The organism is Tepidibacillus infernus, from assembly GCF_048898065.1.
Lineage (GTDB): Bacteria > Bacillota > Bacilli > Tepidibacillales > Tepidibacillaceae > Tepidibacillus_B > Tepidibacillus_B infernus.
On the sequence record NZ_JBLWFI010000001.1, the window covers coordinates 1,347,319 to 1,394,769 of the forward strand.

The following is a 47,451-nucleotide window of genomic DNA, read 5'->3' on the forward strand; positions in this document are numbered from 1 at the left end:
CTGTTTGTGCCAACGATTAGAGCCTTTCTTTCTGCGTGATAGAATACGCTGTTCCTTCGCTAATTTTCCCAAGGCTTGGCGATAGAAACGAGGGTAATTGGCTGTCTTACCTTCTTCGCTATCGACGAAAAGGGGTGAAAAAAGGATGGCTCCCACAAGCTCAAAGTAGAGGCACATCCTTCCGGGAAGGGTAAATCTGCCTTGTCCTTTCCCCATTCTATTCCTCTTCCTCATCATCGGCCTCGACGTAAGTGATTTTTACGCCTAGGCTTTTTAAAAGGTTTAGAACCTCTTCATTTAGTTTTGGGTCATACATTAAGCCAATTTGTTCAACTAGCTCCAATTCCTCTAGGTATCCATTTTCGGCATCCTCAATCAATTCAATGATATCGTCTAACTCTTTTTCCTGTAATTCCTTTAGGATTTCTTCCTTTGTCATTTGCTTTTTCACTCCTATTTCTCTATCTTGATTTTCTTGTAACCTTTTTCCATTTTTATTATATCCATTTTGGGGCAGGATTTCATCAGGCTGATCATTTTTTCTGGTCATCCCCTTGCGATACATAGGATTTAAACAATTGTTCACTTTCAGCCTGTAGCATGTAATTTAAGAATCGGTGTGTATAGATAAAACCGCGAAATTTTGCTTTTACAATGCGAACCGTCCGTTGTTGTTCTTCTTCAATTACCATCCCTCCTAACTCTTTCATTTGTCTCTTAATCGATCGTAAATCTTTTTCGATTTTCTTTTGCACCTCAAATAATGTATCTTGATAAACCCTTGTTAATTTACAAGCCGATTGTTGAATCATTTTACGGTCGAATTCCAGTACTTTAAGCATAATATGTAGAATCACATACTGCTTCACCAAATGGGAAAAATCTAGATATTCCTTTGGATACATTAACATGCTCATTCCCCCATGAAAATAACTTAATTGGTGTTTATAATTCTATTATATGCGAATAAACGTTCGATTAGAAGAGGGAAAATGAGGGAGTGATTAACGAGATTCACTCCCTTGTGACTTTAGGTTTTCACTTATTCCTTAATTAAAGGGTTCCATGTGTACCAGGCTGTGCCGGTTCGGAAATCTTACTTAATGCTTGTCCTGCTTCATCAATATGAATATTTCTTACTGCTAAATCACCAAGGGAAACGATTCCTACAAGGTTACCATTTTCCACTACAGGTAAGCGACGAATTTGCTTTTCTGCCATTAGGCGAGCAGCTTCATGAACATCCATGTCTGGTGTCCCAACGACTACATCCTTTGACATTAACCCATCAATTGCAAAAGAGCCTGAGCGTTTTTCGGCATATCCACGCAATACAAGGTCACGATCTGTAATCATACCAATTACATTTTGACCATCTACTACTGGAATAGCGCCCACATTTAACTGCGACATTTTTTGTGCTACCTCATAAGCATTATCTTGAAGTGAAACTGTAGCTACATTCGTGGTCATAATATCACGTAATGTCGTCATCTAATTTCCTCCTTTCTAATCTCTCCTTAGCATAACCCAGAGACCTAAAGAGTATTCTATACATTTTATCATCAGTTCGAGAGTGACCGTTCAGTTTACGGCCTAATAAACATTTGGGTCCAATAATATTTGCCAGTCCCACCTTCAGCATAACCTACCCCTATTTCTGTAAAATTTGGATTTAAAATATTTTGCCGATGTCCTGAACTTCCCATCCAACCCTTCATCACCTGCCATGCCGTGGTTTGCCCCATCGCAATATTTTCACCAGCATAGGAGAAGGAAATTCGATACGCTCTCATCATATCAAAAGGGCTACCATAGGTAGGAGAAATGTGAGAGAAATAATGTTGATCCCTCATATCTTGAGATTTGTGACGAGCTACCCTGGATAACTGCCAGTTCGCACGTAAAGGTTTTAATCCTGCTTTTTGTCTTTCTTGGTTTACGAGTTGAATAACCTGGTGTTCGATGCTCTTAATTCGATCAATAACTGGAATGATCACCTTTTGCTTTGGATAGATAAGATTGGGATTTTTAATTTGTGGATTGGCCTCAATGATTTCCGATAGCCCTATTTGGTATTTAACAGCGATTTTCCAAAGGCTATCACCAGGTTGAACTGTATAGGTGTTCGTCCCTTGAGCTGTAGCTTGAAAACTCCAACCTATTGTTAAAAAGGAAAGTAAAAGTGTTAATACAAACGAACGAAAAATAAAGCAACGAAAACTATATTTTTGCATATTCATCATTTCCTCTCATTTCATCTCATTAGATTTTTTCCATCGAGATTATGTTGTGTTTTCTTTTCTTTTTTCATTCTTAAACCTAAAGGGGCAATCGCTTGTCACCGATGGGACGAAAAAAATCATATTAATATATAGAGTTACAGAAGGAGGTGATTGAATTGGTAAACAGATATTTTAAAGCCTATACGCTTGATGAATTTGATCGTTTCATTCGTAACTTCAACTTCACACGCCCTATCAATCATATTCAGATTCACCATACTTGGAAACCGAGAAAAACTGATTATCAAGGAGAAAAAACAATTGAAGCCATTTGGAGGTACCATACTGAAACAAGAGGTTGGAGTGACATTGGTGAACATTTTACCATTTCTCCTGATGGTTTAATTTGGGATGGAAGGGATCTAAATGTCATTCCTGCAGGAATCAGTGGTCATAATATAGGTGGAATGATGTTTGAAATGATTGGTAATTTTGATAAGGGTCAAGAGGTATTAGAAGGAAAGCAATTGGACAGTATTTTGGGAGCAGTAAATATCATGCTTGATCATTTAAATCTAACTACAGTTGATATTGTCTTTCACCGAGAATATGCCAACAAAACCTGCCCAGGATCAGGAATAACCAAAGATTGGTTTATTGCACAGATAAACAAATGGAAGGAGGAGCATTGGCAAGTGAAAGGAGAAACCCCATTACCATTTAAAGATCTCACACCCAAGCATTGGGCCTACCCCTCAATTAAACGGTTATATGATATAGGAATCATTACAGGAACAAGCCAAGACCAATTTGGTACAGGGCAACCGTTAAAACGTGAAGATGCCGCGGTCTTACTTGATCGTTTACTACAATATTTAGAAAAACAAAAAGACTAGCAGGAAAAAAAGAAGGCTTTATGGAATAACATAAATGCCTTCTTTTTTTGTAGGTAAAGAAAGATAGAGCCCCGCAAAAGTAATCGGAAGATACTTCAAGGAAGTCGTCACTTTTGTGGGTATTATAGCGATTGAAAGGAGTAATACATAAATGAAGCCCAGTCGAGGAACACCAGACTTTCTCTTGCTATTCATGACTCTTGTTTTGGTTGGGTTCGGTATCGTGATGATTTTTAGTGCAAGTTATACGATTTCTTATTGGGAAATGGGAAACCGTTGGTTTTTTACCCAAAGACAAATGATTTGGGGGGCGATTGGCCTTTTTGGTATGTTGGTAACCATGAATATCCCATTTGTGTTTTATAAAAATAAATTTTTTCTCATCTTAATGGCTTCGTTTTTTCTCCTATTACTTGTTTTTGTTCCGGGTCTAGGACAAGAACGAAATGGTGCAAGAAGTTGGATTGGGATTGGTTCTTTCACCATACAGCCAGCAGAATTTGCTAAACTGGGGTTAATTATCTACTTAGCAGGGCTGATTTCTAAAAAAGGGGAGAAAATGAGTAGCTTTAAACAAGGGTTGCTTCCTGCTTTATTGATTACCGGATTGTTTTTTATTTTAATTGCTGTACAACCGGATTATGGAACAGCGATGATTTTATTAGCAACAGCTGGGATTGTGATGATTGTTGGAGGAGCAAGTCTTAAGCAGATACTCTATTTATCTGTACCCGCGATTGCTATTCTGACCATTTTTATTTTATCAGCTAGTTATCGTTTTGCTCGATTTACAGCTTTTCTGGATCCATGGAGTGATCCTTGGGATACAAGTTATCAACTGATTCAATCTTTATTGGCTCTTGGCAATGGTGGAATTGTCGGTACTGGTTTTGGAAAAGGGATTCAAAAATATTTCTATTTACCTTACCCCCAGTCTGATTTTATTTTTTCCGTTATGGGTGAAGAACTTGGGTTTATTGGTGTCACCATTTTTATCTTGGCTTTTTTATTATTGTTATGGCGCATCCTCATTATCTCTTTAAGGTCAAAGGACGCTTTTGGTACCTTACTAGGTGTAGGTGTAGTAAGCTTATTGGCGATTCAAGCTTTTATCAATATTGGTGGGGTCACTGGTACGATTCCAATCACAGGAGTCCCTCTTCCTTTTATTAGTGCAGGAGGCTCATCCTTGATCATGGTTATGACGGCAATAGGTGTTGTATTAAGTCTTTCTAGAGAAAACAACAAAAGCAGCTAAAGAATATGATTCCTTTAGCTGCTTTTGTCATTTCATTTCGTTTAAAACGTTTACAAACGCTAGATTACTTTAGACGAAGAGTAGTTTCTTCTGTCTTTTCTTCTTCTTCTGGCTTTTGAATCTCTACTCCTTCTACATGCACATTCACTTCGACGACATTTAATCCTGTCATGGATTCAACTGCCTCTTTCACATTGAATTGTAAATTTCTTGCTACTTCATGAATTTTGTAGCCATATTTCACAATCACTCTTAAATCAATGGCAGTTTCAGTTTCTCCTACCTCAACTTTCACCCCTTTTGCTACATTTTTACCACTTACTCTTTTTGCAAGCCCTTCAGTAATTCCTCCCGACATGCTAGCAACTCCATCTGTATCCACTGCAGCCAAGCCAGCAATCATACCTACAACGTCACTCTCAATTTTTATTTTTCCGTTTTCTCTTTCTTCAGTCATCATCTCGATCATCTCCTATTTTTTTAATGATAAGATAGTATTCTACAGGGATGGAACCATTCCTCCATCGATCATAATTGTAGAACCTGTAATATATGAATTTGCATCAGATACTAAGAATACAACTGCCTTGGCGAATTCCTGGGGTCCGCCATATCGACCTAGTGGTATCGTTTGTTCCATTTTTTTGGTAACCTCTTCAACAGGAATTCCTAACTTTTCTGCATTTGCTGCATCTAGCTCTTTCAAACGATCAGTTGCAATACGTCCTGGAGCAACCACATTGACCAAAATCTGATCCTTTGCTAGCTCCATTGATAAAGTTTTCATCAATCCAGCAACACCAGCTCTAAATGTATTTGATAAAACAAGCCCCGGAATCGGAACTTTTACGGATGAAGAAGCAATGGTAAGAATTTTTCCTCCACCGTTTTTGCGCATATGTGGAACTACCTCTCTAACCATACGGACGATGCTCATTAGGTTAGTTTGGAAAGCTCTTTCCCATGTTTCATCATCAAACTGCATAAATTCACCACTTGGTGGGCCACCTGCATTGACTAGTAAGATATCTACTTTTCCAAACTTTTGAATCATTGTCTCAACAAATTGTTTTACATCGTTAGGGTTGCTCACATCTGCAACAAATGCCTCTACCCTTGTCCCTGTTTCTTTGCGAATCAATTCAGCGGTTTCTTCAATTTGTTCCTTATTTCTACTAGAAATCGCCAATTGGACTCCTTCACGAGCTAATTCAAGTGCAACCGCTTTACCTAAACCTTTACTAGCAGCTGTAATAAAGGCAACTTTACCTTTTAACCCTAATTCCATGAACCAAGCCCTCCTATGTATAATCTATTACTATCTTTCTTATTTTATCACATTCATCTACCTATTTTACAAAAAACAAGTCCAAATCAAGCAAAAAAGATGTGACACGAATATCTACATACCATGTCACACCTTAATCTTTATCGTATTCACTTTCAGTTAAGCTATTCTTGCTTTTGAAATTTGTTGATGCTATTTGTAAGCTCGGTAATTGAATGAGATAAGACATCGATTTTTCCTTCAATTCGGGTCAATAGATACAAGGTAACAATAATGGGGAAGCCTACTTCTCCAATCATTGGAATCCACTGTTCCATTGTTCTTCTCTCCTTTCTAGCAAAAATCATGATCATGATATCCATGTCATTCACATTCATTCATAAAAGTAAAGAATGGGGAGTCTCCTCCCCATTTTTGTTATGCTAAAGCAATATCTGTGACTGTTCTTTCAATCGTTCTTGCACTTACAGCTGCAACAATTTCTCCACTGGTGAATTGAAAGATATTCTTAGTCACGATTTGTGCCATCACTTGATTAACGATTGCTGGGTCAAGTGGTTCAACTGGATCCGGAATGGAGATGGTTGCGTTCTTTCCTTCTGCAGTTTGGAAAATAAGTTCTAAGGTTTTGACAGTCATGATTCATTCCTCCTCTTTTTTTTAGACTTGCGTGTGCTACACTTACAATAGAAAACTTAATTTACTCATTATGCTTGAGTTAATTCTTCACGATCGATACGTTCAACACGGTAAACCGGATTGGCCTGAAGTGATGCTATGGCTTGAGCAACATCGAACACGTCTTGATCGAGTGCAGTTGGTTTTACCCCATTATAGGTTTTGGCTTTTAACACAGGTTCATTGTTTGCATCCAATCCCACCTGAGAAGTAATCACCATCTTAGATAAATCTGCTAAACTATTAACTGCCATTTGTATCATCCTCCTTTTTTGTTGTTCACCGGCCGGTTACATCTTATATAGTGCCTGTAGGAGGATGATTGGGTGACAAGTATCTCATTCTTTTTTTTGAGGAGGTTTAAAATCTTGAAAAAGACCGTTCTTTTTCTGCTCATTTCTATATTTTTCTTTGTAGGTACTTTAGGCTGTTCCCCGAAAAGTGATGTTTCCTATGAAATCTTATTTAATGGATTTGTTACAAGTAAACCCACTATTGAGGATATCTTACCATATGAAACGATCATTTTCGAAAATGAGGCTGACTGGAATGCCTTTTCAAACAAATATCTTCCAGTAACTCGATCGGTTGCAACGATGTTAAAATCCATTGATTTTGCAAAAAACGATCTTATCTATACGGGGAGCATTTCAGCAAAGGCGGATTTGTATAGTGTGTCTAGTCGTATTCTAGGATACAAAATTGAAAATAATCTTTTAGAACCAATTTGGGATACGAATTTTAAAGATAGAATTTATGCCGTGAATGATATAAGTGAATACCAATTCATTCAACCTTTTGTCATTTTAAGCCTTGTTAAGAAGAGTGAGATACCCAATAAATTGCAGAATTTTTATCGGCCTAAGTAGGTTTCATTCATATTGATTAAAACTAAAAATAGACGCAGGATAAATTTCCTGCGTCAGAAAATAATTTTTATTTTTAAAGTTTAAATCCTCCATGACTTCCATCGGAAGCATTATAATCAACATTTACATTACAAGAACTTACATTATGTTGATATTGATAGATATTACGGTACACATAATCTTTTCCATCACTCCACGAAGATGTTTGCCACGTTTTTGAAATTCCAGCGTATCCATCTAACTCTTTTACAACATAATACCCACCGTAAACTCCAATTATCCATCTTTGACCGTTCATTTGATAGTATTTCATTCATAGCATCTTGAACACCTAGAAAATAATTCTTAATTGCAGTTCGACCGTTTGACAATCTAGTCGTGTTACTCGTATAATAACGGCAAACAAAACTAATTCCGTTATTTTTAAAACATTGCAACTGTGTATCTGTGGCAGCACTGTAATAGTCAAGCCCTTTTAAAGTTTCATTAGATTGAATAGCCATACTTTATTTCCTCCTTTTTTGTTGTTCACCGGCCGGTTACATCTTATATAGTGCCTGTAGGAGGATGATTGGGTGACAGCAAATCCTCTCTTAATTTTTTGATTGCCCGTTTCTTCCATGTTTTAACTGTATTAGTCGAAACGTTCATTTGTTCAGCGATTTCTGCTACAGTGAAACCTTTTATCCAGAAAAGATCAAAGAATTGCTTCTCTTTTTCAGATAGGATGGACTCAGCTTGTTCCTTCCAGATTCGAAAATCTAAATCTTCTGTTGTTGATAGAATCGCATTATAATCCTCTTTCCATCCATCCACTAAGATCGTTTCCTGCCATTTCTTTTCCTTCCTCAATAAAGAGGTTAAGTGTCTCCAAATTCTTTGTTTGGCGAAACTCCCAAAAAAGATCCCATAGGTTGGATCGAAATGTTGTACTGCTATAATAAAAGCTAATTGTCCTTCTTGTAGCGTCTCTTCAAAACTATGGTTGACATACTTCCTTTTTGCAAAGGATATCAGTAGTGGTTGGTATTGTTGAATTAACTCTTCCATTGCTTGTTGGTTTCCTTGCTGTGCTTGCTCGATTTTTTTATTCAAGTAATCCACCTTCACTAAATGAAGGCCGGCCTTCTTCAATTTGTGCACAGCTTTACATTATCTGAATCTATTCTATTCGTCATATCGCCTATTAAGTTGATAGAAATATATGTTCGCATTTTTTTCACAAATTAATTGAAGATGAACTTTTCTTTATTCTCGTTAGTCTTTATGTGTAAAAGAGATTAAAAAGCAAAAACCAAGGTAAAGCAAAAGGAGGATCGATTTGGTACAGCATGTAGTAATACCGTTTATTTCACACTATGGTTACTTTGGCTTGTTTAGTTTACTAGTTTTAGGCATTGTTGGGCTGCCTATTCCTGATGAAATCTTAATGATCTTTACCGGATATCTTGTCTCCCTTGGAAAACTTAATTATCTATTGACTGTCTTCATAGCTCTATTAGGAAGTATGACTGGCATGTCGATCAGCTTCGCCATCGGTTATTCCTTTGGACATCCCTTTTTTGAAAAATATGGGAGGTACATTCATGTAACCCCTGAAAAATTAGATAAGGTGGGACAATGGTTCGAGCAAAAAGGTAAGCTTGCTGTTAGTATTGGTTATTTCATCCCCGGAGTTCGTTATTTAACTGCCTATTTAGCAGGAATTAGTCAATGGGAATATAAAATGTTTATTCTCTTTGCCCTTTTAGGTGGGTTATTTTGGGTGTTTGGATTTATCACACTTGGAATTGTATTAAAAGAGCATTGGTACGTTTTTTCCATCATCTTGCATAAATATTTACAAATTACCATCATTTTAACTATATTGCTCACAATTATATTCTTTTTTTATCACTGGAATAGACAAAAAAGAGTAAGTGAAGACTAGAACCAGGAAAATTTTTGTATACATTGGAGGATCTAATGTGTTTGAGTGGATTAAAACTTTATTTGAACAATATAGTTATCTCGTCTTATTCATTTCCTTGCTACTTGAATTAATTGCCCTTCCCCTTCCCGGAGAGGCTTTAATGGGCTATGCTGGATTTCTCGTGTATCAAGGACAATTACATTGGAGCTTTAGTATTTTTATGGCTGCAATGGGTGCAATTACTGGAATGACCATTTCCTATTGGATTGGAAGACGCTTAGGAACTCCTTTTTTTAGAAAGTACGGACATTATATTCATCTAGGTCCAGAAAGACTAGAAAAAGTATCTCTTTGGTTTGACCGATACGGAAATAAATTGCTAGTCATCGCTTACTTCATCCCTGGTGTTCGGCATATTACTGGATATTTTTCAGGTACTGCAAGGATTTCTTATCGTGTCTATATGGTTTATGCTTATCTTGGTGCATTTATTTGGGTTAGTACGTTTATTTCTTTAGGAAAAATATTAGGGCCACAATGGGAACAATTCCACACTTCGATTAAGAAATATCTCATTATTGCTGGAATCATTGCTATTATTTTATTGGCGATTTTTTATCTATATCGAACTTATCGAAGTTGGCTGAAAGAAAGATTAGAAATCAATTTTAAAAAAGCTTTAGATACGTTTCCAACCCTTGGACGTATAAAAATACTTATTGCTAGTGCAGGTATTGTTTTTATTGGCTTTTTTGCGCTTATGCTCGGTATGATTCAGGATTTTTTAGCACAGGAATTTAATCAGTTTGATAACATAACCACCTTAGTGGTCAAACTTCTCTTTGACCAGTCTTGGCAACCTTGGATGCAAATTTTTCAACACCTTTCCACTATCTTTATATTACTTCCTTTGATATTATTTACGTGGTTATGGATTATGTTAAGAAGCCCTGATCGAAAATTGGAAAGCATTTTTCTCTTTCTTGTAGTGGTTGGTGGGGAAATCTTAGATGAAGGGTTACGATTTTTGTTTCATCATACATTCCCTAGTGAACAATCCTTAACCGCTATCGTTGTTTTTGGTTTTACTGCTTACTTACTAGTACGTCATATCAAAGGGGTGTGGGTTCACAATTTGGCTATTTTTCTTGTATTATCTTTTTCATTTTTAATTGGAATAAGCCAAATCTACTTTGGAATGCAATATCCTAGTGATATCGTTGCTGGATATGTCTTTGGCGGTGTATGGCTAAGTTTACAAGTATTTTTGCTAGAGATTTTTCGTTTGTTTCCAAAAATCAATTATTAGGGGGGCACTATGGAAAAATATATCGTTTCTATCATTCAAGGGATTGTAGAAGGATTAACGGAATTTTTACCTGTTTCTTCAACAGGTCATTTGATTTTATCCGGTGAATTGCTAGGTTTTACGGGAAATAAAGCCGAAACCTTTGAGATCGTGATTCAATTAGGGGCCATTTTAGCAGTCGCTATTCTTTATTGGCGAAGAGTTTTTGGCTTATTAGATTGGAGGAAAGGATTTAAAGCTGAAGGTGGACTTTTTGCTAAAGGTCAATTAAACCTTATCCATATTTTTATTGCGATCTTCCCTGCAATGTTAATGGGACTTTTACTACATAAAGTAATCAAAACCTATCTTTTCTCGTCAAGTACTGTCTTAATCGGTTTAGTGATTGGTGGACTTTTTATGATTTATGCAGAGAAAAGAAAAACAAAGGAGACAGCTACAGAACTTGATCAAATTACTTATAAACAAGCCTTTTTGATTGGACTTTCGCAAATTCTTGCTCTTTGGCCAGGTTTCTCACGTTCAGGTGCAACGATTGCTGGTGGTTTATTAGTAGGAACAAATCATAAAACTGCTGCAGAGTTCTCCTTTATCATTGCCATTCCAATGATGGTTGCAGCTAGTGGATATGATCTATTAAAAAGCTATCAGTTCCTTTCAGTAAACGATATTGGATTCTTTGTCGTCGGTTTCATTGTTTCATTTATCGTCGCATGGTTAGCAGTTGTTTCGTTCCTTAAATTATTACAAAAAGTTAAATTAACTCCTTTTGCTATTTATCGTTTTATCTTAGCGGCCTTATTTTGGTTCTTTATTTTAAGGGGTTAAAAACCAGAAAACCCTCCATTTTCAAAAAGAAAATAGAGGGTTTATTTTTCTAATCACTGATTATTCTTTAATTAAACCTTGTGAGACGAGCCAATCATGGGCGACATCTTTTGCATCCTTACCATCAAGGTCAACTTGTGAGTTTAACTGAGACATCGTTTGATCACTTAATTTTCCTGCTAGTTGGTTCAATGCATCAGCAATTTCTGGATGTTTTTCAAGCGTATCTTGTCTAACTACAGGTGCAGCATAATAAGGTGGAAAGAATTGTTTATCATCCTTTAAGACTTTTAAATCAAAGGCGGCAATTCTACCATCAGTTGCAAAAGCATCATTTACATCAGTTTTCTTGTCACGAACCGCTGCATAAGTTAAACCAGGGTCCATACCAACTACTTCTTTAAAGTTCATATTATATACCTTTTGTAACCCTTTATACCCATCAGCTCGTTCTAAAAATTCTTGAGTAGAACCTAGTACTAATTCTGATGCTTTTTCAGCTAAATCACTGTAGGTTTCAATACCAAGTGATTCTGCCTGATCTCTTCTCATCGCTAGAGTATAAGTGTTATTAAAGCCAAATGGTTCTAGCCATACTAATTGTTTTTCATCCTTATAAATCTGCTTGACTTTGTCATAAACGGCTTGAGGATCATTCATCACTTCTAATCCTAATAGATTGATTAAAGCAGTTCCTGTATACTCTGCATATAGATCAAGGTCGCCTCGTTCTAATGCCTGAGCCACTACATTGGTTCCACCTAAGAAAGGCTTAGTTTCTACGTTTAAATCAGTTTTATCTTCAATGATATCCTTCATCATGTAGACTAACACATCTTGTTCAGTAAAGTTCTTACCTCCAATTACAATCGTATCTTTTCCACTAGAACAGCCAACGAGTGCTAAAGAAAAGACAAGAATAATTGCTAGTAAAACAAAAGTAAATTTTTTCAAAATTAGTTCCCCTTTCTATTTTAATTTTGTTTATGATCTTATTCCTTTTGGCGTCACCATGGATTCGATCCATTTAAGTAAAAAATCAAAGACCAGTGCTAAAATGGCAGCTGGAATGGCGCCAATAAGAATAATTTCATTTCTAGCCATCGAGATCCCACGGAAAATTAAATCCCCTAACCCCCCTGCACCAATTAGTGAGGCCAAGGTTCCAACTCCTACAATTAAAACGGTGGCGGTCCTGATCCCAGCCATAATAATGGGTAAGGCCAATGGGATTTCAATCATGTATAGGACCTGCTTCGATGTCATTCCCATTCCAACCCCTGCTTCAATTGCTGCTTTATCTACTCCAAGAATCCCAGTATAGGCATTTCTTAAAATAGGTAGCAATCCATAAATGGTTAATGCAACAACAGCTGGGGTATATCCAATTCCTAATAACGGAATCATAAATCCTAGTAATGCTAGACTTGGAATGGTCTGAAATACAGCAGTGATACCAATAATTGGTTCAGCTAACTTTCGATGGCGGGTTAGTAGAATCCCTAATGGAACAGCAATTAGAATCGCTAGAAGAACAGACAAGAGAGTTAATTGAATATGTTCCCATGTACCTGTTAAAATATCTGGCCATCGTTCTTGCACTATTTGTAAAAATTCTGAAAAAGTAGATTGGCTTGTTTGTTCCATTCAATCACCTCCAATGATTTTAGACGGAATATTCTTAATCATTTGAGTACTTCTTGGCCATGATCTCTACTAAACTAGCACGAGTAATGACCCCTTCTAGAAGATTTGAAGAAGTAACAACAGGTAAATAAGAAAGATTATGTTGATGAATTAATTCAATCGCAATTGTTAAAGACTGATCAGATTGAACAGTGATTAAATCAGTTTTCATCACATCTTTCACTGTTAGGGTCTCATCCTTAAAATGTTGTTGAATTTGCCATACCCCAACAGAACCAAGCAAATGATTTTCTTTATCGACAATCAATAGACTATCTACTCGATGTGTTCTCATGGTTTTCACTGCTTCAGCTAATCCACGATTTGGCCCTGAAGTTACAGGTTTCACCATGATTTCTTCTAATGATGGTAATAAATCTACTTCATTTAACCGCTCTTCACCAATAAATGATTTAACAAATTCATTAGCTGGATGTCGTAGTATATTTTCCGGTGTATCGATTTGTACAATTTTGCCTTCTCTCATAATACAAATTCGATCTGCTATTTTTAGTGCTTCATCCATATCGTGGGTAACAAAAACAATCGTTTTCTTGATTTCTTCTTGTAACCGTATCAGTTCATCTTGTAGTTGCTCTCGACTAATCGGATCCAATGCACTAAAGGGTTCGTCCATTAAGATAACATTTGGATCAGCTGCCAAGGCTCTAATCACCCCAACCCGTTGCTGTTGACCACCACTTAGTTCTTTTGGATAACGATCCCGATAAATCGCTGGATCCAATCCAACCATGGTTAACAACTCATCTACTTTATTCAAATACTTTGTTGTGTCCCATTTTTTTAACTTGGGTACCAAGGCCACATTTTCTCCAATGGTCATATGGGGCAATAATCCGATTTGTTGAATGACATAACCAATATTACGTCGTAACTCTACTGGATTCATCGTGTTAATTTCTTGGTTATCAATATAAATAGCTCCTTCACTTGGATCAATCAAGCGGTTGATCATTTTCATTGTTGTTGTTTTCCCGCATCCACTTGGCCCAATCAGAACCAATAATTCGCCCTTTTTGATATGAAGGTTGATATTGTCTAATGCTCGAAATCCATCATCATAAACTTTGGCCACATTTTCAAAACGAATCATAGCTTGCCTCCTTTGCAAAACGAATACAATAAAATTTTATCATAAAACTGTATTATCACTCAAAACGGATAATCTACTGTATTCATACAGATCCTAGTCAAACCTTTCAATAAACAAATTCAGCATTTTTTCCCTTACATATCCTTTCATATCCTCCATGATCCTACCTTGTCCTGTCGAATAATCTTGAATTACAAAAGCATAGAATAGAAAAGTTTCTTAAGTTCCCTTATCATCATGCGATATGTCATTTATTTTACGTTTTACCCATTCAATAAGCACTTTTCATAAAGAATCTAAAGGTCAGAGTGTAAAATAAGAAAAGGGTTGTATATTCCATTGCGCTCCGTCATCCATGCCCTTCTATAAAAAAAAGATTAAGAAGAAAAGGGCACTTCTGAAGGCACACAAAGTGTACAAGTCGTGCTACACAGCTAAAGCTGCTAGTCACGCTATGTCGCAGCTCATGGAATATACAAACCCCTAAATGACAAGTGGAAGAAAGTTATAATTTGCTTATTTACCAATTATGGCAAGACCCATATATATTGCTGCACCCCAAATAATGAATGCAGACACTTCACCTTATTTAATTTTTATTGCTATACACTTCCATCAAGCTATTGGCGTGCCATTGGGTACTTTTTCATCTGGAGTTAATAGAATCACATCACCTTTTTCAGGCACTCCCCCTAACACAAGCACTTCTGATTCAAATCCAGCAATTCTTCTCGGTGGAAAGTTCACAACTGCGACAACTTGTCTACCAATCAATTGATCTGGCTGATAACGTTTGGTGATTTGCGCACTGGAACGTTTCATACCTAACTCACCAAAATCGATCAATAGTTTTATCGCTGGTACTCTTGCTTCTGGAAATGGATGAGCTTCAATCACAGTTCCTATGCGAATATCTAGTTTTAGAAAATCCTCTATTGTGGCCATTTTAATTCCTCCCATTTTTTCGTACATAATTGGACTGACCCTATTCTTCTTGCTTATTACCATGTATCATAATAAAATTGAAATTACTAAATAAGTTTGATCATAAGTTATCATTACATATAAAATAGGGAAGTTAAAATCTATATCCTAGGAGAATCAATGATGAAGAGTCGATGTGCATGGGTAACAGATGACCCACTTTATATTGACTATCATGATCAAGAATGGGGGGTTCCCGTTTTTGATGATCAGAAATTGTTTGAGTTCCTTATTCTTGAAGGTGCTCAAGCAGGATTAAGTTGGATCACCATTTTAAAGAAAAGAGAAAATTATCGTCACGTTTTTGATGAATTTGACCCGAAAAAAGTGGCCTTATACGACTCAAAGAAAGTTGAAGAGCTACTAGTCAATAAAGGAATTATTCGTAATCGCTTAAAAATCCAATCATCAATCACCAATGCTCAAGCATTCTTAAAAGTTCAAGAGGAATTTGGTTCTTTTAGAGAATACATTTGGTCATTCGTAGATGGAAAACCGATCATCAATCATTGGAAAAGCAAAGAAGAAGTCCCTATCACCACACCACAATCAGATCTGATGAGTAAGGATTTAAAAAAGCGGGGTTTCAAATTTGTCGGTTCAACCATCTGCTATTCCTTTATGCAAGCAACTGGAATGGTGATGGATCATACAACCAATTGCTATAAGTATAAGGAACTAGTGGGCAAAGCATAAGTTTATTCTGGCTTTGCCCACATTTCTTTTGGATTCATTTCATAAATTCCGTTTTCCCGATACATAAAAGAATTGACTATAAATTCTCTACGAATCGTGGCAAAGTCCTCATGAAATTGTTTAATATGTTCATTAATCTCTTTCTCCGAGTATTTCTTCCCTTGCTCTAACTCTTTTATCATATATTCTAAAACGAATAACTTTTTCTTTCTTTGAGAAGGTATATTTTTAAGCTTTCCATTTGGGGTAAAGAAGTTTTTGATCACTTCTACTTTTTGCTTTTCTAGTTTTTCCTTCTTCATTTTCTCCCTTTCCGTTTCTTCTTCCATATCCTCACCTCCTAATTGATCACTTAGTTCATGAGAAAAAACGACTTTAATAATTGATTCTGCCTTTCTTCTTAAGGTTTTTTCATCTAAATAAAAATAAATGGTGTTCTTATCCCTTCGTTCATAGATCAGTCCTACTTCTCTTAACTTCATCATATGGTGTGTAATCGTTGGTGGCTTAACTCCTAATTTGCCAGCCAATGCCTGCCCGTGTAATGGCTCTTTTGCTAATAATACAAGAATTCTTATTCTTGTGGGATCTGCTAATACTTTATGAAAGTTAACAAGCCGATCAAGCTGCAAACCAATTCCCCTCCAACCTGTTAGATGAAATAACTTTAAAAAATAAAGACTTGTTTAATATTTATCTAATTAGATAATAATCAAATCAACTACCAATATCAACTTTTTTTATTTCAATATAAAAAAAGGGTTGTATATTCCATCGCGCTCCGTCATCCGTGCCCTTCTATGAATAAAGATTACGGAGAAAAGGGCACTTCTGAAGGCACACAAAGTGTACAAGTCGTGCTACAACCCTTTTCGTAAGGCATTTTCCAATTGCAGTTTTCGGTAGTATTTATCACTCAATTCCGTGGTATAAAAACGATACGTATTCTTCCCATCTTCCTTTGCCAAATACATAGCAATATCCGCACTACGTATAAGGGTTTCAATATCTTCACCGTCATACGGGTAAATGCTTATTCCAATGCTAGGTGTGACAAATGTTACATGACCCATTAATAGAAATGGAGATTTAAACTCATTAAGCATTCGCTCAGCAATTTTTGTAACCTCATTTCTACCGATATTCTCAAGCAAGACAACAAATTTATCACCACCATAATGAGAGACTAGATCATTTTGACGAATGCAATTCTTTAATCTTTCAGCAGCCTGTTGTAATAGCAAATCTCCAACATTGTGCCCTAAAGTATCATTGACTAACTTAAAGCGATCTAAATCAATGAACATCAATGCCGTAATCATTTTTTGCTGTTCTGAACGTTTGATGAAATATTGAAGGTATTTATTCAAGAGATAACGATTAGATAAACCTGTTAAGGCATCATAAAAGGCCAGTTGATTAATTTTTTTCTCTACCTTTTTCTGCTCTGTCACATCATGAATGGTACCTATGAAAGCATTTTTATCATGGTAGACTGTTTTTGAAGCATGTAGCTCTATATAAATGATACTGCCGTCTTTTTTTATCCCTCTTATATGTTCATGTATATGTTCAACATTCTGACTCATCTTCGCATATTTTGTAAGTAACTCTTTATCTTCAGGGATGATCAGATCCAAAATATTGATTTGAGCAAGTTCTTGATTTGTATAACCAATAATTTCTTTAAAACGAGGATTTGCATAAATAATTCGTCCATTTTGATAAATATATATTCCTACAAATGCACCCTCAACCAAACTCCGATATTTGGCCTCTGTTTCCATTAGTGTTTTCTCAATTATCTTACGTTCAGTAATGTCCCTGACAAGCTTTTTCCTACTCTTCGTTAGCTCTTCAAGATATAATCTTGATTTGTCATATTGCACCCCAAACCATAGGGTGATAAAAGTAGTGATCGCAGCAATGAACAAGTCATGACGATCAATATCCAATTCTACAACACTATGAAAAGCAACAACGATTAGACCTACAAAAACCGCTGTTATTCTACCTAGATACTTTTTCAATTTTAATCCCCCCCATCATTCGGCTTCTTTCACAAACATTACTATTTTACCATAGCGTTCTCTGAAATTGTAGACTCTTGTCCGTGGACAACTTCCTTAATAAAAAATCATAATGGTTCAAGAATCCCAAAAAAAGGAGAAACCAGCTTGGACGTTCAAATTATCTTTGGTAAAGTTTTAAAAAACTTAAGGGTTAACCGTAAGATCTCCCAAGAAGAGTTGGCTTTTCGCTCAAAGCTTGATCGTACTTATATTAGTTTATTAGAAAGAGGAAAACGCAAACCTAGCTTGAACACGATTTATGCCCTTTCAAAGGCATTAAGTATAAAGCCTTCTGAATTAATTAGAGAAGTTGAAAATGAGTATCAATTAGACGATGAATAGCCTCCATAGAGTCAAGGTCACTCACGAACAGAGTGACCTTTATCAATTGATGATAAAAAAATGAGCTTTATATCCCTAGATAAGGGATTTGTTCTTCTTTTGCCGTGAAAGAGTCCCCTTTGTGATGCAAAAACTGATAGCGATGTTGAACTAAGGCCACATGGCGAAGTTGCTGTTTACAGTAATTCTCTCCGTGAGCACAATAAAGCGTATGGTTTCCCTTCAATGACAATTTTGTTACAGCTCTATTTTCACTATTGATTCCGATAATCGCCTGGGCGATTACCCATCCCATTGTAAATTCATCTTCTGGTTTACTCGCAACTTTAAATGGTGTTAAAATCCAGTCCTCAATCAATGGAAGAGGAATCATCTGACTCTTTCCTATAGCTTGTCCATACTGTTTCCGCAAGGCTACGATATCATATCCAAAGAACTGAACAATTCCATGTAGAAATGAGTGTGCGGATGTTGGTAATTCTTCTGAGGTTCCGTCTACGTATAGTACCTTTAAATACAAGCCTTCTCCTGCTACTGCTGTAGCAAAAAAGGCACATCCCTTCGATAAAAACGGATAAAATTGTATTCTTTTCACAGAATCCCCTACCCCCTTTGTTATCATTATATACAAACATATGTTCCTATTCAAGTATAAAAAAAAACCCTGATTTTGGCAAATCAGAGTGCTAATCGTTTTTTTGCTTCATCTAGATCCATATCCAATTTTATAATCATATATAATGGACTAACTGGAGAGATAATCTGTTTTAGGGATTGAAATAAAATAGGTCTTTCATTTCTTAAAATGGTGACAACCTCTACAGTAGGGGGAATCGTATTTTTGACTCTTAAAAGAGTATTTAAAAAATCAATCACTTTATATACGTCTTTCCTATGATCAGTAATTTCTTCTAAAAAAGAATTGAATTCTTTAATAATGGTTTGGTCATATTCGCTCATCTTATTGTCTCCTTTTCACGATGTTTATTTTTATTTTACATCATAAAGAAAGGGAAACATATGAACCATTTGTCCTATTGTATTTCTTTTAATAGTTGTTTTGCCTCATTAAAATCTGGATTGATTTCTAATGCTTTTTGTAAATGCTGGATTGCTTCCTGCTCGTTTTTCTCAAAGATAGAAATCAGGGCAAGATAATAATGAGCTTGATACAATTTTGGTTGTAACTCCAGACTTTTTTGATAATACGCTGCAGCCTGTTCCAATTGTCCTTCTTTCAGTAAAGTGCTAGCAAAATAATAATGTGCATAAGGGTTATCTGGGTAAGATTTAACCAATTGGTTAAATAGGGTGTGTGCTTCATTTAGGTTATTATTTTGTAACGCTTTTTCCCCCTTTAATAGAAGAGCTTCGCTTCCTTTCACTTCCCTCCCATTAATTCCCCACCAAGTACTAACTGAAACGATAAGTAAGATCATGGTTGCAGTTAAAGTAACCAACCATTTATTATGCTTCTGATTTGGTAGATGGACGATCGCTGCTATCAAGAAACCACCAATGAGTCCCCCAAGATGGGCATAATTGTCGATGTTTGGAACCACCATTCCAAAAACGAGGTTGACCATGATTACACTAATAATATCCTTTCCCATGGTTCTAAAAAACAAATCCGGATTCACATAGCCAAAATATAATAATGCGCCAAAAAGGCCAAAAATTGCACCTGATGCCCCTGCTCCAATGTTATTTGGAGCAAATAAAAAGCTGCTAATATTCCCAATGATCCCAGCGAACAAATAAATGAGAAGAAAACGAGTTGATCCGTAAATTCTCTCTGTCATCTGTCCAAGATAATGCAAGGCCACATTATTTAATGCAAAATGGAGAAATCCAATATGTAAAAAAATCGGGGTAAAGAGTCGCCAATACTCTCCTTGGGTGATGAGAAAGGATTCCTTTGCACCAAAATCAAGAAGTACTTCTGTATCGGTGCTTCCACCCTTTAGGGTCATTAATAAGAAAAAAACTGCATTAATTGCAATAAGGAAATAAGTTAGGATTGGTTTCCCAAATTGAAATACTTGTTTATATTCCTCTTCTTTGCGTTTTTGTATCTCTTTCATTTCCTCTATTAACTGTTCAGGTTCTATCGATATGGGATTTGAAAAAGAATCGACAAAAGGTTCTTTTGTTATTTTTAAGTATTCAAAAGCGCCTTCGGGAATACCTAGTTGTTGGTTCTCTAGATCAACATAACCAAAAAATAAATCTAAATGGTTTCCTAATGTTTTAGAGGATTGAGCAATCATTTGTTGAATTTCATAAGAAGGTATAGCTTGAAAAAGATAAATATTGAAAAAATCCATTCTATTAGCCGATACTTGTCGGGAGACTTGATCTGCTTTTATTACAGCTTGTTCCATCTCTTGCTGCAAATGATTAGGCCAAATAAAGTCAATGGAAATCAAACGGAGATAAAGGTATCTTCGTCCAACATTTTTTATAAAATGTAGGGTTGGAAAATGATCATTTATACCCAATTGGTCTTCTATATGAAATAGGGAAAAATCTTGTTCTCTTATTAAATTAGCAGCGACAGACCACATATAATCTTTTGAAGAGATCAAAAGCGAAACACCCACCATTCTTAGAATACTTATCTATTTTATCAAATTTTCATACCAAAGGAAATGATTGGGTGTTACAATAAAAAGAAAAGTGGAGGAATCGGAAATGCCTGAATCTCAAATTAAACAGCTTATACTTTTATCACAAAATTTATTAAAAGAAATCAATGAATCGCTTGAACATTTTTTGAATTTCCATGCTATAAACAATTTAGTCTACAATGAGGGGCAAATAGTGAAGACATGTGAATTATTATCTGATTTACGCCATTTATTAGTCAACTGTGAAAATACTTATCAAAAACTAGGGGTTGTTGCTAGAAGCCATCATTTTAATAAGGATTTTGCAGAACAAATTCTTTATGAAACAGTCTATCTTTGTGTACATAAATTCTATTACCCTGCACACGAAGTCTATGAAGAGGATGGTAGACATTCCTACACCGGAAAAGATGCGATCAAATTTTCTTATACCCCACACCCAGATATAAAAAAAATCATTCTTGCATTATCCAAAACCTTTGAAGTCTTACGTGAAGAATTAAGCTATTATGAAACAGATTATGTAACCAAAAAAAGACTGCAACAAGGAGAACAATTTGATTAGAGCAGAAATAAAACAACCCTTACTTTAAATAGTGAAGGGTTGTTATTTTTTGCGTTTTAAGCGCTTTACGATCCAAAAAATGACAATCAAAATGAACAAACCAACAATCCATACGATTTGGTTCATATTGTTTGTAGAAGAGTGGTCTTCTTCTGCTATTAGCTTTTTTGGTGCCTCCGGGATTTTGGGTGAATCCTTTTTTTCTACAAGATATTTAGAAAAATCTTGACTAATTCCTTTTGTTAGATTGATCAACGCGAGAGGAACAGACCCAGCTTTCACATTAGGAACGAAATACTGTTCAATTTCAGTTTTAAAAAAAACATCATCTAATCCCTTTTTTTGTAGCGCCTCGCCAGTAACAGCAAAGATTTCCTTCTGATCGGTAAATATCAGAATCATAATCGTATCCTGCGAAAAATTTCTCCGTTGGAACATTGTTTTGGCCTCAAGATCGATTCCTTCCTTACCACTTGGAAGAACGATAATCTTGTAGATTTCAGGCAATTTTTTAACTTCGTTTTCAATTCTTTCCTTATCTGCTTCAGAAAAGTATTGATACGGATCGTCTACCACAAATTCCTTTTCTTCTGCTTTTGCTATGATTATCCATCCCTGATTCGATAGGATTAGGACAAGGAATAGTAAAGCCCATATTTTAATAAAACGGCTATACATCATTGTTCAATCCTTTCCTTCTTTTCCAACATCTCATATTTCGACAAATCTATTATACCATAGAAAAAAGAAAAAGAAGGTTAAAACAATGAAAAAAGATTGAATAAGTTAATTTTAGAAAGCTTTGGTTATTCTTGAGTTAAAAAATCATGATTTGTTTTTTCTTTCTTTATTTCTCTTTTATTCTCACGAGTTGATTTTCTTAATGGTATTTCTTTCAAAAAAAATACAAGAACTAAGTTGATAAACATAATTAAAAATCCATAGAAGAAGACAGATTCAATTGCATGAGAAAGAGCAACTCGAACGGCTTCTACAATTTGGTTAAAAATGTTTAAAGCTTCAGGTGGGATCATAGCCTTAATCTTTTCTATTCCCTCGGGATCAAATAATACTTGAGGATTAGTTAATTGATTTAAACCTGATTTGGCAAATAACTCTTTTGCCTTTGAAGGAATAAGTTTAGCAAGATCTTCATTCATTTTATGGGACATAATCGTTCCCATGATCGCGACGCCAACCGTTCCACCAATCTGTCTAAATAACTGAACAGAGGATGTGGCCACACCAAGAAATTGTGGTGAAACCGCATTTTGCACCGTTAGCACAAACAAAGGCATGATAATTCCCAATCCTGCTCCTAAAATAACCATATTGATAACAGCCGTTATATTTGTTGTGTTGATATCCATACGAGACAATAAGTACATGGAAATAACAACCACAGTCGCTCCAAAAATGGCCAACTTTTTATATTTCCCAGTTTTTGAAGTGATTTGACCACTCAGTGTACTAGCAATCACCATGCTAATCGTCATTGGCATAAGAACTAATCCTGATTGAGTAGCTGAAGAACCGATTACACCCTGTATAAATAAAGGAATAAACATGATCGAGCCAAATAATCCAATACCTGTTAAGAAACCAATAGTATTAGCAACGGTGAAAATACTGTTTTTAAACAAATGTAGTGGCAAAATTGGATCAGCTACCTTACTTTCCATCAAAATGAATAAGAATAGGCCAACCGCAGCGATAATAAATAAAGTAATAATTTGTGTTGAACCCCAAGCATACTTATTACCTGCCCATGAAAAACCAAGCAACAAAGGAACTAAGGTAACCACTAAGAACATGGCTCCAAAGTAATCTACTTTCGCTTTTTCTACACGAGCTTCATGTTTAGGAAACAAAATATAAATCAAGATCAATGCAAGAATTCCAGTTGGTAGGTTCACCCAGAAAATCCAGTTCCAAGAGTAATGATCAACGATAAATCCTCCTAATGTCGGACCAATAATACTAGATAATCCAAAAACAGCACCCATCAAACCTTGCCATTTTCCTCTTTCTGCTGGAGAAAATAAATCCGCAACAGTGGTCATGGATGAGGACATAATCGTACCGCCACCCAAACCTTGAATTCCCCTATAAATAATTAATTGGGTCATTGAAGTTGCCGTCCCTGATAAAAATGCTCCGATCATAAAGACACTAATTCCAGAAATTAAAAACCATTTACGGCCATAAATATCAGATAGTTTTCCCACAAGAATGACAGTGATGCTTGTTGCTAACATGTAAATTGTAAAAATCCAAGTATAATAATCCATACCACCTAAATCAGCTACAATTTTTGGAAGAGCTGTATCTACGATGGTCTGACTTAAAGAAGCAAAAAACATGGCCATCATGATGGTTAACATGACGGTAATTTTCTTTTTATTTTCTAAATGTTCCATTTGATCTCCTCCATCTATGATGTTTTCATATTATCCCTTATTTTTTTATAAATACGTATTAAATGTTGAAGATCTTCTACGGGAAGACCTTCCATATATTTCTCCATCATCTGATGACGATATTGGCGAAACTCTTGAAGAAGCTCTGTACCTTTTTCTGTTATGTGCAAATAAACAACACGTCTATCCTCGTCACAACGATCTCTTTCAGCCAGTTCTTGGCGGATTAATTTATCTGAAAGTGCAGTTACAGCTGGTACACTTACACCCATTTTTTCTGCAACTTCGGTTATTTTTAAAGGTCCTTGATCATTTAGCATTTTTAAAACCCAAAATTGACTCCAAGAGATTCCTGACTTGAGAAATTTATTTTTCTCAATGCCAATCATTTGCGTAATCTCGTAAAAAATACTGGTAAACTCTTTTATTAATGTTTTTTTATCCAACACTTAATCCTCCTAATATTTAAGTGACTTAACTATTTTAATCAAAATCATAAATTAATGCAACACCCAAATTAGCCCACAAAAATAAGGAACGGAAGCTTATTTCACTTCAGTTCCTTTTATCTTAAAGTTATGAAAGTCATTTACCTTTTAGGGTTAATCTTTTATTCAATAGATAACCAATCCATACAAGCAAAGTGAAAATAATCACGACAATCATGAGTCGCTTAGGATGTTGCTTAAAGTAAACCATATCATGCCCCATCAGGGTTTCAAGGAATACAATCGGTAATTTGCCAACCACCGTAGACCAGAAAAATTGACGAAAAGATAAGGGAGAAATACCACCAATAAAATTTACAGCACTTGAGGGAATCACAGGGATGACTCTTGCTAACAGGAAAATAAAAAAGCCATTTTTCTTAATATGTAAATTTAGCTTATCCAGAAGCTTATACTTTGATGCCTGCTTCATTGCATAATCTTGTGCTAAATATCTTGCAAATAAAAAAGAGACGATTGCGCCGATCACTGCAGCCATCCAACTAATCCAATAGCCATGCCACAAACCAAAAACTAGTGCATTTGCCCCTGCTAAAAGAACAAATGGGATAAAAGGAAAAAAGGTTTGAATAATTACAATGATAATGCTAATCAGAATGGCTAACCAACCATACGATTTCAAATGCTTAACCAGTGCATTCAAGTTCCCATGTCTTAAAATCGTACCCATTTCCGTACCAAAAAGCAGATATCCTAAAACAAATATTACAATCCCAATGATCACCCATTTTTTCACAAGATGACTGCCCCCACTATTAAATTCTTATTCCTTTTTTATTGTAACATAATCAACTTTGTTGTGATTAGCTTTATTCAAATATAACTTTTGCTATTAATCAGATATACATTCTTTAACAGGTATGATTCGTTAAACTAAACCAAAAATAATATTGGGGGTGATATTTTGAGCAGAAGAAACCGCTTAATCAATCCGAAGGCTGAACAAGCGATGGATCATTTAAAATATGAAGTCGCTAAGGACTTAGGTCTAGATGATGACATCAGAGATCGTGGCTTTGGAGAAATGACAACAAGAGAAGTTGGCAAAATAGGCGGGAATATGGTTAAAAAGATGATTACTATTGCCGAAGAGCAAATGGCTAATCGATAGTGCTCAAAACAGACAGCCTTCCATATGGGGCACCTTGAATTGGGTGCCCTTTATCACTTTTGTGGGTGAGTTATCGAACAAAACGATGGTTACCTATGGTTTTGATCACTTTCTTTTGCGTAAAGAAAGAACTCTTTGTAACCTTGGGATTGTAAAAATATAAAGCTCCTTCCACAGGATCTACTCCTTCTAACGCTTCTCTTGCAGCTTTATATGCACTATCGCTAGGGATTACCTTATAAATCTCCCCTGTTCTTACAGGTGTAAATTGACCCTTTGCAAAAATAACATCATAGATCGAATTAGCAAAGGTATCCTCTAATACTCGATTGATAATCACTGCCCCAACAGCAACTTGGCCTTCATATGGTTCATTACCAGCTTCTAAATAGATAATTTTTGCTAACCATTCTAATTCCTCATCTTGAAATGAGATCACTGCTTTTGCCTTTAATTGATCAACCGTAGTAACCTCAACAGATTCTAGATAAATTTTGGAACCAACTGTTAGATTGTTTTCATCAGCGATTTGATTCCAAGCTTTTAAGTCTTTAACTGGAATTCCAAACACTTGTCCGATACTTGCTAATGTATCACCTTCTTGAACATTGTATGTAATTTTTTCACTAATATAAACCGTTTTGGTCGTATTATCCCAGTCAACATTATAAAACAATGCTTCAGAAACAAAACGAATGGGTACATAGGTCGCATTATTAAGAATGATAGCAGGTGCGTCCATTAAAATCTTTTGTTGATCACGCGTTGCAAATCTTTCTCCAATCTTAAATTGAATCATATGGTTCTCTTGAGTAAAAGTAACTTGTTGTAAGTCACTATCCCAATTTAATTCGGCTCCTAAAAATTCAGATATCTTACGTACAGGCACATACGTCCTCTTATCAATCAATCTAGCATCTGGTTGATCGATAAGCTTTCCGTTAATCTTTAACTGAATAGAGGATGCATCTGCCTGAACCCCTACAAAGAGGGATATGATCAAAAATAGGACAATCAGACTGATTTGCTTCTTCATTAAATTCTCCTTTCGCCACTGAAAATGATTAAAAAAATCTATTTTTTCCATTGTAACATGAATTTGCTTCAAAAATCATAGTTAATTTTAGCAAATTGATGTTTTTATAAAATATATAGATAGTGTTATACCAAAAAAAAGAACCCTCTTTAAGATTATTCTCAAAAAGGATTCTTTTCGTTATTTAAAAAATTACTTCGCTTTTATATTGTGCTTTCTCCTCAGCATATTGCAAAACTTCATCAAGAATTTCTTCTCTTTTGGCATTAATCCGTTCAAAGTCCATTGCCGCTACATAATATCTTTCTAATAAATCATGAAGTCGTTTTGCCTCTTTAATATAATTGGTTCCAATGGTCATTTTAATTTTATATCTTGATTCAATATTGTGTAATTCTTTTTCCTTTTCCACTTCTACATTCGGGTTAATACATAATGCAAACATATCAACAATTTCATCATTATCTCTTGTTGCATCAATGACATGGGGAGCAGTTCCATCAAGAACAGCGACACTCAACGTTGGAATGATCACCATATCTAAACTATTAGGATCAAATCCACATGGAAAATACTCTACAGACAAGCCTAATTCTTCAGCGCGTTTTCCGATCTTTTTCATCATCGTTGATTTACCACTACCAGGACGCCCTTTTACAATATATCTCTTTTCTTTATCCTCGGTAATATTATCGATAAAATTTACCGCTCCTTGTGGAGTAGCAGCACCAAAGAAAATGCGTTTTGTCGTTGGATTTTCTTCCTTTGTGATTTCCCTAGTAAAAATTTTTTCAATTAACGTTTCTGTTACTTCATTTGCCTTATCAAAATTCATTTCTGCCAAGTAAATATCTTCCCATTCGTCATGAATCGATTTTGCTTCTGCAAATTGTTCATAGGCTCGTTTAAAATTAGCCGAGATGTCTTGTGTTAGTTTGATGATTTCCTTGCCATTCTCTTTAAGCTTTTTATCATCCCAAAATTCACCGAGGTTAATAATCTCATCGATAACCCCTGGAAATTTTGGATCTACGATATGAGGAGCCGTTCCATCTACAAAACCTAATTTCAATTCAGGAATAATCACTCCATCTAAAGAGTTATTGTCTGACGAACAATGAAGAAATTGAATGTTGTATCCTTTATCTGCCATCGTCATGCCAATCGTTCTCATAAATGATGATTTCCCTGTCCCAGGGCCACCTTTAAATATATATAAACGGTCTAATCCCTTTAAAGCCTCATCATATAAGGAATAAAAACCAACACTCGTATTTCCGCCTGCATAGTAGTTTTTAATTGTACTCATATGTCTTCCTCCTAATTCTACATATCTTTAGTTTAGGCCATTCGCCTAATTTAGTCTATGCGGTATAATGCAAAATGTTCCTCTAATTAAGAATTATTATTATTCAAAATAAGAATTTTTACTTTTTGCGGTTGAAAAACTTATTTTCATCATGTACATTTATATGAAATGATTTTAATAATGGGAGGTTTTCCAATTGAATCAGAATGAATTAAGTTTTCAGACGCTATTAGTTCACAATAAACACTCGATAGATCCTTCTTCAGGAGCAGTTAGCGTTCCTATTCAGCATGCATCTACCTTTCATCAATTTAATTTCGATCAGTTTGGCCAATATGACTACAGTCGGTCTGGAAATCCAACAAGAGATGCCCTAGAGCAAACCATTGCTGAACTTGAGCATGGAGTAAGGGGTTTTGCCTTTGCATCTGGAATGGCCGCTATTTCAACAGCTTTTATGCTTTTCTCTAAAGGAGATCATGTATTAGTCACTGAAGATGTTTATGGTGGTACCTATCGTCTTGTTACCCAAGTTCTTTCTCGTTTCGGTATTGAATATACCTTTGTCGATATGACAGATTTAGATCAGTTAAAAAAAAGCATTCGTCCGAATACAAAAGTGATCTACATTGAAACACCATCCAATCCTACCCTTAAAATCACTGATATTCGAGCAATTGTTGATTTAGCTAAAACACACGGATGTTTAACCTTTATTGACAACACTTTTTTAACCCCTGCATTACAGCAACCTTTAGAATTAGGCGTAGATCTTGTTTTACATAGTGCAACCAAATTCATTGCTGGCCATAGTGATGTGATTGCTGGTTTAGCTGTGGTTAAGGATGAAGAGTTAGGACAAAAACTTTATTTCCTTCAAAATACTTTTGGTTCTGTATTAGGCCCACAAGATACTTGGCTTATTTTAAGAGGAATTAAAACATTACATGTTCGTTTAAAGCAATCACAAGAGTCTGCAATGGAAATCGCAAAGTACTTGCAGCAAATTCCTCAAGTAGAACAAGTCTATTATCCAGGGTTACGAGAACACAAAGGTTTTGAGGTTCAACAATCTCAGGCCAAAGGAGCAGGGGCAGTGCTTTCTTTTCGGTTAAAAGATGAACAAGCCGTGAGAACATTTGTTAAAGAAGTAAAAATTCCTGTCTTTGCTGTAAGCCTTGGAGCAGTTGAATCGATCCTATCCTACCCTGCAAAAATGTCCCATGCAGCCATGCCGAAGGAAGAACGGGAAAAACGAGGAATTACAGATGGGTTGCTTCGTTTATCTGTTGGGTTAGAAGATCCAAGGGATCTGTTAGCTGATTTCGAACAGGCTTTTTCAAAACTAAATGTAAAATATAACCTATAACAAAACAAAGCTCGTTTGTTTGTTGCAGCAATTACATTTTAATCTTCTAAGCAAATTTTAAAAACACCTTATACTTTTGTGCAGTATAAGGTGTTTATTTTTGATAGGATCCCGCAAAAGTAATCGGAGTAAACTTCGAAGGAAGTCGACATTTTTGTGGGTGTTATTAAAACTTCGAGGCCTTTAATGTTAGAACACCATACACCATTTCATGATATGGTGTCTCAACATTTGCTTTTTTTCCATATTTAACAACAGCACCACTTAAGCTATCCACCTCTATTGGCTTTCTCCGTTCAAAGTCAACGAGCATTGAGGATTTAGTTGTCGGAGCAAAATTGTGTCCAATTTGATAAGCTACTTCTACATCTTCATCTGATAATTCAATGCCATTCGCTCTGGCAACATGCTTTACCTCTTTAAGAAGTTTCCGGAAAAGTTGGTCTGTTTTTTCGCAAGCCCAAACATCCCCTGCCGGTAATTCAGTAATCGTAGTAATTGCGCTAAAAGAGCTAATAAACATAAACTTTTTCCAAATATCCTTTTGAATGTTGCCAGAAAGAACCGTTGGTATACCTGCTTCTTGAAAAACAGATAGTAATTGCTTAGCTCTCTCTGTAATTTGTCCATCCATTTCTCCAAAGATGATATCTCGTTTTGCACTTTTTTGAGCAATGATACCAGGTGCTTCTATCGTTGTTTCTATGTATGTAAGACCGCCCAATACTCTCTCTTTTCCTACAACTTCAGCCATGATTTCCTCATTACCTACACCATTTTGTAGGTTTAAAACCATTGAATCCTCTTTTAAAATAGGTAGGATCTGCTCGGTCGTTTTTTTGATATCGAAGCCTTTTATAGTAAATAAAACGACGTCAACCAATCCAGCATCTTGTGGATCAGCAACTGCTTTTAATGGTAGCTGAAAATCTCCGTGAACACTATGTACTGTTAGGCCATTCTCCTGAAGTGCTTTCAAATGTTCTCCTCTAGCAATTAAGGTGACTTCGTGACCTTTTTGTGCCAATAATCCCCCAAAATAGGCACCTACTCCTCCTGCACCCATCACAGCAAACTTCATTTTACATCCTCCTCCTCTTACCCATTGTACTTGACTTAAAAAGGAGTACATTTTTTTCATGTACTCCTCTGGTTTTTCACTAAGCTAACCCTTTATTAAGCTAAAATCTCTTCAATACGATCTAAAACATCCTTAGATAAAGTTACACCTACTGCTTTAACGTTTTCTTCTACTTGTGCTGGTCGGCTGGCACCAATGAGCGCACTGGATACGTTCTTTTGACGTAATATCCAAGCGATCGCCAATTGTGCTAATGTCAAGCCAAGCTCTTTAGCTACACCTTCTAATTGATCAATACGCTCAAAGAATTCATCCTTCATATACCGTGCAATCATTTGACTTGCTTCTGGATCGGCACCGCGGCTTCCTGCTGGTGCAGGTGCTCCTTTTTTATATTTACCTGTTAATACCCCTTGAGCAAGTGGGGAAAAAACAACCTGACCAATTCCATGTGCTTCAGACAATGGAATGATCTCTTTTTCAATATAGCGGTTTAACATGTTATATACGGGCTGGTTGACCACAATTCGGTCTAATAATTTTTTATCTGCAATATGGATAGCTTCAGCAATCTGGGCTGGTGTCCATTCACTTACCCCAACATATAAAACCTTACCTTGGTTAATAAGGTCATCAAAAGCTCGCAAAGTCTCTTCTAATGGTGTTTCTGGATCATAACGATGAGCATAGTATAGATCTACATAATCTAAACCTAAACGCTTTAAGCTCGCATTACATTGCTCAATCACATGTTTTCGAGATAATCCGCGGTCGTTGACGCCATCTCCCATTGGCCAGAAGACTTTAGTTGCAAGAACATAGGATTCACGTGGAAAGTCTTTCAAGGCTTTTCCTACTACTTTTTCTGCTTCTCCACGACGATATACATTGGCGGTATCAAAGAAGTTAATCCCTAATTCATAGGCTTTATGTATCGTGTTAATTGCATTTTGATCTTCTACATAACCACCATAAGTTAGCCAACTACCCAATGAGATTTCACTCACTTTTACTCCAGTTGTTCCTAAATGACGATATTGCATGTTCATTAACCCCCTTTTAAATCCTTTTACCTATTGAAAATGAAAGTACATTTTTAATTTTAACATATTTTTAATATTTACACTATTTTCCCAGTGTAAGAAGGCCTATTTATTCCTTTTTGCCCGTCTTTCAAGATACCATTGATAGATCATCACACTTAACGTAAACCAAACACCACTTGCCAAATATCCACCTAACACATCACTTGGAAAATGCACCCCTAAATAGATTCGACTGATTCCAATTAAAAGAATCATAACTGTTGCAAAGAGAATCATCAATCCTCTACCAAATCGGGAGCGAAGATGTTTCCATAGTAGAAAGGATATCATTGCATACAACGTAAAAGCTGCCATAGAGTGTCCACTTGGAAAACTATATCCAGTTTCTTCAATGATGCGATGAATCGTTGGACGTTCTCTATGGAAAATAACCTTTAACAAATTATTTAAAGCTGTTGATCCAATTATCACAATCACAAAAAAGACTAACTCGATACGATGTTTTAGTAAAACATACAATATGATGGAGGTTATGATGATAATGGCTATGACAATTTTAGTAGAACCTATCCATGTAAAAAACTTCATAACCTCTGTTAAATAAGAATTTTCCAATGATTGAACCCATATGATGATCGGTAAGTCAAACCATTGAATTTTATTAAAACTAACAAAGGCAGCAATTAAACCAAAACTAAGAAGTAGGAGAAACCCTATTTTTCTTCCTGTTTTTTGTTTATTTTTATGGTGTATATTCAATTAATCTCCTCCAAGACGTCACTTTTGTGGTTTTTTTACGTTTTTAATTGGTATTTGATTAAATGATCTTGTCTGAAGCTAGAAATCTCACCATTGTACTCTAAATAATCAAGAAAACTTAATATTTCAGAAAAAAATAAGTTCAGGTGTTTCTCGTACCGGTTTGGATATACTTTTCTCATCAAATCATATACAGTAAAAGAACCCTGTTCAAGAATCTCTTTTAATTGCTCTGAACGTTGCTTAAAACGAGAGAATTGCCGATCAATCATTTCATCTAGATTAACGATCACTTTACCATGTCCAGAATAAACCTTTTCAATCTTTAATCCTTTTATTTTTTCAAGCGAATGTAGATAATCTATTCCACTTTTCGCTCTAGAAAAAAGATTGTTTATTAAAATGGGTTCTACAAAAATCCCTGAACTTGTATTCTCCAAAATAAAGTCTCCAGCAATAAGGATTCCTTTTTTCTCATGATATAATACGATATGCCCTTGAGAATGACCAGGAGTATGTAGTATTTTCCAATTTGGAAGATGAGGTAATGATGAACCATCTTCAATCAACTCAATATCGCTAACAGGATCCATAAATTGATTCAAATATTGATTAAATGATTTGATTCTTTGCACCTGGTCCTTTGATAATCCATTTTCAAGATAGAGTTTCTCATAAAAGAGAGTAAGTTGTTGATTAAAAATTGGTTCTTTTTCAATCCATGGAATGGTCCATTGATGAGCATAAACTTTTAATTTAGAATGGTGTTGTCTTAATATGTCCAAAAGACCAATATGATCAACATGATGATGTGTAAGTAAGACTTGATCAATATCTTTAAGACGGATACCATTTTCATTTATTTGATATATCAATGATTTCCAGGCTTGTTCTGTTTTTATTCCTGCATCGATTAATGTGATTTTGTCACCTAACAGAAGATAGGCATGAACATCACCTACTGGAAAAGGGGTTGGAATGTTTAACGAAATCAACTTTATATCTTGGTTTTCTAATGTTGTCTGTAACCGATTCACGATGATATCCCCTTTAAGTCAAGTTTTTTAATATCAGAAAATTCCTTAAATTCATTGTACAGTTTTTAGAGATTCTCTTCAATCATAAAGGGGGAAATATGATTACTTTTGAAAGACTCTAACTTGATTTTTTCCACTATTTTTAGCCTCATATAACATTTTGTCAGCCATCCGAAACAGAGATAATCGATTGATCTCTTGATCTTCTTTTTTCCATGAGGCAAGGCCACAAGAAACTGTTACCTTAGGATTTGTTTCTTCGCTAATTCGATTTAAAATACGATAGGCTACTTTTTTTGCAATGTTTGGATCCACATTTGGCAGATAAAGAGCAATCTCTTCCCCTCCCCATCTGACCGCAATATCTGTATCTCGAATACTAGAAATGAGAATCATCGCGACTTGTACTAGGATCTGATCTCCTATATGATGACCATAGGTATCATTAATCTTTTTGAAATCATCAATATCTAGTAAAAGGATCGACCCTTGTTCATCTTCTTTCATCGAATGTTGAATCTTCTCATCTAAATAAGAACGGTTATATAAACCGGTCAAATAGTCAGTGATTGCCAACTGTTGCAAACGTTCATGCAGAATGGCATTTGTTAGTGCTAGACCTAAATGTTGGGCAAAAACTTGAAGCATTTTAAAATTGTCATAGGAAAAATGCAATGGATTTTGATTTGATATAGAAAGGATTCCTATAATCTCATCATTTGAAAGAATAGGTACCGACATTAACGAACGGCAGCCTAATTGTTTTGCATAAGTATCTTTTATGGTTAAATCTGTCTCTGTGTCTGAAATAATAATCGGTTCTTTATTTCTATACACAAGTCCCATATATCCGTTGTCTAAGGAAACAATCGTGCCTACGTTTTCATCAGAATTAGAGGCAATCACTTTCAAAATATCTTTTCTGTCATTCACTTCAAGAACACAAACATGTTCTGCATCAAATAATTGTCCAAGTTCAGTAAGAACAAATTGCAGGATAGAATCCTTTGTTAAACTTTGATTTAAGCGTTTTGTCAGGTCGTTAATCACTTGTAACTCTTTGACTAGATTATTCGATTGTTGATATAATCTTGCTTTTTCAAAAGCTGTCCCAATAATATCTGCTACACTAGAAATAAAACTAATCTCTTCATCCGTAAATACATTCGAGTGTTGACAAGCAATATGAATTACACCATAAATCCCTTGTTTTCCTTTTAATGGTGCAGCGATTTCTCCCTGTTGCCGGTTTTCTCTTTTTGTTCTGCGAATTAATTTTCCTTCCAAAAAGGCTTGCCCATTAATATCTTCACTATTAGGGATAAAAGTCATTTGTTTAATTGGAAGATTAGGGATCAATAATTCCTGTGTTAACCACAGTTCTAATTGTACATTAGGATAAAATCTTTGAAAATGATGAATTGCCACTGATAAAACTTCATTTACATCCATTGTGGAATACAAGGTTTGTGTCATTTCCAATAGGGCTTCTCGTTTTTTTGCTTCTCTTTCCAACGTTTCGATTTTCTCATGTTCGGTTAGTGCCAGTTCAAAAGCGACCAACAAGCCCTGTAAGCAACCGATCGTTTGCCATTTATCATTCATCTTAGAGATAAATCCTAGAATACCAATAAACTGTTGATTAGAATCAAAAATAGGGACAGAGGTCGTTTGAGCATCATGCAAACATTGAAGAAAATGTTCCTTCCCATTTACAAATTCAGCTTTACTAGTTTTTGCTGTTAAACCAAATGCATTTGCACCAATTGCTTCTATCCTGCAATCAAAATACTCATGATCCTTTTTTTGAAGGAATAAGGGTAGGTCTTTTTCATAGGTTAACTCGAGCACTTGACCTTGATGATTTGCCAAGGCTAAAATACCATGCTTCCAAACATATTCTTTGTCTTGAATATGTTTAACAAAAAGTTGGAAGACTTGTGCTAAATGATAATCATTTGTAAGGTTTAATCTGATCCCTAGAGGAATACGGGTAGCATCTAGTTGTTGTTCTGCTGCATATTGATTTGCCATGTTAATCAAGTCTTCTCGACGATTACTTTCTTTAAAATCTTCAAAATTTTGGCCACAGCAAGATGCCATTTTACTTCCCTTCCTCTCCCTTTGATTCCTCTTTTACTCTACATGTGATGCGTTATTGACGTCTTCTATATGAAAAAAATCTAATAGATGATCATACGTGATTGTAGTGATGCTAGTATTCACAATTCTTGTTTTCCCTGGTCCATACTCACCTTGACTAATTTCATGCAATAAAGAATTGATGGCTCCTCCATGACTAACAATGACCACATTTTCACCAGCGTGCCACTTTACAATTTCTCTTACCGCACTATAGACCCTATTCTTCAATAAATGAAAGGGTTCAACATCAAAAGCCCCTGCTTCTTCAAGATTTCCTAAATGAATTCCATATTTTGCAGTGATATCTTCAATTTTGTTTCCCTCTAAAAGCCCATAGGACCTTTCTCTTAAACCAATATGTACTTGAACATCTTTCCCATAGTGATAAGCAATTGCCTTTGCTGTCTCCTTTGCCCGTTTTAAATCACTAGAATAGACTGCATCAACTTTATAGTTTTCCTTGTAAAATCGTTGCGCAACTTTTTCAGCCTGAGATTGACCAAATCTATTTAAAGGAATATCCTTTTGACCTTGAAATCGTTTTTCTTTATTCCATTCTGTTTCACCATGTCTGATTAAAAAAATTGTTGTCTTCATCATTTTATGCTCCACTCCAAAAAAAATAATAGGTTCAAAAACCTATTAACATTATATATAACAATTACACCAGTTTCTATATAAAAATAAGACTATTTTCCTATCGACAAATTGCGACTTTTTCATACAAAAGTCCCCTGATTTCTACGAAAAACCAGGGGAAGTCACAAACATAAACTGACAATCGCTAGTTAAAAAGACCTATATTGGTTGAATTGGTCTCATTTCTCCTACTTTGTCATCCCATTGAAACTCTATTGTTCTTATTAATTTGTTTGTTGAACTCTCATATTGATCAACAACAAAATATTGTAATGTATCTTTTTTACCATTCATTGTAATATTGACTTGGTAATAATAATACCCTTTTTGCGGATGTATGGGTTTTGTATCCCGATTAAAAATCCCCTGTGGACTCCCATACCAAATCATAGTTCCTTTTGGGTCTAAATAAACCCATTGTTCTGTTATGTTTTTTTTCTGACCTATTTCTTTTTTTAAGCTACTATTATCTGTTGAAATAGCGATATACCCTTTTCTAACTCCTGTTACTCCTTGATCATAAATAAATTTAAAATTCCCATATAACCAGTTATCTGCTTCTTTGTCCTTTCCTTTTTCACTATTTTTAACTGTTAACTTTTCTAACTGGATAAAGATCGGTTTAAACTGATTTGCTCTATTAGTTTCTTCTGAATCAAATCCCGTTTGCACAAACGCTAGCCAGTTTGTTTTGCCAGGAAAAGAAAATAGATCAATATATTTTTCTCCTTCATCAGCTAATCCAGGAAACAACCATTCTTCTTGCGATCGATTATTTGATAGCTTTATCTTAGATTTTTCTTGTTTGCTTAATTCCTGAAAAACCCAAGTTTCTTGACCGTTCTTGTATTTCATTCCATTTTTCCAATTTAATTTACGTGGAAAGACTTGGATATTAAATCCATGATCTAATACCTCTTGAGCCAATTTAATCTCCTCTGATTCAACTATTTTTTCTTGGTCTGGAATAAAAAATGAATACGTCAAATCTCCTAACCAAGTATCATATATTTGTACAAGATATCCAACCTCATCTGTGTCATTATAATGAATGAAAGCTGCATAATGACCGTCAGAACTAAACCCCAAAAAATAGGGGATCCGATTGAAATAAACGGTTTGGATAAATATGTTATTCACCATAAGTTTCTCTAACTTTGGAACCTTACCCTGCTCATATAAAGAATCAATTTCTGATGTCGGGTTTCTTTCATCTGGTTGATTCCAATCTGTTTCCTCAGGGGGTACAGGTTCTTGTTTTGTTAGATATGTGACACTTACTATGATCATGATCAGCAAAATGATAAGTCCAATTAACCAAATTTTAGATTTCAAAAGAACACCCCCTATGAAAATAATATCTATATTTTACCATACAAGAAAGTATATCATCATTTTATGCTTTAGGTAAAAAATTTTTATTTTTTTGAAACCTTTTCCAAATGTAAATCGTCTATTAGGGTGAAGGGAAAAAATACAAGGAGAGGAGTTATGGAATGAAAAAAGGAACAAAAGCAATTCTATCTGTTTCACTAGCAAGTGCGTTAGTCTTTACTTCCTTCCCAGCTTTAACTTTTGCCGCAGAAGAAGTTATCCCATCTACAATGACTCAAGCAGAAAAAATTGCTGTCACTTCAGCGAAAATTCAAAAAGACGAAGCGATTGAGCTTGCTAAAAAGTATGTAACGATCCCAGATGATTACAAGCTTAACAGTGTTAATTTTTCTTCCAATTGGGGTTATCCCAATAGAGCAGCATGGAGCCTATATTGGAGACTAGAAGAGAATAACCAGACAAAGGCACACATATCCGTAACAATTGATGCAAACGAAGGTATACTATTATCACTAGATAGTTATCAGTACAAAGAATCTCCTTCAATGTACCCTGCGAAAGTAAGCCTAGAAGAAGCAAAGAAAATTGCGGATGAATATGTTAAAAAAATCTATCCAGATCTCTTAAATCAGGTTGAAGTCGATCCTAATTTTCTCGCCAATTACCAACCCCCATTAAATGGACCTGTTTATTACTCTTTCCCCTATCGTCGAATGGTAAATGGGATTCCATTTAGTGACCAAAGCATTTATGTACAAGTCAATGGGGATGGGGAAGTCACCAATTTCAATTATAACTTTACTGGAGACATTGAATTTGAGGATGCTGATCAATATCTTACAGCTGAAGAAGCAAAAGCTAAATTTGCAGAACAATTTAACATTAATCTTTCTTTTATTCTTCCATATCGACAATATGAAGGGAATGGTACAGCTTACTTAGCTTATACATCCTTAGAACCTCAATACATCAATGCAAAAACAGGTGAAACCTTCTATTTACCAGGCCAGCCTAAAGCAGTGGATGCATCAACATTTAAGCCCATCGTAGATCAACCATTAGCTTCTGCACCTAAAGAAGGTAAGGAATTGACAGAAGAACAAATTACAAAAATCGCTGAAGATTTAATCAAGAAATTCTCAGTAGACGATCTAAAACTTCAAAGCCTCTATTATAATTCTAACTACTATCCAAGTGGTCATGCTGCATGGAATATTTCCTTCGCAAATGAAGATAAACGGTCTTATTCCAGTATGGCGATCGATGCGATAACAGGCGAACTTCTCAGCTTCTATATGGATGATTATATTGCGACAAAAGATACAGATAAGAATAAACTCACTTATGAACAAGCTAAACAAGTAGCAATTGATGCTGTTAAAACCTTCTCACCTTCTAAAGCCCATGAGGTTTATCTACAAGATGTAGAAAATACAGAACTAATGTCACAAGAAGGTCGTGCATACTTTAACTTTAGACGTCTTGTTCATGGTATTCCGACTGATCGAGAAAACATCAATGTGAATGTAAATTTAAAAACTGGAAAAGTAACGAACTATGATTCCTATTGGGGAGTTGTGAATTATCCAAAAGAATTACCCAAAACCATAGATATGGAAAAAGCTAAAGAAATCATGTTAAGTAAGGTAGATTTAGAGCTTGTCTATTTTGCTCCATATCCTTCCTATACAATCTATGGAAAGCCCACCTCACAAGAACAAACGAGAAAGGCTTACCTTGTTTACCGGCCAAAGGATACAAATATGTATAAATACAATTATGCCCCTACTTTCCTTGATGCCACAACAGGTGAATGGAGAAGTAGAGAAGATGGCTCAATTATCCAAGATAAAGTGCAACCTGTAGATATTAAAGGCCACTGGGCAGAAAAAGAGCTTCAAGTGATGGTGAATTACAAAGCATTGGATGTAAAAGACGGTAAAGTCCTTCCTGATGCCAACATCACCCGTGGTGAATTGATTAAAATGTTTATCATGGCACAAAGTGGTGGCAACTATTATCCATATATTGACACGAGAGGCCAACAAAGCTTTAAAGATGTAGGTAAAGAATCTGCTTACTATGCTTTTATTGAAGATGCGGTAAGACGTAACCTCATTACCATAGATAAGAACAAAGAATTTAAGCCAGATGAAGGAATAACTCGCGAAGAATTGGCTCAATTTGTCGTAAAAGCATTAGGATATGACAAGTTAGCGCAAACAAAAGGATTGTTCGCAATCAAATTTAAAGATCAGGATCAATTAAAATACCCTGGCCATGTTGCGATTGTGTCTGCTCTTCAGATTATGAATGGAGATGGTACCAACTTCAAACCGAACGAGAAAGTTACTCGTGCTGTTGCAGCAAAAGCTTTCTATCGTTTCCTTGAAGTTAGAAACAACTATCGAGAAAACCCACAATATTATTATTAAAATGAGAAAAGCTTAGCGGAGAAAAAATCTCTGCTAAGCTTTTTTGCTAGGCATTTCTTTTACGGGATGATATATCAATCCATACGGCTAATAATAAAACCAATCCTCTGACAATGAGCCTTTCTGTTGTACCTACATCTAGTAACAGCATACCGTTATTCAAGGTAGACATGACTAAAGCACCAATGATTGCACCGATGATTGTACCTTGTCCCCCTAATGTACTTGTACCACCAATAATTGCTGCTGCAATAACATCAAGTTCCATCCCTTGCCCTGCCGATGCAGCTGCTGATCCAACTCTAGCCGTATATATAATACCACCAATGGCACCAAGAATACCTGAAGAAATAAATATCCATAATGTTCGTTGTCTAATATTAATCCCTGATAATTTGGCTGCTTCTTTATTACCACCTATTGCATATACGTGTCTACCGAAGGTTGTTTTTGTTGTGATGAACGTATAGATACTACCAATCACCATTAAAATCAAAATTGAATAAGGAATTCCTAAATAAAGTGCCATAATTAAAAAGATAACCGTTATTAATGATGTAATTAAACCAATCTTAAGAAGAAACAATTTTAAAGGTAAAATTTCAAACCCATAATTGATTCGTTCTTTTCTTCTCTTTATTTCATACCACAAATAACCTATAACGATTAAAACCAAAAATATAATTGTTGTATCATGTGGAAGCAAATCTTTTGGTGAATTTTCTACAAAAAGTGTTGGAATATAATCTTGGCCGATTTTGTTAAAGGTGTTGCTTGTTGCAATGGTTTCTCCTTTTGTAACCCCCAATAATAATCCATTAAAAATCATCATTCCAGCCAAAGTGACGATAAAAGCAGGCACATCTCTATAAGCTACCCAATATCCTTGCCATAATCCTATAAGTGCACCTATAGCTAATGTAACTACAATTGCGGGTACAACACCTAGTCCATAATTTGCTTGAAGAATAGCTGCAATCGCTCCTGTAAGGCCAACAACTGCACCAATGGATAGATCAATGTGACCGGCAACAATCACTAATACTGTGCCACTTGCAAGAATTGCAATATGAGCTGTTTGCATAAATAGAGTAGATAAGTTTCTTGGGGTGAAAAATACATCATTTATCATAGAAAAAATGAACATGATACCGATTAAAGCAATAAACATCGTATATTGTCTTATATTGTTTCTCATTGAAAACTTGATGATTTCTAATGAGGTTTGACTTCCAGATTTTGTTGTCATTCTAAAGCCTCCTTTAAATCCCAGCAGTTTATTCATTTATACCACCAGTTGCATAATGCATAATTTTCTCCTGGCTTGCTTCCTTCCAGTCCAATTCAGCCGTTAATTTTCCTTCATGCATAACAAGAATTCGATCACTTATCCCTAATATTTCAGGTAACTCGGAAGAAATCATGATAATGCTTACCCCTTGATCAACTAGATCATTCATAATATTGTAGATTTCATATTTTGCTCCCACATCTATTCCTCTGGTTGGCTCATCCAGTATTAAAATTTTTGGGGTAGCCATAAGCCATTTAGAGATCACTACCTTTTGCTGGTTTCCACCGCTTAAATTCTGAGTTTTTTGTTCAATAGAAGGAGTTTTAATTTTTAGAAGCTCTACATAATGATTTGATATTCTAATTTCTTCATTCTCATTAATTCCTCGAATATTAGAAATTTTATTTAGACTGGCTAGGGTAATATTTTCTTTTATATCCATCATTAAAACTAATCCTGTTTTTTTTCGATCCTCTGAAAGGTAACATAATCCTTTTACAATTGATTCTCTAGGATCTTTAATCGTTTCTTTTTTACCATCAATATAGATCTCTCCAGATTTATTAACTCCATAAGCTCCAAATAAACTCATCATTAACTCCGTTCTACCTGCTCCCATTAATCCAGCAATACCAAGAATTTCTCCTTTTCTTGCTGTAAAACTGATACGATCAATGGTTTTTTTATCTGGAAGTTCTGGATTATAAACCGTCCAATCTTTAACCTCCAAGACTACTTCACCAGGAATGTGTTCTTTTCTTGGAAAAAGTTGGGTAAGCTCCCTGCCAACCATTCCAGTTATCATTTTATCTATTGTGAAGCTATCCTGATTAGGATAAGTTCCAATGGTTTTTCCATCTCTCAAAATGGTAATGGTATCAGCAATCTCTTTAACTTCTTTTAGTTTATGGGAAATATAAATGCAGCTAATCCCTTGTTCTTTTAATTTTCTTATAATATTTAATAGATTTTCTGAATCATCTTCATTAAGCGCTGCGGTAGGTTCATCGAAGATCAGTATATTTACATGTTTAGATAATGCTTTAGCTATTTCTACCAACTGTTGTTTCCCGATTCCTAAATTGATCACTTTTGTATCTGGGTTTTCAGATAGTCCGATTTCTTTTAATAACTCTTTAGTTTTAAACATCGCCTTATTCCAATTGATTACACCATGTTTTGCAAATTCATTTCCTAGATATATATTCTCAGCGATTGACATTTCCTTTATTAATGCTAATTCCTGATAAATGATACCAATACCAGCCGCTTCGCTATCCTTAATAGTTTGGAATTTTTGTTCCTTGCCGTTCAATAATATTTTTCCTTTATAGCTTCCATAAGGATAAACACCGCTTAAAACCTTCATCAACGTTGATTTTCCAGCTCCATTTTCCCCAACCAATGCATGGATTTCCCCTTTTTTTACTTTAAAATCCACATTGTCAAGGGCTCGTACTCCAGGAAATTCTTTTACGATATTAATCATGTCTAACACATAGTCGTTCATTTGAATCTTTCATCCTTTCTAAAAGATAGAGGAATAACCTGTCAGCTATTCCCCAATCCACAAACATACATAAACTATTTCAAATCATTTTCACTAATATATCCACTTTCAACTAACACCTTAACTAAATTGTCCTTAGTTACGACTTGTGGTTCAAGTAGTACAGATGGGACATTGATCTTACCATTGTCTACTTCGCCATTCGTTTCAACTTTTTGACCGTTAGCTAGTTGGATGGCCATTTCAATAGCTTTTTTACCTAGTTCTCTTGTATCTTTGAAGATCGTCATGGACTGAGTACCCTCCATGATTCTTTTTGCGGCTGCTTTCTCTGCATCTTGCCCTGTAATTGGAACACTACCAGCGAGCCCTTGGGCGGCTAATGCCTGGATCGCAGCACCTGCAGTCCCATCATTTGGTGCAAGAATGGCATCAACTTGATTGTTATTTGCAGCTAATGCAGCTTCAACTATCTTTAAAGCATTTTCAGGTACCCAGTTTTCTACTGCTTGTTCAGCAATAACTTGAATCTTGCTAGCATCAATCAGTGGTTGAATGTATTTCATTGCTCCTTCTTTAAATAGCTTTGCATTGTTATCTGTTGGAGCACCTGACATGATGATATATTTACCTTCCGGTACTTTTTCTGTTATATATTTACCTTGTAACTCTCCAACCTTTACATTATCAAATGATAAATAATAGCCTAGTTTCTCTGTATTCGTAATTAAACGGTCATATGAGATTACCGGAACTCCTTCATTTGTTGCCTTTTCTACTAATGTTGCAGCTGCTGAAGCATCATGTGGAGCTAAAATTAACACATCAATACCTTGAGTTAACAAGGATTCAACTTGTGAAATTTGTTCTTGCATATTTGCATCAGCCACTTTAACGATTAATTCTATACCTGCTTCTTTAGCAACCTCCTCCATTTTTTCTTTATCTCTTACCCATCTTTCCTCTCTTTGTGTAGGTAAAGATATCCCAACTTTGATGGTTTTACCGGTATCACTGACCTTTTCCCCAGTACCATTGGTCGTTGTAGTTTCTTTACTGCCACAACCCGTAAATAATGTTACAATCATAATAACAGCCAGCAAGAATAATAAAATTTTACTTTTTTTCATCTTGACGCCTCCTCATCATATTTGAGATATGTAAGCGGTTTCTCAACTGGTTAAATCATATCCTTTTATCTCATTTTTTACCTTAGTCTTTTTTAAGCAAATGCTATAATATTTTGCTGAGATGATTTTGTAACAAAAAAGAAATGTATTTTTTTATGACAAAAAAAAACAGACCTAAAATGTTAGCCTGTTTATCCGTTCTTTTATTCAAGATTCCTATATACCGCATTTCGTAAATGGAAGCCATCTTTGATAATGGTCTCATCAATATTATCCTTCGTGACAGCAATAGGCTCCAGTGAGTAATAGGGAACATCATATTTACCATTAAATATCGTCTCTTCTATTTCTAAATTTTCTCCTTTTGCCAATTTAATTGCCAAACTTGCTGCTATATCAGCAAGCTTTTCTATTGGTTTGTAGACTGTCATATATTGAGTGCCTTCTACTATTCTTTGACTGGCTGCAAGGTCTGCATCCTGCCCCACCACAATGATTTTACCAGCCATTCTATATTCAGATAATGCCTCAATGGCACCCTCAGCAAGTCCGTCATTCCCTGCGATAATCGCATCTATTCTTCTCCCCTTTTGAAAATCGTTATCAACGACTTTAAACGCATATTCTTTCATCCAATTAGGTGCCCATTCTTCATTAATGATTTGTATTCTTTTATTTTTTACTAGAGGATTTAATATTTTATCATAACCTTCTTTAATCATCTTTGTGTTATGGTCACTCTTAGCACCATTGATAATCAAAATATTACCAGTTTGTATTTTGTTTAAAACATATTCTGCCATTAGTTCTCCAACTTTTACATTATTAAAAGATAAATAGACATCAATATCTGAATTCAATACTAACCTGTCATAAGAAATCACTTTTACTCCTGCTTTTTTTGCTAGTTCAACTGCGTTTGCGGCCTTCTTTAGATCATTTGGTACAATGACTAGCACATCAATCCCTTGATCTAGAAGATATTTGACTTGTTCCAACTGATCTTGGTCATCATTATTAGCGTTTTGAACGATAATCTCTTGACCCAGTTCTTTAACCTTCGCCATTAAAATATCTCTATCTCTAATCCAACGCTCTTCTTTTAAAGTGCCTAAAGAGAAGCCAATTTTAATTTTATCCTCAACCTCATTATCATTGCCCTGATTTGTACTTTGATCAGAAGATCTGGAGATTAAAGTTAAGACTGTCAGATAAATAAGTACTAATAATATCATGAGAAGCGATATGGTTATTATATTGAGAAAACTCGTCTTTTTCACCAAGATATCACCTCACCCGAACCTTTATTTTCTCTATATTCTGTCGGTGTTAGTCCTGTACTTTTCTTAAATATTTTGCTAAAGTAATTCGGATCGCTGTAGCCAACCTTGTAACCTATTTCCTTAATACTAATTGAGGTCGTCTTTAGCAATTCCTTTGATTTTTCGATCCTTAAGTCAGTAAGATAATCAACAAAATTCTTTCCAGTCGATTCTTTAAAAAATTTGCTGAAATAGTGATAACTCATATTGATCTCTTTCGCAACATCATCTAAGGTGATATTATTTTCATAATGATGATGAATAAACTGAATCGCTTCCAATATTAAGCCATTTAATTCATTTGCTCTAGACTCTTCTAAAATTATTATAAATTTTTTTAAGTAGTTCATATAGTTGATTCTAAGCTCTTGATGATTGTCAATTTTTAAAAGATTGATTAAAAAATTTTGAAGGGATGTATTGTTTTCTTCTATTTTGTAGGGAATAGTCCTTCGTAATACAATTAACAGTTCGATTAACTTTGATTTTATTTTGTCAATATCATTCTTATAATGAGTAGAGTACCACCAATAAATTTCATCAAAGGCCTCTAAAGTGCCTGTTGTATTTCCAGATAATATACTATCAATAAGAATCTGTTCTATCTTATTAGTTGAATAATCATCCATTTTGTCTATAGACATCACAACATCTTTATAGTGTGTTATTGTCTCTTCATCAGAAACGGTTGCTGCCATGATCGCTTCGTTATAAGACTTTGAAAAATGATTGGAATGATAACAATTACCCACTCCTATTCTATAATTGATTTTCATTATTTTATCTATTTTTTCAGTTACTTTCTTAGCAATGTTAATCGAATTATTTTTATGATTATCATTATTTAAATCATCCTGTATAGGGATATATGCAACAATTCTATCTAATTGTGGTGGACCAACTAAACAAAAACATTCTCTTTTAAGTTCCATACTAAAATTGTCATAAAATTTCTGTTTTAAAAAATGAGACTTCATATTTTCCTCTTTTGATAAGCTATCCGTACCATTAATTATTGCTACTATAATATAACCATAGTCTAATTTTGTGCCGAGCATTTCCTCATAAAAGGATATATCTTCTGCCAATCTACCATTTATAAGTAGGGAATAAACAAACTGGCCTTCCATAAATGGAACTACTTTATTCATTTTTTCCTTTAATAAAATTCCTTGTTTTAATTCTTCTTTCCTTAAAGAAACTTTTTCTATTATTTTTTTGATTACATCAATCACTTTTTGCTTGTTTAATGGCTTAAGTAAATAGTCAATAACACCCAAATTAATTGCATCAATTGCATAATCAAAATACTCATGGGCTGTAATAATGACAAATACAACATGATTATTTTCCGCCTTGATCTGTCTAATCGCTTCGATCCCATTGATTCCTGGCATGCGAATATCTATGAAAATGGCATCCGGCTTTAGGTCTACAGCCTTTTCAATTGCTTCTCTCCCCGATCTGGCAGTACCTACTATAGTTGCCTGATCAATAAATTTATCTACAATATACTTTATTGAATCAAGAACAATTTGCTCATCATCGACGATTAACAGTTTAATCATGATAAACCACGTCCTTATTATTTGGGATCATAAGTATAACACTCGTTCCCATATCAATTACACTCTCTATTTTAATAACTTCCTCTATATCGTAAATATTAAAGAACAAACGTAATCTGTCTATTACGTTTTGTAACCCGATACCTGTAACATGTCCCTTAGAAGAGTTGCTACGATCTGAGACAATTGCTTTTATTTCTTTTTTATTCATACCCTTTCCATTATCTCGAACTTCAATATATATTTTATTCCCCTTAGCCTTAATGCTAAGATAAATCTCACCATTTCTTTCAATATCTTCTAGCCCATGTATAAAAGCGTTTTCAACAATTGGTTGAATAATCGTACAAGGGATCTTTGCTTCAAGTATCGTTTCATCAATATCAATATTAAAAGATATTCGATCGCCAAATCTGGTTTTTAGAATGTACATATAGTTCTTAACATTAGCTAATTCATCTCTTAAGGTTACAGGTTGATCAAGCTTTCTCAATTTGTATCTGAATAATTCGGACATATTGTCGATAAATTGTGATGATTTATCTGCTCCTTCTAACATAGCTAACTGTGCTGCGGTATTTAATGTATTAAACAGAAAATGTGGGTTTATTTGTGATTGAAGTGATTTAAGCTCAGCATCTTTTAACAGACTTTTCATCTTCAGATTTTGCATTTCCTGCTCTTTCAGTCTATTTTCAATTTCAGCCTGTCCTTTTATGTCATCAATATAACTTTTGATATTGACGACCATTTTATTAAACGCTTTCACTAATAGATTGATCTCATCATTTGTTTCTATCTTCACTGGTTCAATATCAAAGTCGCCCTTTGATATTCTTTCCGCTGAATGAGACAACTCAATGATTGGTTTTGTTAAACGATAAGTAAAGAAAATAGCAAGAAAAATATTGATAATTAGCGAGGATATAATCAACAATAAATTAAGATAACTAATAAAAGACATATTTTTGGTTAGCAGTTGATATTTTGCTGATCCGTTTTGCAATTTCATATTTAAAAGATTATTAATATAAAATTTAATAT

51 protein-coding genes and 1 pseudogene are annotated in these 47,451 nt (G+C 35.1%); 12 read left to right on the forward strand and 40 right to left on the reverse strand.

All coding sequences use genetic code 11. The features are described from left to right. The 5 genes and pseudogenes from TEPIDINF_RS06830 to safA form a co-directional block, all read right to left on the reverse strand. Window positions 1–132: pseudogene (locus TEPIDINF_RS06830) on the reverse strand (RNA-guided endonuclease TnpB family protein); the annotation flags it as partial. 85 nt (window positions 133–217) lie between these two features. Then, window positions 218–550: a hypothetical protein gene (locus TEPIDINF_RS06835; protein ID WP_308789543.1), complete on the reverse strand. Its 333-nt coding sequence runs from the start codon at window positions 548–550 to the stop codon at window positions 218–220. Beyond that, entirely contained in the window at window positions 534–911 is a 378-nt protein-coding gene (locus TEPIDINF_RS06840; protein WP_068725046.1) for a YhjD family protein, read from the reverse strand. The genes TEPIDINF_RS06835 and TEPIDINF_RS06840 overlap by 17 nt, the downstream gene beginning before the upstream one ends. A gap of 142 nt (window positions 912–1,053) precedes the next feature. After that, a complete protein-coding gene (locus tag TEPIDINF_RS06845; RefSeq protein ID WP_068725048.1) occupies window positions 1,054–1,494 on the reverse strand; it encodes a CBS domain-containing protein in 441 nt (146 codons plus the stop codon). Between the two features lie 95 nt (window positions 1,495–1,589). Continuing rightward, entirely contained in the window at window positions 1,590–2,237 is a 648-nt protein-coding gene (gene safA, locus TEPIDINF_RS06850) for a SafA/ExsA family spore coat assembly protein (protein WP_153012080.1), read from the reverse strand. Between the two features lie 164 nt (window positions 2,238–2,401). Between safA and TEPIDINF_RS06855 the strand changes: the two genes are divergently transcribed. Further along, window positions 2,402–3,121, forward strand: coding sequence for an N-acetylmuramoyl-L-alanine amidase (locus TEPIDINF_RS06855; protein ID WP_421691606.1), 720 nt, complete (start codon window positions 2,402–2,404; stop codon window positions 3,119–3,121). 151 nt (window positions 3,122–3,272) lie between these two features. Next, on the forward strand, window positions 3,273–4,379 hold the full coding sequence (gene ftsW / locus TEPIDINF_RS06860) for a putative lipid II flippase FtsW (RefSeq protein WP_068725052.1): 1,107 nt from the start codon (window positions 3,273–3,275) through the stop codon (window positions 4,377–4,379). Between the two features lie 64 nt (window positions 4,380–4,443). Here ftsW and TEPIDINF_RS06865 read toward each other — a convergent pair whose 3' ends face one another. From TEPIDINF_RS06865 to TEPIDINF_RS06885, 5 genes are all read right to left on the reverse strand, one after another. Beyond that, window positions 4,444–4,836, reverse strand: coding sequence for an Asp23/Gls24 family envelope stress response protein (locus TEPIDINF_RS06865; protein WP_068727541.1), 393 nt, complete (start codon window positions 4,834–4,836; stop codon window positions 4,444–4,446). 42 nt (window positions 4,837–4,878) lie between these two features. Next, window positions 4,879–5,667, reverse strand: coding sequence for an SDR family oxidoreductase (locus tag TEPIDINF_RS06870; protein WP_421691607.1), 789 nt, complete (start codon window positions 5,665–5,667; stop codon window positions 4,879–4,881). 164 nt (window positions 5,668–5,831) lie between these two features. Then, complete coding sequence (locus TEPIDINF_RS06875) at window positions 5,832–5,984, reverse strand: YvrJ family protein (protein WP_068727545.1); 153 nt, start codon at window positions 5,982–5,984, stop codon at window positions 5,832–5,834. 100 nt (window positions 5,985–6,084) lie between these two features. After that, entirely contained in the window at window positions 6,085–6,306 is a 222-nt protein-coding gene (locus TEPIDINF_RS06880) for a DUF2922 domain-containing protein (protein ID WP_068725057.1), read from the reverse strand. A gap of 68 nt (window positions 6,307–6,374) precedes the next feature. Next, window positions 6,375–6,599: a DUF1659 domain-containing protein gene (locus TEPIDINF_RS06885; protein ID WP_068725060.1), complete on the reverse strand. Its 225-nt coding sequence runs from the start codon at window positions 6,597–6,599 to the stop codon at window positions 6,375–6,377. Between the two features lie 114 nt (window positions 6,600–6,713). Between TEPIDINF_RS06885 and TEPIDINF_RS06890 the strand changes: the two genes are divergently transcribed. Beyond that, window positions 6,714–7,214 (forward strand): hypothetical protein, encoded by a 501-nt coding sequence (locus TEPIDINF_RS06890; RefSeq protein ID WP_068725062.1) that lies wholly within the window; start codon window positions 6,714–6,716, stop codon window positions 7,212–7,214. A 73-nt stretch (window positions 7,215–7,287) separates the two neighbouring features. Here TEPIDINF_RS06890 and TEPIDINF_RS06895 read toward each other — a convergent pair whose 3' ends face one another. Continuing rightward, the gene (locus TEPIDINF_RS06895; protein WP_153012025.1) at window positions 7,288–7,527 is read right to left on the reverse strand and encodes a hypothetical protein; all 240 of its coding nucleotides are present in this window, start codon (window positions 7,525–7,527) and stop codon (window positions 7,288–7,290) included. Window positions 7,528–7,760: 233 nt separating this feature from the next. Continuing rightward, the gene (locus tag TEPIDINF_RS06900; protein WP_068725066.1) at window positions 7,761–8,309 is read right to left on the reverse strand and encodes a sigma-70 family RNA polymerase sigma factor; all 549 of its coding nucleotides are present in this window, start codon (window positions 8,307–8,309) and stop codon (window positions 7,761–7,763) included. A gap of 226 nt (window positions 8,310–8,535) precedes the next feature. Here TEPIDINF_RS06900 and TEPIDINF_RS06905 point away from each other — a divergent pair, with 226 nt between their 5' ends. From TEPIDINF_RS06905 to bacA, 3 genes are read left to right on the forward strand one after another with little or no spacing between them, the layout of a single operon-like run. After that, a complete protein-coding gene (locus tag TEPIDINF_RS06905; RefSeq protein WP_069798831.1) occupies window positions 8,536–9,144 on the forward strand; it encodes a DedA family protein in 609 nt (202 codons plus the stop codon). Between the two features lie 37 nt (window positions 9,145–9,181). Continuing rightward, window positions 9,182–10,435: a VTT domain-containing protein gene (locus tag TEPIDINF_RS06910; RefSeq protein WP_421691608.1), complete on the forward strand. Its 1,254-nt coding sequence runs from the start codon at window positions 9,182–9,184 to the stop codon at window positions 10,433–10,435. Between the two features lie 9 nt (window positions 10,436–10,444). Then, entirely contained in the window at window positions 10,445–11,263 is an 819-nt protein-coding gene (gene bacA, locus TEPIDINF_RS06915; RefSeq protein ID WP_421691609.1) for an undecaprenyl-diphosphate phosphatase, read from the forward strand. Between the two features lie 60 nt (window positions 11,264–11,323). On the opposite strand, the gene TEPIDINF_RS06920 is transcribed toward bacA, so the two are convergent. From TEPIDINF_RS06920 to csaA, 4 genes are all read right to left on the reverse strand, one after another. Then, on the reverse strand, window positions 11,324–12,217 hold the full coding sequence (locus TEPIDINF_RS06920) for an ABC transporter substrate-binding protein (protein ID WP_069798836.1): 894 nt from the start codon (window positions 12,215–12,217) through the stop codon (window positions 11,324–11,326). 30 nt (window positions 12,218–12,247) lie between these two features. Continuing rightward, entirely contained in the window at window positions 12,248–12,910 is a 663-nt protein-coding gene (locus TEPIDINF_RS06925; RefSeq protein ID WP_069798838.1) for an ABC transporter permease, read from the reverse strand. A 34-nt stretch (window positions 12,911–12,944) separates the two neighbouring features. Then, window positions 12,945–14,063, reverse strand: coding sequence for an ABC transporter ATP-binding protein (locus TEPIDINF_RS06930; protein WP_421691610.1), 1,119 nt, complete (start codon window positions 14,061–14,063; stop codon window positions 12,945–12,947). Between the two features lie 615 nt (window positions 14,064–14,678). Further along, window positions 14,679–15,008, reverse strand: a complete 330-nt coding sequence (gene csaA / locus TEPIDINF_RS06935) for a chaperone CsaA (RefSeq protein WP_069798843.1) — start codon at window positions 15,006–15,008, stop codon at window positions 14,679–14,681. Window positions 15,009–15,170: 162 nt separating this feature from the next. Between csaA and TEPIDINF_RS06940 the strand changes: the two genes are divergently transcribed. Continuing rightward, window positions 15,171–15,743, forward strand: a complete 573-nt coding sequence (locus TEPIDINF_RS06940; RefSeq protein ID WP_421692153.1) for a DNA-3-methyladenine glycosylase I — start codon at window positions 15,171–15,173, stop codon at window positions 15,741–15,743. 2 nt (window positions 15,744–15,745) lie between these two features. On the opposite strand, the gene TEPIDINF_RS06945 is transcribed toward TEPIDINF_RS06940, so the two are convergent. Together TEPIDINF_RS06945 and TEPIDINF_RS06950 are read right to left on the reverse strand one after the other, a co-directional pair. Further along, window positions 15,746–16,375: a metalloregulator ArsR/SmtB family transcription factor gene (locus tag TEPIDINF_RS06945; RefSeq protein ID WP_069798847.1), complete on the reverse strand. Its 630-nt coding sequence runs from the start codon at window positions 16,373–16,375 to the stop codon at window positions 15,746–15,748. Window positions 16,376–16,603: 228 nt separating this feature from the next. Then, window positions 16,604–17,773, reverse strand: a complete 1,170-nt coding sequence (locus TEPIDINF_RS06950) for a diguanylate cyclase domain-containing protein (RefSeq protein WP_421691611.1) — start codon at window positions 17,771–17,773, stop codon at window positions 16,604–16,606. A gap of 147 nt (window positions 17,774–17,920) precedes the next feature. Between TEPIDINF_RS06950 and TEPIDINF_RS06955 the strand changes: the two genes are divergently transcribed. Then, window positions 17,921–18,157, forward strand: a complete 237-nt coding sequence (locus TEPIDINF_RS06955) for a helix-turn-helix domain-containing protein (RefSeq protein WP_068725102.1) — start codon at window positions 17,921–17,923, stop codon at window positions 18,155–18,157. Window positions 18,158–18,224: 67 nt separating this feature from the next. Here TEPIDINF_RS06955 and TEPIDINF_RS06960 read toward each other — a convergent pair whose 3' ends face one another. From TEPIDINF_RS06960 to TEPIDINF_RS06970, 3 genes are all read right to left on the reverse strand, one after another. Continuing rightward, window positions 18,225–18,752: a hypothetical protein gene (locus TEPIDINF_RS06960; protein WP_421691612.1), complete on the reverse strand. Its 528-nt coding sequence runs from the start codon at window positions 18,750–18,752 to the stop codon at window positions 18,225–18,227. A gap of 83 nt (window positions 18,753–18,835) precedes the next feature. Further along, a complete protein-coding gene (locus TEPIDINF_RS06965) occupies window positions 18,836–19,117 on the reverse strand; it encodes a hypothetical protein (protein ID WP_068725106.1) in 282 nt (93 codons plus the stop codon). Window positions 19,118–19,191: 74 nt separating this feature from the next. Beyond that, on the reverse strand, window positions 19,192–20,745 hold the full coding sequence (locus TEPIDINF_RS06970; RefSeq protein ID WP_421691613.1) for a rhomboid family intramembrane serine protease: 1,554 nt from the start codon (window positions 20,743–20,745) through the stop codon (window positions 19,192–19,194). A gap of 106 nt (window positions 20,746–20,851) precedes the next feature. Here TEPIDINF_RS06970 and TEPIDINF_RS06975 point away from each other — a divergent pair, with 106 nt between their 5' ends. Beyond that, window positions 20,852–21,352, forward strand: a complete 501-nt coding sequence (locus TEPIDINF_RS06975; RefSeq protein WP_421691614.1) for a DUF3907 family protein — start codon at window positions 20,852–20,854, stop codon at window positions 21,350–21,352. Between the two features lie 42 nt (window positions 21,353–21,394). On the opposite strand, the gene TEPIDINF_RS06980 is transcribed toward TEPIDINF_RS06975, so the two are convergent. The 4 genes from TEPIDINF_RS06980 to TEPIDINF_RS06995 all read right to left on the reverse strand — a co-directional run bounded on the left by TEPIDINF_RS06980 (window position 21,395) and on the right by TEPIDINF_RS06995 (window position 25,017). Beyond that, window positions 21,395–22,033, reverse strand: coding sequence for a hypothetical protein (locus TEPIDINF_RS06980; protein ID WP_421691615.1), 639 nt, complete (start codon window positions 22,031–22,033; stop codon window positions 21,395–21,397). 125 nt (window positions 22,034–22,158) lie between these two features. Next, the gene (locus TEPIDINF_RS06985) at window positions 22,159–23,772 is read right to left on the reverse strand and encodes an MDR family MFS transporter (protein WP_421691616.1); all 1,614 of its coding nucleotides are present in this window, start codon (window positions 23,770–23,772) and stop codon (window positions 22,159–22,161) included. Window positions 23,773–23,786: 14 nt separating this feature from the next. Further along, window positions 23,787–24,218 carry a MarR family winged helix-turn-helix transcriptional regulator gene (locus TEPIDINF_RS06990; RefSeq protein WP_082732438.1) on the reverse strand — a complete coding sequence of 144 codons (432 nt, stop codon included), beginning with the start codon at window positions 24,216–24,218 and terminating at the stop codon, window positions 23,787–23,789. A 139-nt stretch (window positions 24,219–24,357) separates the two neighbouring features. Further along, on the reverse strand, window positions 24,358–25,017 hold the full coding sequence (locus tag TEPIDINF_RS06995) for a TVP38/TMEM64 family protein (protein ID WP_069798861.1): 660 nt from the start codon (window positions 25,015–25,017) through the stop codon (window positions 24,358–24,360). A gap of 168 nt (window positions 25,018–25,185) precedes the next feature. Here TEPIDINF_RS06995 and TEPIDINF_RS07000 point away from each other — a divergent pair, with 168 nt between their 5' ends. Continuing rightward, on the forward strand, window positions 25,186–25,392 hold the full coding sequence (locus TEPIDINF_RS07000; protein ID WP_068725120.1) for an alpha/beta-type small acid-soluble spore protein: 207 nt from the start codon (window positions 25,186–25,188) through the stop codon (window positions 25,390–25,392). A gap of 70 nt (window positions 25,393–25,462) precedes the next feature. On the opposite strand, the gene TEPIDINF_RS07005 is transcribed toward TEPIDINF_RS07000, so the two are convergent. Both TEPIDINF_RS07005 and TEPIDINF_RS07010 read right to left on the reverse strand, forming a co-directional pair. Continuing rightward, entirely contained in the window at window positions 25,463–26,428 is a 966-nt protein-coding gene (locus tag TEPIDINF_RS07005) for a stalk domain-containing protein (protein WP_068725122.1), read from the reverse strand. A gap of 184 nt (window positions 26,429–26,612) precedes the next feature. After that, window positions 26,613–27,737, reverse strand: coding sequence for a PRK06851 family protein (locus tag TEPIDINF_RS07010; RefSeq protein WP_068725124.1), 1,125 nt, complete (start codon window positions 27,735–27,737; stop codon window positions 26,613–26,615). Between the two features lie 196 nt (window positions 27,738–27,933). Between TEPIDINF_RS07010 and metC the strand changes: the two genes are divergently transcribed. Next, window positions 27,934–29,106: a cystathionine beta-lyase gene (metC, locus tag TEPIDINF_RS07015; RefSeq protein ID WP_421691617.1), complete on the forward strand. Its 1,173-nt coding sequence runs from the start codon at window positions 27,934–27,936 to the stop codon at window positions 29,104–29,106. A gap of 166 nt (window positions 29,107–29,272) precedes the next feature. Here the strand turns inward: metC and TEPIDINF_RS07020 are convergent, their stop codons facing one another. The 7 genes from TEPIDINF_RS07020 to TEPIDINF_RS07050 all read right to left on the reverse strand — a co-directional run bounded on the left by TEPIDINF_RS07020 (window position 29,273) and on the right by TEPIDINF_RS07050 (window position 37,148). Continuing rightward, a complete protein-coding gene (locus TEPIDINF_RS07020; protein WP_069799185.1) occupies window positions 29,273–30,187 on the reverse strand; it encodes a ketopantoate reductase family protein in 915 nt (304 codons plus the stop codon). A 95-nt stretch (window positions 30,188–30,282) separates the two neighbouring features. Next, window positions 30,283–31,230: an aldo/keto reductase family protein gene (locus TEPIDINF_RS07025; RefSeq protein ID WP_069799186.1), complete on the reverse strand. Its 948-nt coding sequence runs from the start codon at window positions 31,228–31,230 to the stop codon at window positions 30,283–30,285. 105 nt (window positions 31,231–31,335) lie between these two features. Further along, on the reverse strand, window positions 31,336–31,992 hold the full coding sequence (locus tag TEPIDINF_RS07030) for a phosphatase PAP2 family protein (RefSeq protein ID WP_255421836.1): 657 nt from the start codon (window positions 31,990–31,992) through the stop codon (window positions 31,336–31,338). Window positions 31,993–32,027: 35 nt separating this feature from the next. Next, a complete protein-coding gene (locus TEPIDINF_RS07035) occupies window positions 32,028–33,029 on the reverse strand; it encodes an MBL fold metallo-hydrolase (RefSeq protein WP_421691618.1) in 1,002 nt (333 codons plus the stop codon). A 102-nt stretch (window positions 33,030–33,131) separates the two neighbouring features. Then, the gene (locus tag TEPIDINF_RS07040; protein ID WP_421691619.1) at window positions 33,132–35,132 is read right to left on the reverse strand and encodes a sensor domain-containing diguanylate cyclase; all 2,001 of its coding nucleotides are present in this window, start codon (window positions 35,130–35,132) and stop codon (window positions 33,132–33,134) included. Window positions 35,133–35,165: 33 nt separating this feature from the next. Next, window positions 35,166–35,774: a histidine phosphatase family protein gene (locus TEPIDINF_RS07045; protein WP_084818799.1), complete on the reverse strand. Its 609-nt coding sequence runs from the start codon at window positions 35,772–35,774 to the stop codon at window positions 35,166–35,168. Between the two features lie 198 nt (window positions 35,775–35,972). Beyond that, window positions 35,973–37,148, reverse strand: coding sequence for a hypothetical protein (locus TEPIDINF_RS07050; protein WP_421691620.1), 1,176 nt, complete (start codon window positions 37,146–37,148; stop codon window positions 35,973–35,975). Between the two features lie 161 nt (window positions 37,149–37,309). Between TEPIDINF_RS07050 and TEPIDINF_RS07055 the strand changes: the two genes are divergently transcribed. Beyond that, entirely contained in the window at window positions 37,310–39,583 is a 2,274-nt protein-coding gene (locus tag TEPIDINF_RS07055; protein WP_421691621.1) for a YcdB/YcdC domain-containing protein, read from the forward strand. Window positions 39,584–39,629: 46 nt separating this feature from the next. Here TEPIDINF_RS07055 and TEPIDINF_RS07060 read toward each other — a convergent pair whose 3' ends face one another. From TEPIDINF_RS07060 to TEPIDINF_RS07085, 6 genes are all read right to left on the reverse strand, one after another. Next, window positions 39,630–40,832 (reverse strand): sugar ABC transporter permease, encoded by a 1,203-nt coding sequence (locus TEPIDINF_RS07060; RefSeq protein WP_421691622.1) that lies wholly within the window; start codon window positions 40,830–40,832, stop codon window positions 39,630–39,632. A gap of 28 nt (window positions 40,833–40,860) precedes the next feature. Further along, window positions 40,861–42,387 (reverse strand): xylose ABC transporter ATP-binding protein, encoded by a 1,527-nt coding sequence (locus tag TEPIDINF_RS07065; RefSeq protein ID WP_068725140.1) that lies wholly within the window; start codon window positions 42,385–42,387, stop codon window positions 40,861–40,863. Window positions 42,388–42,461: 74 nt separating this feature from the next. Continuing rightward, window positions 42,462–43,517 (reverse strand): substrate-binding domain-containing protein, encoded by a 1,056-nt coding sequence (locus TEPIDINF_RS07070; RefSeq protein ID WP_421691623.1) that lies wholly within the window; start codon window positions 43,515–43,517, stop codon window positions 42,462–42,464. A 203-nt stretch (window positions 43,518–43,720) separates the two neighbouring features. Continuing rightward, a complete protein-coding gene (locus tag TEPIDINF_RS07075) occupies window positions 43,721–44,797 on the reverse strand; it encodes a sugar ABC transporter substrate-binding protein (RefSeq protein ID WP_421691624.1) in 1,077 nt (358 codons plus the stop codon). Next, a complete protein-coding gene (locus tag TEPIDINF_RS07080) occupies window positions 44,794–46,407 on the reverse strand; it encodes a response regulator transcription factor (RefSeq protein WP_421691625.1) in 1,614 nt (537 codons plus the stop codon). Before TEPIDINF_RS07080 ends, TEPIDINF_RS07075 begins: the two co-directional genes overlap by 4 nt. Beyond that, the coding region (locus TEPIDINF_RS07085; RefSeq protein ID WP_421691626.1) for a sensor histidine kinase at window positions 46,400–47,451 on the reverse strand (1,052 nt) is incomplete at its 5' end. The genes TEPIDINF_RS07080 and TEPIDINF_RS07085, both read right to left, overlap by 8 nt.

What these genes read in the sequence shown, in the direction of transcription:
- TEPIDINF_RS06835 (WP_308789543.1), bottom strand. Translation starts at nt 550, where the DNA reads ATGACCAGAAAAAATGATCAGCCTGATGAAATCCTGCCCCAAAATGGA.
- TEPIDINF_RS06840 (WP_068725046.1), bottom strand. Translation starts at nt 911, where the DNA reads ATGTTAATGTATCCAAAGGAATATCTAGATTTTTCCCATTTGGTGAAG.
- TEPIDINF_RS06845 (WP_068725048.1), bottom strand. Translation starts at nt 1,494, where the DNA reads ATGACGACATTACGTGATATTATGACCACGAATGTAGCTACAGTTTCA.
- safA (WP_153012080.1), bottom strand. Translation starts at nt 2,237, where the DNA reads ATGCAAAAATATAGTTTTCGTTGCTTTATTTTTCGTTCGTTTGTATTA.
- ftsW (WP_068725052.1), top strand. Translation starts at nt 3,273, where the DNA reads ATGAAGCCCAGTCGAGGAACACCAGACTTTCTCTTGCTATTCATGACT.
- TEPIDINF_RS06865 (WP_068727541.1), bottom strand. Translation starts at nt 4,836, where the DNA reads ATGACTGAAGAAAGAGAAAACGGAAAAATAAAAATTGAGAGTGACGTT.
- TEPIDINF_RS06870 (WP_421691607.1), bottom strand. Translation starts at nt 5,667, where the DNA reads ATGGAATTAGGGTTAAAAGGTAAAGTTGCCTTTATTACAGCTGCTAGT.
- TEPIDINF_RS06875 (WP_068727545.1), bottom strand. Translation starts at nt 5,984, where the DNA reads ATGGAACAGTGGATTCCAATGATTGGAGAAGTAGGCTTCCCCATTATT.
- TEPIDINF_RS06880 (WP_068725057.1), bottom strand. Translation starts at nt 6,306, where the DNA reads ATGACTGTCAAAACCTTAGAACTTATTTTCCAAACTGCAGAAGGAAAG.
- TEPIDINF_RS06885 (WP_068725060.1), bottom strand. Translation starts at nt 6,599, where the DNA reads ATGGCAGTTAATAGTTTAGCAGATTTATCTAAGATGGTGATTACTTCT.
- TEPIDINF_RS06895 (WP_153012025.1), bottom strand. Translation starts at nt 7,527, where the DNA reads ATGAAATACTATCAAATGAACGGTCAAAGATGGATAATTGGAGTTTAC.
- bacA (WP_421691609.1), top strand. Translation starts at nt 10,445, where the DNA reads ATGGAAAAATATATCGTTTCTATCATTCAAGGGATTGTAGAAGGATTA.
- TEPIDINF_RS06925 (WP_069798838.1), bottom strand. Translation starts at nt 12,910, where the DNA reads ATGGAACAAACAAGCCAATCTACTTTTTCAGAATTTTTACAAATAGTG.
- TEPIDINF_RS06930 (WP_421691610.1), bottom strand. Translation starts at nt 14,063, where the DNA reads ATGATTCGTTTTGAAAATGTGGCCAAAGTTTATGATGATGGATTTCGA.
- csaA (WP_069798843.1), bottom strand. Translation starts at nt 15,008, where the DNA reads ATGGCCACAATAGAGGATTTTCTAAAACTAGATATTCGCATAGGAACT.
- TEPIDINF_RS06940 (WP_421692153.1), top strand. Translation starts at nt 15,171, where the DNA reads ATGAAGAGTCGATGTGCATGGGTAACAGATGACCCACTTTATATTGAC.
- TEPIDINF_RS06965 (WP_068725106.1), bottom strand. Translation starts at nt 19,117, where the DNA reads ATGAGCGAATATGACCAAACCATTATTAAAGAATTCAATTCTTTTTTA.
- TEPIDINF_RS06975 (WP_421691614.1), top strand. Translation starts at nt 20,852, where the DNA reads ATGCCTGAATCTCAAATTAAACAGCTTATACTTTTATCACAAAATTTA.
- TEPIDINF_RS06980 (WP_421691615.1), bottom strand. Translation starts at nt 22,033, where the DNA reads ATGATGTATAGCCGTTTTATTAAAATATGGGCTTTACTATTCCTTGTC.
- TEPIDINF_RS06985 (WP_421691616.1), bottom strand. Translation starts at nt 23,772, where the DNA reads ATGGAACATTTAGAAAATAAAAAGAAAATTACCGTCATGTTAACCATC.
- TEPIDINF_RS07005 (WP_068725122.1), bottom strand. Translation starts at nt 26,428, where the DNA reads ATGAAGAAGCAAATCAGTCTGATTGTCCTATTTTTGATCATATCCCTC.
- TEPIDINF_RS07010 (WP_068725124.1), bottom strand. Translation starts at nt 27,737, where the DNA reads ATGAGTACAATTAAAAACTACTATGCAGGCGGAAATACGAGTGTTGGT.
- TEPIDINF_RS07020 (WP_069799185.1), bottom strand. Translation starts at nt 30,187, where the DNA reads ATGAAGTTTGCTGTGATGGGTGCAGGAGGAGTAGGTGCCTATTTTGGG.
- TEPIDINF_RS07025 (WP_069799186.1), bottom strand. Translation starts at nt 31,230, where the DNA reads ATGCAATATCGTCATTTAGGAACAACTGGAGTAAAAGTGAGTGAAATC.
- TEPIDINF_RS07040 (WP_421691619.1), bottom strand. Translation starts at nt 35,132, where the DNA reads ATGGCATCTTGCTGTGGCCAAAATTTTGAAGATTTTAAAGAAAGTAAT.
- TEPIDINF_RS07045 (WP_084818799.1), bottom strand. Translation starts at nt 35,774, where the DNA reads ATGATGAAGACAACAATTTTTTTAATCAGACATGGTGAAACAGAATGG.
- TEPIDINF_RS07055 (WP_421691621.1), top strand. Translation starts at nt 37,310, where the DNA reads ATGAAAAAAGGAACAAAAGCAATTCTATCTGTTTCACTAGCAAGTGCG.
- TEPIDINF_RS07060 (WP_421691622.1), bottom strand. Translation starts at nt 40,832, where the DNA reads ATGACAACAAAATCTGGAAGTCAAACCTCATTAGAAATCATCAAGTTT.
- TEPIDINF_RS07065 (WP_068725140.1), bottom strand. Translation starts at nt 42,387, where the DNA reads ATGAACGACTATGTGTTAGACATGATTAATATCGTAAAAGAATTTCCT.
- TEPIDINF_RS07070 (WP_421691623.1), bottom strand. Translation starts at nt 43,517, where the DNA reads ATGAAAAAAAGTAAAATTTTATTATTCTTGCTGGCTGTTATTATGATT.
- TEPIDINF_RS07080 (WP_421691625.1), bottom strand. Translation starts at nt 46,407, where the DNA reads ATGATTAAACTGTTAATCGTCGATGATGAGCAAATTGTTCTTGATTCA.